The sequence below is a fragment of the Amycolatopsis pretoriensis genome (assembly GCF_900107925.1).
In the GTDB taxonomy this organism is placed as follows: domain Bacteria; phylum Actinomycetota; class Actinomycetes; order Mycobacteriales; family Pseudonocardiaceae; genus Amycolatopsis; species Amycolatopsis pretoriensis.
Window position 1 is genome coordinate 392742 of the sequence record NZ_FNUJ01000004.1, and the last position, 55844, is coordinate 448585.

55 protein-coding genes and 1 tRNA gene (2 of these 56 cut by a window edge) are annotated in these 55844 nt (G+C 70.6%); 25 read left to right on the plus strand and 31 right to left on the minus strand.

Annotated features, from left to right (window positions below):
- The 12 genes from phoU to BLV96_RS19450 all read right to left on the minus strand — a co-directional run.
- On the minus strand, positions 1 to 241 hold the 5' end (the start) of the coding sequence (phoU, locus tag BLV96_RS19390) for a phosphate signaling complex protein PhoU (RefSeq protein WP_086681283.1). Its footprint begins 425 nt before the window's first position; 241 of the gene's 666 nt are visible here — the first part of the coding sequence; it begins with the start codon at positions 239 to 241; its stop codon lies beyond the left edge, outside the window.
- A gap of 83 nt (positions 242 to 324) precedes the next feature.
- Positions 325 to 1716, minus strand: coding sequence for an LCP family protein (locus tag BLV96_RS19395; protein ID WP_086681285.1), 1392 nt, complete (start codon positions 1714 to 1716; stop codon positions 325 to 327).
- A gap of 1649 nt (positions 1717 to 3365) precedes the next feature.
- The gene (locus BLV96_RS19405) at positions 3366 to 4034 is read right to left on the minus strand and encodes a GGDEF domain-containing protein (RefSeq protein ID WP_086677225.1); all 669 of its coding nucleotides are present in this window, start codon (positions 4032 to 4034) and stop codon (positions 3366 to 3368) included.
- A 120-nt stretch (positions 4035 to 4154) separates the two neighbouring features.
- On the minus strand, positions 4155 to 4718 hold the full coding sequence (gene idi, locus BLV96_RS19410; RefSeq protein WP_086677226.1) for an isopentenyl-diphosphate Delta-isomerase: 564 nt from the start codon (positions 4716 to 4718) through the stop codon (positions 4155 to 4157).
- A gap of 86 nt (positions 4719 to 4804) precedes the next feature.
- On the minus strand, positions 4805 to 5638 hold the full coding sequence (locus BLV96_RS19415; protein WP_086677227.1) for an alpha/beta fold hydrolase: 834 nt from the start codon (positions 5636 to 5638) through the stop codon (positions 4805 to 4807).
- 45 nt (positions 5639 to 5683) lie between these two features.
- Positions 5684 to 8671, minus strand: coding sequence for an NACHT domain-containing protein (locus tag BLV96_RS19420; RefSeq protein ID WP_086677228.1), 2988 nt, complete (start codon positions 8669 to 8671; stop codon positions 5684 to 5686).
- Between the two features lie 10 nt (positions 8672 to 8681).
- A complete protein-coding gene (locus BLV96_RS19425; RefSeq protein WP_086677229.1) occupies positions 8682 to 9209 on the minus strand; it encodes a cysteine hydrolase family protein in 528 nt (175 codons plus the stop codon).
- Positions 9206 to 10645: a purine-cytosine permease family protein gene (locus BLV96_RS19430; RefSeq protein WP_086677230.1), complete on the minus strand. Its 1440-nt coding sequence runs from the start codon at positions 10643 to 10645 to the stop codon at positions 9206 to 9208. Before BLV96_RS19430 ends, BLV96_RS19425 begins: the two co-directional genes overlap by 4 nt.
- Complete coding sequence (locus BLV96_RS19435) at positions 10642 to 11517, minus strand: PfkB family carbohydrate kinase (RefSeq protein ID WP_086677231.1); 876 nt, start codon at positions 11515 to 11517, stop codon at positions 10642 to 10644. Before BLV96_RS19435 ends, BLV96_RS19430 begins: the two co-directional genes overlap by 4 nt.
- Positions 11514 to 12509 carry an ADP-ribosylglycohydrolase family protein gene (locus BLV96_RS19440; RefSeq protein WP_086677232.1) on the minus strand — a complete coding sequence of 332 codons (996 nt, stop codon included), beginning with the start codon at positions 12507 to 12509 and terminating at the stop codon, positions 11514 to 11516. Before BLV96_RS19440 ends, BLV96_RS19435 begins: the two co-directional genes overlap by 4 nt.
- A complete protein-coding gene (locus tag BLV96_RS19445) occupies positions 12506 to 13198 on the minus strand; it encodes a GntR family transcriptional regulator (RefSeq protein ID WP_167379656.1) in 693 nt (230 codons plus the stop codon). The genes BLV96_RS19440 and BLV96_RS19445 overlap by 4 nt, the downstream gene beginning before the upstream one ends.
- Positions 13199 to 13231: 33 nt before the next feature.
- Entirely contained in the window at positions 13232 to 13870 is a 639-nt protein-coding gene (locus BLV96_RS19450) for a VC0807 family protein (RefSeq protein ID WP_086677234.1), read from the minus strand.
- Between the two features lie 92 nt (positions 13871 to 13962).
- On the opposite strand from BLV96_RS19450, the gene BLV96_RS19455 reads away from it, so the two are divergent.
- Entirely contained in the window at positions 13963 to 14346 is a 384-nt protein-coding gene (locus BLV96_RS19455) for a hypothetical protein (RefSeq protein WP_208608269.1), read from the plus strand.
- On the opposite strand, the gene dusB is transcribed toward BLV96_RS19455, so the two are convergent.
- The gene (gene dusB, locus BLV96_RS19460; RefSeq protein WP_086677236.1) at positions 14267 to 15406 is read right to left on the minus strand and encodes a tRNA dihydrouridine synthase DusB; all 1140 of its coding nucleotides are present in this window, start codon (positions 15404 to 15406) and stop codon (positions 14267 to 14269) included. The genes BLV96_RS19455 and dusB overlap by 80 nt on opposite strands.
- Positions 15407 to 15444: 38 nt before the next feature.
- Positions 15445 to 16059: a hypothetical protein gene (locus tag BLV96_RS19465; protein WP_143050995.1), complete on the minus strand. Its 615-nt coding sequence runs from the start codon at positions 16057 to 16059 to the stop codon at positions 15445 to 15447.
- A 403-nt stretch (positions 16060 to 16462) separates the two neighbouring features.
- Here BLV96_RS19465 and BLV96_RS19470 point away from each other — a divergent pair, with 403 nt between their 5' ends.
- Positions 16463 to 17494 (plus strand): hypothetical protein, encoded by a 1032-nt coding sequence (locus BLV96_RS19470; protein WP_143050996.1) that lies wholly within the window; start codon positions 16463 to 16465, stop codon positions 17492 to 17494.
- Positions 17495 to 17505: 11 nt separating this feature from the next.
- Positions 17506 to 18540: a radical SAM protein gene (locus tag BLV96_RS19475; protein WP_143050997.1), complete on the plus strand. Its 1035-nt coding sequence runs from the start codon at positions 17506 to 17508 to the stop codon at positions 18538 to 18540.
- A gap of 12 nt (positions 18541 to 18552) precedes the next feature.
- On the opposite strand, the gene BLV96_RS19480 is transcribed toward BLV96_RS19475, so the two are convergent.
- Positions 18553 to 18933 carry a hypothetical protein gene (locus BLV96_RS19480; protein ID WP_143050998.1) on the minus strand — a complete coding sequence of 127 codons (381 nt, stop codon included), beginning with the start codon at positions 18931 to 18933 and terminating at the stop codon, positions 18553 to 18555.
- A gap of 89 nt (positions 18934 to 19022) precedes the next feature.
- Between BLV96_RS19480 and BLV96_RS19485 the strand changes: the two genes are divergently transcribed.
- From BLV96_RS19485 to BLV96_RS19495, 3 genes are read left to right on the plus strand one after another with little or no spacing between them, the layout of a single operon-like run.
- On the plus strand, positions 19023 to 19985 hold the full coding sequence (locus BLV96_RS19485; protein WP_086677241.1) for a Gfo/Idh/MocA family protein: 963 nt from the start codon (positions 19023 to 19025) through the stop codon (positions 19983 to 19985).
- Between the two features lie 45 nt (positions 19986 to 20030).
- The gene (locus BLV96_RS19490; RefSeq protein ID WP_086677242.1) at positions 20031 to 21845 is read left to right on the plus strand and encodes a DUF2339 domain-containing protein; all 1815 of its coding nucleotides are present in this window, start codon (positions 20031 to 20033) and stop codon (positions 21843 to 21845) included.
- A gap of 40 nt (positions 21846 to 21885) precedes the next feature.
- The gene (locus tag BLV96_RS19495; protein WP_086677243.1) at positions 21886 to 22374 is read left to right on the plus strand and encodes a DUF6328 family protein; all 489 of its coding nucleotides are present in this window, start codon (positions 21886 to 21888) and stop codon (positions 22372 to 22374) included.
- Here BLV96_RS19495 and BLV96_RS19500 read toward each other — a convergent pair.
- A complete protein-coding gene (locus BLV96_RS19500; RefSeq protein WP_086677244.1) occupies positions 22350 to 22733 on the minus strand; it encodes a VOC family protein in 384 nt (127 codons plus the stop codon). The genes BLV96_RS19495 and BLV96_RS19500 overlap by 25 nt on opposite strands.
- Positions 22734 to 22812: 79 nt before the next feature.
- On the opposite strand from BLV96_RS19500, the gene BLV96_RS19505 reads away from it, so the two are divergent.
- Positions 22813 to 24630, plus strand: coding sequence for a laminin G domain-containing metallophosphoesterase family protein (locus tag BLV96_RS19505; protein ID WP_086677245.1), 1818 nt, complete (start codon positions 22813 to 22815; stop codon positions 24628 to 24630).
- 101 nt (positions 24631 to 24731) lie between these two features.
- The gene (helR, locus tag BLV96_RS19510) at positions 24732 to 26936 is read left to right on the plus strand and encodes an RNA polymerase recycling motor ATPase HelR (protein WP_086677246.1); all 2205 of its coding nucleotides are present in this window, start codon (positions 24732 to 24734) and stop codon (positions 26934 to 26936) included.
- A 42-nt stretch (positions 26937 to 26978) separates the two neighbouring features.
- Here the strand turns inward: helR and BLV96_RS19515 are convergent, their stop codons facing one another.
- Positions 26979 to 27455: an Lrp/AsnC family transcriptional regulator gene (locus BLV96_RS19515; RefSeq protein ID WP_086677247.1), complete on the minus strand. Its 477-nt coding sequence runs from the start codon at positions 27453 to 27455 to the stop codon at positions 26979 to 26981.
- 265 nt (positions 27456 to 27720) lie between these two features.
- Here BLV96_RS19515 and BLV96_RS19520 point away from each other — a divergent pair, with 265 nt between their 5' ends.
- Positions 27721 to 29247 (plus strand): APC family permease, encoded by a 1527-nt coding sequence (locus tag BLV96_RS19520; RefSeq protein ID WP_086677248.1) that lies wholly within the window; start codon positions 27721 to 27723, stop codon positions 29245 to 29247.
- Here the strand turns inward: BLV96_RS19520 and BLV96_RS19525 are convergent.
- On the minus strand, positions 29244 to 30605 hold the full coding sequence (locus tag BLV96_RS19525) for an FAD-dependent monooxygenase (RefSeq protein ID WP_086677249.1): 1362 nt from the start codon (positions 30603 to 30605) through the stop codon (positions 29244 to 29246). The two genes, BLV96_RS19520 and BLV96_RS19525, sit on opposite strands and share 4 nt — an antisense overlap.
- Before the next feature lie 63 nt (positions 30606 to 30668).
- Between BLV96_RS19525 and BLV96_RS19530 the strand changes: the two genes are divergently transcribed.
- The gene (locus tag BLV96_RS19530; RefSeq protein WP_086677250.1) at positions 30669 to 31289 is read left to right on the plus strand and encodes a TetR/AcrR family transcriptional regulator C-terminal domain-containing protein; all 621 of its coding nucleotides are present in this window, start codon (positions 30669 to 30671) and stop codon (positions 31287 to 31289) included.
- Here BLV96_RS19530 and lysA read toward each other — a convergent pair.
- On the minus strand, positions 31267 to 32610 hold the full coding sequence (gene lysA, locus BLV96_RS19535) for a diaminopimelate decarboxylase (protein ID WP_086677251.1): 1344 nt from the start codon (positions 32608 to 32610) through the stop codon (positions 31267 to 31269). The two genes, BLV96_RS19530 and lysA, sit on opposite strands and share 23 nt — an antisense overlap.
- A gap of 196 nt (positions 32611 to 32806) precedes the next feature.
- On the opposite strand from lysA, the gene BLV96_RS19540 reads away from it, so the two are divergent.
- Complete coding sequence (locus BLV96_RS19540; RefSeq protein ID WP_086677252.1) at positions 32807 to 33790, plus strand: RNA polymerase subunit sigma-70; 984 nt, start codon at positions 32807 to 32809, stop codon at positions 33788 to 33790.
- A gap of 147 nt (positions 33791 to 33937) precedes the next feature.
- Here BLV96_RS19540 and BLV96_RS50325 read toward each other — a convergent pair whose 3' ends face one another.
- The 4 genes from BLV96_RS50325 to BLV96_RS19560 form a co-directional block, all read right to left on the minus strand.
- Positions 33938 to 34189, minus strand: coding sequence for an RGCVC family protein (locus BLV96_RS50325; RefSeq protein ID WP_341866094.1), 252 nt, complete (start codon positions 34187 to 34189; stop codon positions 33938 to 33940).
- Positions 34102 to 35133, minus strand: a complete 1032-nt coding sequence (locus BLV96_RS19550; protein ID WP_086677254.1) for a fatty acid desaturase family protein — start codon at positions 35131 to 35133, stop codon at positions 34102 to 34104. Before BLV96_RS19550 ends, BLV96_RS50325 begins: the two co-directional genes overlap by 88 nt.
- 462 nt (positions 35134 to 35595) lie before the next feature.
- Positions 35596 to 36501, minus strand: coding sequence for a dihydrodipicolinate synthase family protein (locus BLV96_RS19555; RefSeq protein WP_086677255.1), 906 nt, complete (start codon positions 36499 to 36501; stop codon positions 35596 to 35598).
- The gene (locus tag BLV96_RS19560) at positions 36498 to 37193 is read right to left on the minus strand and encodes a GntR family transcriptional regulator (RefSeq protein ID WP_086677256.1); all 696 of its coding nucleotides are present in this window, start codon (positions 37191 to 37193) and stop codon (positions 36498 to 36500) included. The genes BLV96_RS19555 and BLV96_RS19560 overlap by 4 nt, the downstream gene beginning before the upstream one ends.
- Before the next feature lie 62 nt (positions 37194 to 37255).
- Between BLV96_RS19560 and BLV96_RS19565 the strand changes: the two genes are divergently transcribed.
- The 5 genes from BLV96_RS19565 (at position 37256) to BLV96_RS19585 (ending at position 42192) form a co-directional block, all read left to right on the plus strand.
- Positions 37256 to 38482 carry an extracellular solute-binding protein gene (locus BLV96_RS19565; protein WP_208608270.1) on the plus strand — a complete coding sequence of 409 codons (1227 nt, stop codon included), beginning with the start codon at positions 37256 to 37258 and terminating at the stop codon, positions 38480 to 38482.
- The gene (locus BLV96_RS19570) at positions 38479 to 39522 is read left to right on the plus strand and encodes an ABC transporter ATP-binding protein (RefSeq protein WP_086677258.1); all 1044 of its coding nucleotides are present in this window, start codon (positions 38479 to 38481) and stop codon (positions 39520 to 39522) included. The genes BLV96_RS19565 and BLV96_RS19570 overlap by 4 nt, the downstream gene beginning before the upstream one ends.
- Positions 39519 to 40412, plus strand: a complete 894-nt coding sequence (locus BLV96_RS19575; protein WP_086677259.1) for an ABC transporter permease — start codon at positions 39519 to 39521, stop codon at positions 40410 to 40412. Before BLV96_RS19570 ends, BLV96_RS19575 begins: the two co-directional genes overlap by 4 nt.
- Positions 40409 to 41236, plus strand: a complete 828-nt coding sequence (locus BLV96_RS19580; RefSeq protein WP_086677260.1) for an ABC transporter permease — start codon at positions 40409 to 40411, stop codon at positions 41234 to 41236. Before BLV96_RS19575 ends, BLV96_RS19580 begins: the two co-directional genes overlap by 4 nt.
- 113 nt (positions 41237 to 41349) lie before the next feature.
- Positions 41350 to 42192 (plus strand): MerR family transcriptional regulator, encoded by an 843-nt coding sequence (locus BLV96_RS19585; protein ID WP_086677261.1) that lies wholly within the window; start codon positions 41350 to 41352, stop codon positions 42190 to 42192.
- Here BLV96_RS19585 and thrS read toward each other — a convergent pair.
- The 4 genes from thrS to BLV96_RS19605 form a co-directional block, all read right to left on the minus strand.
- The gene (thrS, locus tag BLV96_RS19590) at positions 42122 to 43390 is read right to left on the minus strand and encodes a threonine--tRNA ligase (protein ID WP_279627544.1); all 1269 of its coding nucleotides are present in this window, start codon (positions 43388 to 43390) and stop codon (positions 42122 to 42124) included. The genes BLV96_RS19585 and thrS overlap by 71 nt on opposite strands.
- A gap of 125 nt (positions 43391 to 43515) precedes the next feature.
- Complete coding sequence (locus tag BLV96_RS19595) at positions 43516 to 44139, minus strand: dihydrofolate reductase family protein (protein ID WP_086677263.1); 624 nt, start codon at positions 44137 to 44139, stop codon at positions 43516 to 43518.
- Positions 44140 to 44196: 57 nt separating this feature from the next.
- Positions 44197 to 44664: a heme-degrading domain-containing protein gene (locus BLV96_RS19600; protein ID WP_086677264.1), complete on the minus strand. Its 468-nt coding sequence runs from the start codon at positions 44662 to 44664 to the stop codon at positions 44197 to 44199.
- An 87-nt stretch (positions 44665 to 44751) separates the two neighbouring features.
- Positions 44752 to 45066, minus strand: a complete 315-nt coding sequence (locus BLV96_RS19605; protein ID WP_244180323.1) for a VOC family protein — start codon at positions 45064 to 45066, stop codon at positions 44752 to 44754.
- A 73-nt stretch (positions 45067 to 45139) separates the two neighbouring features.
- Between BLV96_RS19605 and BLV96_RS19610 the strand changes: the two genes are divergently transcribed.
- Positions 45140 to 47086, plus strand: coding sequence for a phosphocholine-specific phospholipase C (locus BLV96_RS19610; protein WP_086677265.1), 1947 nt, complete (start codon positions 45140 to 45142; stop codon positions 47084 to 47086).
- Here BLV96_RS19610 and BLV96_RS19615 read toward each other — a convergent pair.
- Positions 47083 to 48312, minus strand: coding sequence for a M20 metallopeptidase family protein (locus BLV96_RS19615; RefSeq protein WP_086677266.1), 1230 nt, complete (start codon positions 48310 to 48312; stop codon positions 47083 to 47085). The two genes, BLV96_RS19610 and BLV96_RS19615, sit on opposite strands and share 4 nt — an antisense overlap.
- 77 nt (positions 48313 to 48389) lie before the next feature.
- On the opposite strand from BLV96_RS19615, the gene BLV96_RS19620 reads away from it, so the two are divergent.
- From BLV96_RS19620 to BLV96_RS19640, 5 genes are all read left to right on the plus strand, one after another.
- Positions 48390 to 48872: a tRNA adenosine deaminase-associated protein gene (locus BLV96_RS19620; RefSeq protein WP_208608271.1), complete on the plus strand. Its 483-nt coding sequence runs from the start codon at positions 48390 to 48392 to the stop codon at positions 48870 to 48872.
- A gap of 23 nt (positions 48873 to 48895) precedes the next feature.
- Positions 48896 to 49324, plus strand: coding sequence for a nucleoside deaminase (locus BLV96_RS19625; RefSeq protein ID WP_086677270.1), 429 nt, complete (start codon positions 48896 to 48898; stop codon positions 49322 to 49324).
- Between the two features lie 26 nt (positions 49325 to 49350).
- A complete protein-coding gene (locus tag BLV96_RS19630; protein WP_244180325.1) occupies positions 49351 to 49560 on the plus strand; it encodes a CsbD family protein in 210 nt (69 codons plus the stop codon).
- 33 nt (positions 49561 to 49593) lie between these two features.
- A tRNA-Ser gene (locus BLV96_RS19635) sits at positions 49594 to 49680 on the plus strand.
- Positions 49681 to 49800: 120 nt separating this feature from the next.
- Positions 49801 to 50568, plus strand: coding sequence for an SDR family oxidoreductase (locus BLV96_RS19640; protein WP_086677274.1), 768 nt, complete (start codon positions 49801 to 49803; stop codon positions 50566 to 50568).
- On the opposite strand, the gene BLV96_RS19645 is transcribed toward BLV96_RS19640, so the two are convergent.
- Entirely contained in the window at positions 50561 to 51133 is a 573-nt protein-coding gene (locus BLV96_RS19645; RefSeq protein ID WP_086677276.1) for a hypothetical protein, read from the minus strand. The genes BLV96_RS19640 and BLV96_RS19645 overlap by 8 nt on opposite strands.
- Positions 51130 to 51441 (minus strand): hypothetical protein, encoded by a 312-nt coding sequence (locus tag BLV96_RS19650; protein ID WP_244180327.1) that lies wholly within the window; start codon positions 51439 to 51441, stop codon positions 51130 to 51132. The genes BLV96_RS19645 and BLV96_RS19650 overlap by 4 nt, the downstream gene beginning before the upstream one ends.
- A gap of 323 nt (positions 51442 to 51764) precedes the next feature.
- On the opposite strand from BLV96_RS19650, the gene BLV96_RS19660 reads away from it, so the two are divergent.
- Positions 51765 to 52685, plus strand: coding sequence for a TauD/TfdA dioxygenase family protein (locus tag BLV96_RS19660; RefSeq protein WP_086677282.1), 921 nt, complete (start codon positions 51765 to 51767; stop codon positions 52683 to 52685).
- A gap of 16 nt (positions 52686 to 52701) precedes the next feature.
- Positions 52702 to 53145 carry a limonene-1,2-epoxide hydrolase family protein gene (locus BLV96_RS19665; RefSeq protein ID WP_208608272.1) on the plus strand — a complete coding sequence of 148 codons (444 nt, stop codon included), beginning with the start codon at positions 52702 to 52704 and terminating at the stop codon, positions 53143 to 53145.
- Between the two features lie 293 nt (positions 53146 to 53438).
- On the opposite strand, the gene BLV96_RS19670 is transcribed toward BLV96_RS19665, so the two are convergent.
- A complete protein-coding gene (locus tag BLV96_RS19670; RefSeq protein WP_086677286.1) occupies positions 53439 to 54377 on the minus strand; it encodes a CapA family protein in 939 nt (312 codons plus the stop codon).
- A 126-nt stretch (positions 54378 to 54503) separates the two neighbouring features.
- Between BLV96_RS19670 and BLV96_RS19675 the strand changes: the two genes are divergently transcribed.
- On the plus strand, positions 54504 to 55844 hold the 5' portion of the coding sequence (locus BLV96_RS19675) for an endonuclease/exonuclease/phosphatase family protein (RefSeq protein WP_086677288.1). The gene runs 1137 nt beyond the window's last position; the window shows 1341 of its 2478 coding nt (coding positions 1–1341); its start codon is at positions 54504 to 54506; its stop codon lies beyond the right edge, outside the window.

Consider the following 55844-nt stretch of genomic DNA (forward strand, 5'->3'; position numbering starts at 1 on the left):
GCACCGTGCGCAGATCGGTGGCCACGGGCGCCTGCAGGGCCAGCAGGGCGTACGCCTGCTCCTCGCACTGGGCGCGGGCGTCGTCGACCTTCGCGTCGTCGCTGATCACCTGTTCGGCGAGACTGAGGTCGACCTCCAGGAGTGCCCGCGTGGCGCGCTCCATGGCGTCGGCGACCTGGACCGACATGGCGGCCAGGTGGTCGGCGAGCTGTTCGAGTTCGACATGGTAAGCCTCACGCATGGCCCAACCCTACGGCCAACCGTGACCAAACACCGCATCGTCGGGTGAACCGCACGTGAACCCGGTCTAACAATCCTCGCGGGTCAGCCCGTCGTGCCGGTCTTCTTGCTCGTCGTCGTCTTCGACGTGCTGGTCTTCGACTTCGACGTGCTCGTCGGCGGGGCCTGCTCGCTCGCCGGGATCGGCGCGTTCGGGTCCGGCAGCGGGGTGTTGTTGCGCAGCGCGTCGAAGAGGGCCTTCGTCTTGCTGCGGACGAGCACCTCGTTGCCGCGGCTGTTGGCGATGCCGACCGTCGGGACGGTGAGGAACGTGATCTTCGAGGAATCCAGGCCCTTCATCGACTGCGCCAGCGTCATCATCTGCTTGACGCCGAGGTTGTCGCCGAAGGTGGCCTTCGCGAACGCCGTGATGAAGTCGCTGAGCTTGCCGGGGTCGAGCACGACGTCCGACGACATGACCTTCTTCAGCAGTGCGCCGATGAACTCCTGCTGCCGCTTGATCCGGTCGTAGTCCGACTTCGCCACGTCGGCCTTGACGTGCCGCGCGCGCACGAAGTTCAGCGCCTGGTCGCCGGAGATCGTCACGTCACCGGTCTGCATCAGCACTTTGCCGAGGATCTCGTCGTCGATCGGGACGTCGGTGTGGACGGTGACCCCGTGCACGGCGTCGACCATTTCCTTGAAGCCGTTGAAGTCGATGCCGACGAAGTGGTTGATCCGCAGACCGGTGATCTGCTGGATCACCTTGGTCACGCAGGCCGGCCCGCCCACCGCGTACGCGGTGTTGAGCTTGGCGATCTTCTGCCGCGGCGAGACCTGGTCGGTGGTCTTGTTCTGCGCCGGGTCCCAGCGCTGGCAGTCGGGCCGGTCGATCTCGAGGTCGCGCGGGAACGACGTGACGACGACCCGCTTCCGGTCGGCCGGGATGTGCGCCACCATCACGGTGTCGCTTCGCGCACCGGGGTTGCTGTCGGCGGTGCCGACGCCTTCCTCCGCGGCCGCGCCGTCGCGGGTGTCGGAGCCGACCATCAGGAAGTTCTCGTCGTTCGCCTGCGCGTCGGCGTCCTGGATGTCGGAGGAGTTCTCGTCGAGCGCGGAGACCTGCGTGAACTTGGCGTCGAAGTAGGTCTGCGCACCCCAGGCCCCACCGATGCCGAGGAAGACGAGCCCGGCGACGACAGCCGCGGCGATCCGCCCGAACCGCACCGAGCGCTCGATCTTCCGCGCTTTCTTTTCCTGCAGCCGGGTTTGCTCGGCATCCACCTCTTCGGCCGCCGGCGTAGGAGCGACGACGCGCTGAAGGGCGGTACGCGTGCTCTCGATGAGCGAAGTGGGCGAGAGGCGCTCACGGCGTTCGCGGCGCTTCGCTTCTTCGGCTTCCATCTCGTCGTGGGCGGCGGAGAAGCGGGCGAGGGTGTGGTCGATCTTGCGGCGGTACTGGGTCGCCTCGTCGATCGCTTCCATCTCGTCGGTCATGGTGAGCGGATCGAGCTCGGCCCTCGCGGGGACGGCGCCCGGGCGCCGCTTGGGAGCATCAACGGCGGCTTCGGCACCGCTCTCGGCCACGGCTCGCCGCGGGGTGGGGCTGTCCGGTGTGGCGCCGGGGCGCCGGGGTCCGGCTTCGGTGCCGTCGGCTGCGCCGGCGCGGCGAGGTGCGGGCCCGTCGGCCGCGGGACGGCGGGCCGGGCGCTGCGGAGTGGCTCCCTCGGCGACTGCGCCTTCGGCTCGCCGGGCGGCGGGGCCACCAGTGGCGGCCGGCCGCTGCGGAGCGGCCGAATCGGGAGAGCTTTCGGCGCGCCGGGCGGCGGGGCCATCGGTTGCGCCGCGCCGCGAGGCGGCGGCGCCCGCGCGCTGGGCTGCTTCGGGAGAGCCTTCGGCGGTCCGGCGAGCGCCCGCACGTGGTGCCGCGTCGGGAGCGCTTTCAGCGGCCCGTCGGCCGCCTGCCGCGCGAGGCGCGGCGGCTTCGGGCGAGCTCTGGGGACCGGGGCGACCCTCTGCGGCTCGGCGGCCGGCGGCTTCGGGCGAGCTTTCCGGACCGGGGCGCCCTTCGGCGGCGCGGCGGGCGGCCGGGCGTGCGGCGGCTTCGGGTGAGCTTTCCGGGCCGGGGCGCCCTTCGGCGGCTCGGCGGGCGGCCGGGCGTGCGGCGGCTTCGGGTGAGCTTTCCGGACCGGGGCGCCCTTCGGCGGCCCGACGGGCGGCCGGGCGTGCGGCGGCTTCGGGCGAGCTTTCCGGGCCGGGGCGCCCTTCGGCGGCTCGGCGGGCGGCCGGGCGTGCGGCGGCTTCGGGCGAGCCTTCCGGCCCCGGGCGACCTTCGGCAGCGCGGCGGCCTGGGCGAGGCGCGGCTTCAGGCGACCCCTCCAGCCCCGGGCGACCCTCACCGGCTCGGCGGGTCGGCCGCGGTGCAACTCCCTCCGAGGAACCTTCAGCCCGTCCCTCGCCGGCACGCCGGGCGGGACCAGCCGTGGCCGGCCGCTGCGGTGCCGCTCCCTCACCCTCCGGAGCCGGCCGCCGCAACCGGCGCGGGGGCTGGGGTGCCGCCGCCGTCTGCTGGGGGCCTGGGTTGGCCGCCGGGGGCCTGCGCTGCAGCGGGGCCTCCGGGGCCGGTGCCGCCGCCGATGTCCGGCGGGGCTGGCGCGGCCTCGGGGGGCGCGATTGACGTGTCGCGTCCGTGGGTACTGGGTCTATGCCGGGGTCCGATGGCCTCGCAGGCTGCTCGGCCGCCCGGGCTCGGCGGCCCGGCTGCTCCTCGCGCGCCGGGAGCGGCCGGACTCCGGTGGACTTGGCGACGACGTCCGAGACGCTGATCCCGCCCTGGTCCTCCATCGACCGGCGTCTGCCGGTGCGGGGCCGCGCGGGACCGTCCGAACGGCGACCGGTTCCCGGGCTGTCGTGCTCGTCCGGCACTCGGTCTCCTTTCGCGCGATCGATGGCGGGGTCATGACTTGGCCGTCTTCCCCCGCGAGAGGTGATCGTTCCCCCGGAGGTTTTCGTTATCGTACGGATACCCCCCGTTCGTGACGACACCCTCCCGGAATTTTCTTCACCTTGAGTCGACGAACGGCCGCTGGCCGTCGACAAACGGGTGAGGGGTGCCCGCACCTTTCCGGGGTAACAAGAAGTTTGCGTTACTCAGAGTGGGTTATTAACCGCGTGCTTTGCGCGTCCTGATAGGCGACTTTGTTCCGTCCGGCCCGTTTCGCGGCGTAAAGCAGGTCGTCGGCGCTGCGCAGCTGGCGCTCGGGCACCGCCGGGCCCTCGTGGGCGAGGCCGGCGCTGATCGTCACGCGCAGTCCCGGCTGCAGTTCTGACCAGGGGTGACGGGCGACGCGCACGCGGGCGGCCTCGACGATCCGGACCGCGTGCCCGGCGTCGACACCCGGCAGCCACAGCACGAACTCCTCGCCGCCGTAGCGGGCGCAGAAGCCCTCCGGCGGCAGCTCCTCCTGGAGCAGGTCGGCCACCCGGCGGAGGACGCGGTCGCCGACGAGGTGACCGTACGTGTCGTTCACGCGCTTGAAGCGGTCCAGATCGACGAGCGCGATGGCCAGCGGGCCGGGCTGCCGATCGGCGAACGGTCCGTACAGGCGCTCGTCGAGGTAGCGGCGGTTGTAGCTCGACGTCAGCGCGTCGCGCAGGCTGCCGTCGCGCGCGATGTCCAGCGCGGAGCGGAGGTGCTGGTAGGCGCGCCGCCAGTCGCCTTGGGTGGCGAAGAGCGTCGCGACGGCCTCGTGGAGGCGCAGCAGGTCCGGCGCCTGCGGGCTTCGGCGCAGCACGCCTTCGTCCCCGGCGACCATGCCCACCTCCACCACGCATTGGTTGTCGTCGTAGCGGAGGCCGCGCTTGAGGTGTGTGTGCGGACGAAGGTGAATTTCGCTCAAACGGGACTACGGCGGTGACGCTCCGAAGTCACGACGTCAGAGTCCGGAAAACGGCTCGATCCCCTTGAGCTGCGCGAACTGGTCCTTGGCCCAGTAACTCACATTAGCCGTCTCGTCGTTCAGTAGCTCTTGGTAGTCGCGCCACGGAACCCAGCGCCACTCGCCGACCTCGGCCGGGTTCGGCTCGGGGTCGGCGTCGGCCCAGGCGGCGAAGACCGGGCAGAACTCGTTCTCGACGATCCCCTGGAACGGCGGCGTGCGGTACCGGTACTTCGGCAGCACGCAGTGCAGGCCGGACAGCGACGGCAGCCCGATTTCGTAGCCCGCGCGCCGGCGGACGGCGTCTTCGAGGGACTCGCCCGGTGCCGGGTGGCCGCACACGCTGTTGGTCCAGACCCCCGGCCAGACCTTCTTGTGCAGCGCGCGCTGGGTGATCAGCAGGGCGTTGTCGCTGCGTCGCAGGACGTAGCAGGAGAAGGCCAGGTGCAACCGGGTGTGTTCGTGGTGGCTGGCCAGCTTCGGGCCGGTTTCGCCGGTGGGCACGCCGTCTTCGGTGACGAAGACGACCTGCTCGGTCTCGGGTTCGGTCGCGATGTCCACAGCCCCAGTGAACACGACCGCCGGGCGGTCCTCGTACCGCGATGCGGGTGGGTTACCGGTGGTCCGCCCGGCCGGGTGACGGACGGTTACCGCGCGTCGAGGTGCTCGACGATGAGCGTCGTGACGGCCTCGGGTGCCTCCTCGGGCGCCCAGTGCGTGACGTCTTCGAGCATTTCGAAGCGGTAGGGCCCGGTGACCCAGTTCGCGGTGTCGAGCGCGGCGACCGAGCCGAACGAGACGTCCTCGGTGCTCCAGACGTACAGCGTCGGCACGGAGATCTTGCCGATCTTCCCACCGGGCCGGCCGGCGCGGTACCAGTTGAGGGCCGCGGTGAGCGCGCCCGGCTCGGACAGCCGCTGCACGTAGTCGTCGACCTTCGACGGCGGCAGCCGCCGCTCGAACATCTCCCGCAGCGCGCGGCCGTCGTTCTCCAGCATCCGCCGCTCGGTGACGCGGGTCTGGCGCCACTCGGTCATGTATCGCGTCCGCAGGTGCTGGTCCTCGTCGGTCTTCATGGCGTTGGCGAGCGCGGCCGGGTGCGGCGTGGAGACGACGGTGAGGCTGCGCAGCCGTTCGGGGTGCGCGTCGGCGGTCCACCAGGCGACGGCGCCGCCCCAGTCGTGCCCGACGAGGTCGAACTGCTTCCAGCCGAGCTGTTCGGTGATCGTGACGACGTCCCCGACGAGGTGGTCGATGGAGTAGTCGGTGGCCGCCTCGGGCCGCACATCGGGCGAGTAGCCCCGCTGATCGGGCGCGACGGCCCGGTAGCCGAGCACCCCGAGCGTGGCAACCTGGTGCTCCCACTCGACGGCGGCCTCGGGGAAGCCGTGCAGCAGCAACACGGGCCGCCCGTCCTCAGGCCCGGCGGCGATGGCGTCGAAGGAACCGGCCTCGGTGGGGATGCTGATGTGGTCGATCACGAGGCCGAATCTACTTCGCGCGGTTGAACGTCCGGTGTCAGGCCGTCAGCGTCGTTCGACCGTGCTGCCCGGACCCAGGAGGTCCGCGCCGGCCAGCCGGGTGTCGTCGGTCACGCGGACCGTGAGACCGGGTTTGCCGGCGAGCGGCGTGAGGTCGACTTCGGGGACGTCGACGAGTTGCAGCGTGCGCAACTCGGACAGCGCGCCGAGCGGCCCCAGGTCCACCGGAGGACAGCTTCGCAGCCGGATGTCGGTCAGGCTCGCGGCCCACCGCGTGAGAGCCGAGATGTCCCGAAGCTCTGCGCAGGAGTCGAAGCTCAGCGTTCGCGGTGCGGCCAGGAAGGACACCGAAGTCAGGTCCGTGAGGTGGTCGACTTGGTACAGGGCCAGCGAAGGCAGGTAGCCCAGCGGAGTCAGCTCGGCCAGTGGCCGGGGGTCCTCGACCCAGCTCAGCTGCAGGTGTTCCAGGTGCCGGAGCCGCGCGAACCGTGACCACCCGTGGGTCTCGACGTCGGAGATGAAGGTGGTCAGGCCCGGGATGTCCGCGAGCGGGCCGATGTCGACGGACCGCGGCAGCGGGTTCCCCATCAAGGTGATGCGGTCCAGTGCGGTTCCGGCCAGCGAACGCAGGTCGAAGCCGGCGAGGTCGCCGATGCCCAGGCTCCGGAGCCGGGGCAGCTTCCGGACGAAGCCGAGGTCTCCGTGGCCGGACTCGAACCAGCAGTCGAGCTTTTCCAGGTACCGCAGGTGTTCCAGGCCTTCGAGCAGCGCGGGGTCCGTCACGCGCAGGTAGCCGTCCGGCAGCACGGCATCGGCCAGCACGCTCTCGGCGTACTCGGCCGGGTCGAACCGATCCCGGGCCGAAACCAGTTCCTTCACCACGGCGGGATTCGACCGTCCGCCGTAGCGGGTCAGCAGCTCCAGTGCGCCCTGGCCGCCGATCAGCCCGATCGCGCGGACGGTCGCCGCGGCGGTCTCGGGCTCCGTGGGGTCGCATTCGGCGAGGAGGTCGAGCACGAACTCGCCCGCTTTCCCGAGGATTTCGGCGCTGGTCTTGTTCTTGGGCGGGATCAAGGTCGCGGTCCGTCGGTGGATCTCCGCGCGCAACCGGTCGGGCAGCTCGGGCGAAGTTTCCAGGCACGCCAACGCCACCAGGCCGAGATGGGTGATCCGGCGGTCGAGGATGCCCTGAATCAGCTTTTCCCGCTGCGCCGGGTACGCGTGACCGGCCGCCATGACGACGACCTCGCGCCATTCGTCCCGGTCGGCGTTCGCGACCAGGACGCCGATGTCGTCTTCTTCGACCGCCGCCTTGGCGGCGAGGTACTCGCCGAAGGTCCGGTGGACGAAGTCGATCCTCCCCGGCACCGGCTCCCGCAGCACGCCGCCACGATCGAGCAGGTGCCGGAACACCTTGTGCGGGCCCGCGTCGATCTGGCCCATCGACGCCAGCTTCGCGGCGATTCGGGTTTCCGCGTCTTCGGCGGAGATGTCCGCGTGCCCGTTGCGGACCAGCCAGTACGCCAGGTGCCGCAGCAGCACGAGCTTTTCGGTGAGCGACAGCCGGACGTCGGATTCGATCCGCCGTTCGAGGTCACGGCTGTCGAGCAGCATCCGCAGCGCGACGTCGTACAGTTCCATCCGGTTGTCCGGTAGCCGCCCGTTGCCTTCGTGGTGCAACGCGCACAACAGCGCGCACAGCAACGGGTTCTCGGCCAGCCGCCGCAGGGCACTTCGCGCGCCGATGGCCGTCACCAGTGCGTCGCGGCGCTCGTCCAGATCCTCGCCCATCGCCGTGTGCCAGCGGGTGACGAACGTCCGGACGTCGCGCGGGGTCATCGGCTGCAGCCGCACCTCGGTGAAGTCCTCGGCGGAGAGCCAGCCCGGGCCCACCGCGGCCGGCCGGGTCGTGACGACGTACCGGGCGCGCGGGAACGTCTCGATCAGTTCGCCGAGCCATTCCCGCACCTCCGGGCGACGCTCCTCGGGCAGTTCGTCGATCCCGTCCACGAGCACGACGGCCCGGCCCTGACGCAGCCGCCGGTGCACCCAGCCCTTGGGCATCTCGTCGGCGATGTGCCGGCCGACGTCGTCGAGGAACCGCTCCGGCGCCGGCAACGAAGACCAGCTGAACTGGCGCAACCGCACCAGGAACGGCGTGAGGTCGTCCCAGCCGTCGACGGCCCGCAGCTCCCGGTTCGCGCACTGGACGGCCAGCCACTGCAGCATGGTCGTCTTGCCCGAGCCCGCTTCGCCTCGGAGCAGGATCCGCCGGGTCCGCGGGAGGACGTGCTCGATCCGGTCTCCCGGGACGTCGTCCTGGTCGGTGCTGACGGTGAGGCTGAGGTAGGCGACAGACAGCGGGTACAGCCGGGTCGCCTCGGTCAGGCCCGCGCCGAACAGGGCCATCCGGTCCAGCGTGGTCACGACCTGGCGGCGGAAGTCCGCGGCGAAGTCGTCCGGGTGACGGCGTTCGGGCAACGCGGCCAAGACGTTCCGGACCGTCTCGAGGATTTCGGTCTCCCGGCGCAGGACCTCGACGAGCGCGCCGGGCTGGAAGCGGGGCAGGGTGCTGGTCACCTGCACCACGTAGGCGCAGCACTCGCGGAGAACGCGCTGGTAGAGCTCGGTTCCGTTGGCCGGTAGGAGGTTGGTGACGCCGGGGACGGTGCGGAGCAGGTAGCGGTAGAGGAACGTCGCGTCCAGGTCGGTCGCGAACAGGTCGTCGTCGGTCAGGGCGGCGCGGTCGAACGTCTCGCGGACCGCGTTCACCGCGGCCGCCCGTTCGTTCTCCGGCAACGAGCGGAACTCGACGTCGATGAACGGCAGCAGCCGGTCGGCGACCCGGGATTCCAGGTTGGTGAACAGCAGCTGGAGCTTGCGGCGGTCGTTCAAGCCCGTCAGCTGCTTCTCGAGCAGGTCGAGCGCCTTGGCTGAAGCGTCGGCCGCGATCGGGCGGTCGCCGAGCCAGATCTTTGCGGCGGCCTTCACCACCGCTGTCGTCAACGCGATCGCCGAGGCTTCGAGACTCACCGAGCCAACGTTAGCCCAGCACTTCCTCCGTGGTGACCACTTTCACCAGCGGGCCGTACAGCCGCATGATGTCCAGGGCCTTCGCGTGGCTCTCGTCGTCCACTCCCGCGCACGCGTCGGACACCACCGTTACCGACACTCCCGCGTCCGCTGCCGCCAACGCCGTCGACAGCACGCAGCAGTCCGTCGACACTCCCGCCAGCACCAGGCGCGCGCCGCCTACTCGGGTGGCCATGCGGGCCGTCCACTTGCCGAATGTTGTCGCGTCCACTGTGGACTGTGGCTGGAACTCGGGGATCACTTGGTAGAGCGGGTCGTCCGGGGGGCGCAGCGCGAACGGCCACTGCTCGTAGTACTGCTTCCACGCCCCTTCCGGGCGCGCCGGCGCGATGAACCTCGTGAACACGACGTCGTTGCCGAAGGCCGTCACCAGGCGGTGGATCCGCGGGAGTATCTCGGCGAAGCGCGGGGTGAACCATTCGCTCGCCGGGGTGGCGAAGACGTTCTGCAGGTCGATGACCGCCAGGACCGATCTCACGCCGCCTCCTGCGCGCGGATGCGTTGCCGCGTCGACAAAGTCACCACGAAACCGAGCGCCAGCGCCACCAGCACGCCGAGGTTCGCGTACGCCCACGAGCCGTCGCGGCCGCCCAGGCCGAACGGTTCCAGGAGGTAGCCCTGCCACTTCAGCCAGTCCGCGGCCGAGTTCGTCACCAGGCCCCAGCCCAGCGCCGTCGCCACCAGCACCAGCGCGATCGGCCCGAGCCGGACGTCGCCGTAGCGGCCGGCCGGTTCGAAGAGGTCGCGCTCGGCGTAGTCGCGCCGGCGCAGCAGGACGTCGGCGAGCATCACGCCGCACCACGCCGCGACCGGGACGCCCAGCGTCACCAGGAAACCCTGGAACTGGCCGAGGAATTCGCCGCCGAAGAAGACGATGTAGACCGTGCCCGCCACCATGATCACGCCGTCGACGAACGCCGCCACCGGGCGCGGCACGCGCAACCCCGCCGAGAGCAGCGCCAGCCCCGACGAATAGATGTCCAGCACCGCGCCGCCGACCAGGCCGAGCACCGCGACGATCGCGAACGGCACCAGGAACCACAGCGGCAGCAACGTCGTCAACGCGCCGATCGGGTCGGCCGCGACGGCCTTGTTCAGGTCCGGCGACGAGCCGGCCAGCAGCAGCCCGAACACCAGCAGCACCAGCGGGGCCGCCGACGCGCCGAACGTCGTCCAGCCGACCACGCCCCGGCCCGACGACGACCGCGGCAGGTAGCGCGAGTAGTCCGCGGCCGCGTTGACCCAGCCGAGGCCGAAGCCGGTCATCAGGAACACCAGCGCGCCGACCCACTGCTGCGCCGAGCCGGACGGCAGCGCGCTGACGGCGTCCCAGTGCACGTCACCGGCCACGAGGACCACGTAGACCACCGTGAGCACACCCGTGATCCAGGTGATCCACGTCTGCAGCTTCATGATCGCGTCGAAGCCGAGCACGCCGGCGGCGACCGTCAGCGCGGCGACCACGACCAGCGCGATCACCTTCGTCGCGGTCCCGCCGCCCCAGCCGAGGCGCTCGAAGACCGTCGACGTCGCCAGCGTCGCCAACGCCGTCAGCACGGTTTCCCAGCCGACCGTCAGCAGCCACGAGATCGCCGACGGCAGCCGGTTGCCGCGGACGCCGAACGCCGCGCGCGAGAGCAGCATCGTCGGCGCCGAGCCGCGCTTGCCGGCGATCGCGATGAACCCGCACAGCAGGAACGAGAACAGGATGCCGACGACGCCGGCGACCAGCGCCTGCCAGAACGAGATGCCGAAGCCGAGCGTGAACGAGCCGTAGCTCAGCCCCAGCACCGACACGTTCGCGCCGAACCAGGGCCAGAACAGCTGGCGCGGACGGCCCCGGCGCTCGGCGTCGTCGATCACGTCGAGGCCGTTGGTCTCCACCTTCAGCCCGCGGGTTTCGGAACCGCTCATCTCGTGGCCTCCACCAGCTCGTCGATCTCCGCCCGGCGCGGTGCCGTCGCCGGGCCGCGGCGGGTCACCGAAAGCGCTGCCGCCGCGTTGGCGCGCACGGCGGCGTCGAGGAGGGTACTGCCGCGCAGCAGCTCCGCGGCCAGTACGCCGCAGTGCGTGTCGCCGGCGCCGTTGGTGTCCACCGCGTCCACGGGGAAGCCCGGCACGTCGGTGACGCGGCCGTGCTCGTGGACGCGGCAGCCCTTCGCGCCGTCGCGGACGATGGCCACCTCCGGCAGCTCGCCGAGCACCTCGGCTTCGCGCGCGTTGCAGCTCAATATGTCTACAAAGGACAGTAAGTCGTGAAGGTCTCCGGGGGTGAGGTCACCGGCCAGCGGGCCGGGATCGAAAAGGGTTCTCGAGCCGGAAGTGTGGGGAAGCCACTCGGCGAGAGCCCTGCGATTGCTCCTATGCAACCAACTGTAGCCGGATACGTACACGACGTCGTCACTCGTTGGGAGGATGTTGGCGAGCGCCGCGGGCGTCAGCCGTCCTTCCGCGCCGGTGCCGGTCGCGAAGGTGCGTTCGCCGCTCGCGTCGACCAGCGCGACGACGACACCGGTGTCCAGCTCCGGCGTCGGTTCGTGGGCCAGTTCGATGCCCTCGGACGTCAGAGCGGCACGTACGAGATCACCGAAGGCGCCGGTGCCGTGGCTACCCGCGTAGAGCACGGGCGCACCCGAACGCGCGGCCGCGGCCATGACGTTGAAACCGCCGCCGGGCAACAGGTTCGTCGACGACGCCATGACGTCGCCACCCGGCGGAGGCAAGGCCGGCACCGCCATGACGAGGTCGAGGACGACCTGCCCGGTGTGCACCAGCCGCCCGGTCATCGGCGGCGCAGCTTGAGGAGCTCGTCGACCAGCGGGCGGAATTCGAGGCGGTTGACGGCCAGGACCGTCTCGACGACGTCGGGGCGGAAGACGCCGACGCCGTGCGCGGCGCCGAGCATCGCCCCGCAGATCGCGGCGACCGTGTCGGTGTCGCCGCCCAGTCCGGCGGCCAGCCGCAAGGCCGCGGGCGGGTCGTCGCCCATGGCCTCGGCCAGCGCGAACGCGGCCACGACGGACTCCTGCGACGCGACGGACGTGCCGATGACCCGGGCGACCGCGTCGGCGACGGCGTCCGGCGCCATGCCCCGCACCCAGCCGCGGGCCCAGCGGATCCGCGCGGCGATCTCCCCGCCGGGCGCCCAGTGGCCGCGCTCCCCGCCGACAACGGCGGCGCGCTCACCCGCGTCGAGCGCTTCGGGCAGGCTCGCGCCGTCGACCCCGGCGGACACGGCGGCCGCGACCGCGGCGGCGGCCGCGATGCCGAGACTGGTGTTGTGCGTGACGCGCGCGGTCGCGACGACGGCGTCGACCAGCCGGTGCAGGTCCTCGGAAGGCGTGGCGATGCCGACCGGTGTGACGCGCATGGCGGCGCCGTTGGTCGTGCCCGTGCGGCCGGCTTCGTCGGCCGGGACACCGTCCTGCAGCCGGGAAAGCGCGCGTTTCGTCGACGGGCCGAGCAGGTCGGCGGAGCCGCGGCGGACCATGTCCGCTTCCCAGATGAGCAGGGCGTCGGCGAAGACGTGCGGCTCGACGGTGCCGCGGCCGTCGATGAGCAGTCGGGCCAGCAGGACGGCTTGTTCGGTGTCGTCGGTGACCGAGCCGGCGGGCATGGACGGCGCGACCGGCTGTTCGGCGACGGCGGTCAGCAGGCCGGTGACGGGCCCGTAGGCGGCGGCGATTGCGGCGCGGGACATGGACTGCGTCGGCATGCCGAGCGCGTCGCCGACGGCCAGGCCGGTGAACGCGCCGAGCGCCCGGTCCCGCACGTTCACCGGTGTCCGAAGGTGAGGTGGAACTGGAAGCGGTCGGGGTCCAGCAGGCTGACGACGCGTTCGACGAGCCGGCCTTCGACGTCGACCGAGGTCCGCTCGGCGCGGAGGAAGAGCTCGCCGATGCTGCGGCCGAGGAGCCCGGCGGCGCAGGCGTCGAGGCGTTCGGTGCTGATCCACTGGTCGCCGCCGACGGAGATCCGCCCGGCGGCTTCGAGGGTCTTGGTGAGGGAGCCGTCGCGGAGGCCGGTTTCGGGGAGGTCCGCGAGCAGGCCAGTGGCGGGGACGGTGGCGGTTTCGAGCGAGACGCCCCGGTCGCGCTCCCGCCGCAGCCGCCGGACGGCGACGTAGGCCGTCTCGCCGAATTCTTCTTCGAGGGCTTGGTCTTCGACGGCCTCGATGCCGAGGAGTTCGGTGGTGACGGGCGCACCGGCGTCGGCGAGGGCGCGGGCCCAGCCGATCCGCTGGTCGAGCTGGACGCCGTCGAAGGTGACGAACGAGCCGACGCCGGCCTGGGTGGAGATGAGCTCGAGCTGCTGGAGCTCGGAGAGGGCGCTGCGGACGGTGCCGCGGCTGACCTGGTACTGCAGGGCGAGCTGGTTCTCGCCGGGGAGCCGTTCGCCGTGGGCGAGCCGGCCCGAGCGGATCAGGTCGGAGAGGTCACCGACGAGCCGCTGCCGCTTGCTGTACATGTACACACCTGTACACCCCCGGGTTGTCGCAGGTCAAGCGGCGACCAGGTGCTTCACGTCGGCCTCGATCATCTTGCCGGCCTGCTCGGCGGTCTTCCCGCCGATGACCATGATGACCGCGAAGGTGCCCACGAAGATGACGGTGCTCAGCCACACCATGGTTTCGATGGGCAGCGTGAAGGCGCCGATCACCCGGGCGGCGGACTCGAGCACGAACCCGATCCCCCAGATGACACAGGTGCGGCGCATGAGCGCCTCGAACTTCGGCGTGCCGGCGAGACGGTCCCAGGCGGCTTCGTTCTCGGCCTTGCCGCGGGTGAGGAACGGCTGGATCGTCTTGGTCATGATCGGCGTCGCGGTGAAGGCGGAGGCGAGGATGACGAGCCCGGTGATGCCGCTGCCGAGCGAGTCCTTGGCGATCATCATCCGGGCATCGCCGGAGACGAAGGTCAGCAGCATGCCGACGACGTTCGTGACGAGGACGACCAGCGCGAGGCCGTTGAGGGTGCGGTGCTTGGCGAACTGCTGGAGCGTCCGCGCGAGCGGGACGACGCCGCTGAGGGCGAGGCTCAGGAAGACGCTGACGCCGAGGGCGTGGAGCCCGTAGTAGACACCGATCGGGACGGCGATGTCGATGGCGAGGGACTTGAGCGGGGATCCGTTGTTCGTCATGGGAAAAGCTTGTCGCGGCAGGGGGTGCGGAACGGATGCCGTCCGCCACGACTTCGGCCTGACAGATGTCACGGCTGCGTCGTCGGGTCCGCATGGGAACCTTCTTGCGCGGTTTGCAGACCCTCGCCGTCTTCCTCTCCGCCGTCACCGCCGGCCTGTTGCTCACCTACAAGGCCGGGCACCCTCTGCACAGCGCCGCGGCGTACACCGTGTTCGGCGTGGCGGTCGTGCAGGTGATCGCGGCTCTCCTGGCTTGGAAGCCGGGCGGTGGCTCGCCACGGGAGATCTGGTTCGCCCTGGGGTTCCTCGCGCTCGTGCTGGCGCAGGTCTTCCTCGGCATCGCGCACGTCAAAGCCGTGCACGTGCCGCTCGGGGTGCTGCTCTTCGGGGTGAGCCTCAGCCGCCTGAGTGCATGTCTTCCGCCTCGGGGACGCAGTCGTCGTCCGGGTCGTCCAGCCAGCCGTGTGGCAGCGTGACCTTGCCCGGTGACCCCTGGCGTCCTCGGGGGCCGTCGGCGTTGTCCGGGAATGGGGCCTCGTGGTCGAGGCGGCCGATGAGGTCGTCGAGCTCCGACAGGCCGGACACCATCGCGAAGCCGCGGCGCAGCTCGGACCCGACCGGGAAGTTCATGAAGTACCAGGCCATGTGCTTGCGCAGGTCGCGCAGGGCCTTGGCCTCGCCGTCGTGCTGGATCAAGAGCTCGGCGTGGCGGCGCAGCACGCGTGCGACTTCGCCGAGGTTCGGCGGGGTCGGCAACGGGCGCCCGGCGAAGGCCGCTTCCAGCTCGCCGAACAGCCACGGCCGGCCGAGGCAGCCGCGGCCGACGACGACGCCGTCGCAGCCCGTCTCCTCGACCATGCGCAGGGCGTCGGCAGCGGAGAAGATGTCGCCGTTGCCCAGCACCGGGATGCTCGTGACGGCTTCCTTCAGCGCCGCGATCTTCGTCCAGTCGGCCTGGCCGGAGTAGCGCTGCGCGGCCGTGCGCGAGTGGAGGCTGACCGCCGCCGCGCCCTCGGCTTCGGCGATGCGGCCGGCGTCGAGGAACGTGTGGTGGTCGTCGTCGATGCCGATGCGGAACTTGACCGTGAACGGGACGTCACCGGCCGCGCGGACGGACTCCCGCACGATCGCCTCGAACAGCTTCCGCTTGAACGGCAGCGCCGCCCCGCCGCCCTTGCGCGTCACCTTCGCTACCGGGCAGCCGAAGTTGGAGTCGACGTGGTCGGCGAGGCCCTCGCCGACGATGATCCGGACCGCTTCGGCCATGGTCTTGGGGTCGACGCCGTAGAGCTGCATGGACCGGGGCTTTTCGTCCGCCCCGAAGGTCATCATGTGCATGGTCCCGGGGTGCCGTTCGACGACGGCCCGCGCGGTGATCATCTCGCACACATAGATGCCGGCGCCGTACTCGGCGCACAGCTGCCGGAAGGCGACGTTGGTGATGCCGGCCATCGGAGCGAGCACCACCGGGGGATCGACCTGGTAGGGGCCGATCCTCAGGGCGGGTTTGCTCAGGGTGGCGGTCACGTCCTCCATTGTCGCCTGTGGTGTCGATCACTGGCGACTGGGCCACGTCAGAGGGGCTTGCCGACCCTCTCGTTCAGTGGTGGCGACGCCGGCACCGGCGCGTTGTCGGTCGGCCACGTCCGCAGCCATGCGGTCGCGTCGACCTCCTTAGCGCGTACCCGGACCCGCTGGTAGTCGGCGGGATCGAGGCCGTAGTAGCCGTGGCGGATCACGCCTTGGTAGATCACGTCCGACACGATGAGGACGACGTCCGACTCGGTTGACGCCCGCAGCCGCGCATAGGCGGCTTCCGCGTCCACCAGCCGGCAAGCCAAGTTGAGATCGGTGCCGAACCAGCCCGTGGCGTCCTGGATCAGCTCACCCGCGTGGACGGCGACGCGGAGACGAACCCGGTTGCCGGCGGGATCGGCATTCGCCGCGTGGATCGTCCGGGCGAGTCGTGGAAGCAGCAGGTCGAGCAGGTCCGCCTTCGAGATGGTCGGCGGGACCACCATGAGCATGCCGTCACCGCGGTGGTGAATGGCCAGGCTCGCTTGGGTCAGTCCGATCGTCCGGATGGCGGCGTTCATCGATTTGTTCAGGATCGCTCGGGCCTGGAGTTGACCGCGATTGTTCAGCTCGCCGTAGCCCGCCATGTCCACTACCAGGATCGAGTGGTGCATCGGCCCCGGAGAGCGCCGTTGCCGCGGTGCCGGCGTCGAACGTGAATTCGTTCCTCGAAGGTTCATCACGACTGGCCACCGAATCGTGTGCGGAAGGCAAAGCTCGCCCGCGTCGCGTGACACGCCGGTGTAGCATCCGGCCACAACCTCGAGGTACTTCTGCCGGGAGTGCCGGCGTAGTCGATGAACGCATTCCCGGCGTCGGGCGGCGAAGGGGGCGGCATGGCGATCACTCCATCTCGGATCGGGACCTGCCCAGTCTGGTGCCGTGGCGGTCACGAGTGAACGTCGAGATCCGTCCGGATCCGCCGAGTTCCGGCCCGGCCGCCGGATCGCGTCCGGATCCGTCGGAGAAACGTCGAGGACTGTCGAGTTGTCGATCAGTGAAGGTGCGCGTCGAACCATGAACCCGGCAATGCAGTCCCCGGACGACAAGAGCTATGTCGCGGCTCTGAGGGCGCTGATCGGTCCCGGACTGTACGCGGCGGACCTGGAGAATTCGCCGCTGATCGACCTTCCGGTCGTGCATCTGCTGGCCGGAACGGATTCGACACCGAATGCCAAGGCGCGTTGCTTCATCGAGCTTTTCGAGGGCGTGGTCACCGGGCAACTGGTCAAGAACGATCGTACGGCCGCAGAGATGCTGTTTGCATTGGACAATTGGGCAGGTGTCCCCGCTCGAGACAGGCGGGTCGAGGTCGCCAGATTGCGCGATCCGAACTGGACTTGGGAGAGCAGTTACCGGAAGGAACCGCTCGAACGGGATCTCACCATGATATTCCGCGCACTTGTCCGAGGGGGTGCTGAGGCCAAGCCCGCACGCGGCGGCATTGACTCGGGTCAAACCCGCAACGCAGGTGAAGCGCTGCTGGAACAGTCGGATTTCACGCCGGTCAGCTACACCACAAAATTCGCCATGCCTGATGTGCCGAGGTTCTGGAACGACCTCTGCCTGACTGCGAAGCGCAGGTTCTACCTGGTCGGCGGGACGAACAAGTCGTGGTTCGGGAAGAGCAGTGAGCAGTCGCACGAACTGGGGCAGGCGATAACTCGAATTCTGCTCGGCGGCGGCACGGTGAAAATCGTGTCCAGGGGCGACGCGGTCGTTGTTGCTCAGACGAAGCACTTCTTCGATCGGTTCGTCTTCGATCCGGCGCGTCGAGACGGGCAGCAGGCGAGCCTGCAAACGGCCATCGATGACCAAAGGCTTGTCTACGTCACGGTCGTGCACTCGAACTATGATGCGGTGATCTCCGATGACCGGATTGTTCTGCTTCCCATTCCCAACACGCCGAGCTTCCGAAATGAGGCGCTGGTGCTGGAATGGAAGCTGGAGAGCGGGTACCATCCTTTCATGAACTACCTGGCGGACATCGACCGGACGATTTCCCAGGCTGACCCGGTCGGTTTAGATGCTCGGGTGGCCAACGGATAGGCGACGTGGTCATGAGCAGAGCCCTCTCGGCCGATGTTGCCCAGGCGCTGTGCCGGCTCGGGCTGCATCCGCGCGATCTGGTGCTCTACGTGACCTCGGCATGCAACCTGCGGTGCCGCCACTGCTACGTGGGAACAGACCTGCTGAACGCCGAGGAGAGCTATGACGCGGCGGACGTGGTCGCGTTCGCCGCGAGTTTTCCTCGGCTGCGACGGGTGACCGTTCTCGGCGGGGAGCCGTTGCTGCACGAGCGGATCAACGAGATCCTCACCGGGTTGGTCGCGCTCACGATCGAAGAACTGCGGGTGACGACCAACCTGACCGGCTTTTTCAACCTCGACCGGGGCCGGTTCCGGCCGGAGGATCTGCTCGTGGCGGTCAGCCTGGACGGTCACGACGCCGCCACTCATGATGCCGTTCGCGGTCGTCGCCGCTTCGAACGCACGTGTGCGAACATCGCCGAACTGGTCGAAGCGGGATGGCGAGTCGAGGTCACGCACACCGTGATGCGGCACAACGTCGACCACCTGCGTCACCTGATCGAGCTTTGCCGTCGGCTCGGGGTGGGGTTGCTCAACCTGCATCTGATGTCGAACATGGGCAACGCACTTCAGAACCCGGATCTCGTCGTTCCGGCCGAACGGTGGCTCGAAGCCCGTCGGATGCTGGAAGGTCTGAGCGATCCGCACGGCGGGTTGAGAATCCGCTACCCGCCGCTTTTCGTCACCGATGCCGAATACCGGAGAATGCTCGCCTCCGGTGAGTACCACCCGCACGCGGCCGGCAGTTACTACGCGGATGGCGACCGAGTCGTGCTGTACCCCGACGGCCGTGTCTACATCTCTTCCGAGGCGTTCGGTACCGAGGCCCACATCGGCTGGATCGTGGACGGTCAGTTCCACGAAAACGTGTCGCCGAGCAGCGAACTCGCCCTTTTGTCGAGCGACCCTCAGCTCAGCATCGCCGAGGTGACGAAGGAACGTGCCGGCAGTGCCGAGCAGCCCAGAGTTCTCTCTGTGTCGTTCAAACGCACGATCTTCGCGTAGCCGTGACCTCGGTCAAGCGACGAGGTCGTCCCAGCGGACCAGGACCGCCGTGGCCAGGACGCCGGCCGCGATGATCTTGATCAGGACCGCTCCCGTGGTCAGCCCGCTCACCGATGCGAAGTCCAGCAGCACGCTCGCCACGAACGCCGCTGCCAGCACCTTCGCGCCCCAGCGCCGCTTGAAGCCCAGCGCGACCACCGCGGCCAGCTGGATCGCCGTCGCGAACACCGAGAGCACGAACCACGGCGAGGGGTCGGGGTCGCTCGTCAGCACCCTGACCTCGGCGACCAGGAGCACCAGCGTGCCCAGGCCGAAGACGGCCAGCATCACCGGCAGGAAGACCCGGCCGGCTCCGACGGGGGTGGCGCGATCGGGCACACGGCGACGGGGCACGGCGACCCTCCGCTCGACTCGGGAACCTCCACCGTGCCCGACCGCGCGGCGGGCACCCACCGTGCTTTTGCCGACATAGGGTTCGCCGTATGACCGACAAGCCCCTGCGCTGGGGAATCATGGGGACCGGCGGCATCGCCGGGGCCTTCGCGGAAGACCTGAAGCTGACGGACTCCGGCGTCGTCGCGGCCGTCGGTTCGCGCACGGCCGAGAGCGCCGAGCGGTTCGCGGACGCCCGGGGCGTTCCGACCCGCCACGGCAGCTACGAAGCCCTCGCGAACGACCCGGACGTAGACGTCGTCTACGTCGCCACGCCGCACCCCATGCACCACGGCAACGCGCGCCTCGCCCTCGAAGCCGGCAAGCCCGTGCTCGTCGAGAAGCCGTTCACCATGAACGCCGAAGAGGCGCGAGACCTCGTCGCGCTGGCGAAGGAACGCGACCTGTTCCTCATGGAAGCGATGTGGACGCGCTTCCTGCCGCACGTCCGGCACATCCGCGAGCTGCTGCCGAGCCTCGGCGACGTCGTCACGGTCTCCGCCGACCACGGGCAGTGGTTCGCCGAAGACTCCGAGTTCCGGCTCTTCGCGCCCGAACTCGGCGGTGGCGCCCTGCTCGACCTGGGGATCTACCCCGTCTCCTTCGCCTCGATGGTCCTCGGCGAGCCCGACCGCGTCGCTGCCATGGCGACCCCCGCCTTCACCGGCGTCGACGCGCAGATGTCGATGCTGTTCGGCTACCCGGGCGGCGCACAGGCCGTGCTGAACTGCACGTTGAGCGCCGTTTCGCCGACCACCGCGGTCATCGTCGGCACGGACGCGCGCATCGAGGTCGACGGGCCCTTCTACGCTCCCGCGTCCTTCACACTCATCCCGCGCGAAGGCGAGCGGGTCCGGTACGAGTACGTCGACGAGGGCCGTGGCCTGCGGCATCAGGCCGACGAAGTCGCGCGGCGGCTGGCGGCCGGCGAGACCGAGAGCCCGCTCATGCCGCTCGCCGAGACCGTTTCGATCATGACGATCATGGACCGGGTACTCAGCGCGGTTGAGTAGTGCTACGGATCCGCTGGTGGGCCGTTGTGGGCGACTCTGTCCGGTATGACCACCGAAGCAGATGTGCTCCTCCGGCTCGCCGGCGAGATCGACGACTTGGGGCGTCGTCTCGCCGTGGTGGGCTCCGAACTCCGTTCCGTGCGCGCCGAGCAGCCGAAAGCTGCTGAGCAGCCGAAAGCCGCCGAGCAGCCGCAGCAGGCCGTGCCGCCCCAGCCGCAACCCCAGCCCTGGCCCCAGCCGCCGCCGCAGATGCCGCCGCCGTGGCCGCAGAACCCCTGGCAGCCGCCTCGGCAGCACTACGTCCCGCCGCCGTCGCCCTACCCGCCGCCTCCGCCGCGCCCGACGCTCGGCGAAAAGCTCGGCAAGGAAGGCGCCGGCAGCCGCGTCCTGGCCTGGGTCGGTGGCGCCGTCACGCTGCTCGGTGTCGTCCTGCTGCTCGTGCTGGCCGTCCAGCGGGGCTGGCTCGGGCCGCTGCCGCGCGTGCTCGTCGGCGCCGCCTTCGGACTCGCGCTGACCGGGGCCGGCGTCTGGCTGCACCGCAAGCCGGCCGGCCGCACCGGCGCCTTCGCGCTCGCCTGGACCGGTATCGCGACGCTCTACCTCGACGTCGTCGCCGCGACGTCGCTGTACGACTTCCTGCCGGTCCTCGCCGGGCTCGCGGCCGGCCTGGCGGTCGCCGCCGGCGGGCTGCTCGTCGCCGTGCGCTGGGAGTCGCCGCTGCTGGCTTCCGTCGTCGTGCTCGGGTGCGCGGTCTGCGCGCCGATGATCACCGGCGGCTTCACCCCCGAGCTCGTCGCTTTCCTGCTGATGGTCCAGCTCGCGACGGTGCCCGCGCAGCTGCGCCGCGACTGGTCGTCCCTGACGCTCGCCGCCGGCGTGCCGCCGCTGTTCGCCTCCGTCGTCAGTACCGCGGTGGTGCACAGCAGCTGGGCGAACACCGGCGCGGCGCTGGGCGCGGGGCTCGTCGGCGTCACGCTCGCGCTCATCGTCCTGCGCCGCCGCGAGAACGACCCCGCCGCGCTTTCCCTGCTGGCGACGGCGATCCTGCCGACGCTGGTCGCAGCCGTGCTGCTGCCGAAGGCCCAGGCCGTGCCCGTCGCGGCCGGTGCCGGGGTGGTCCTCCTGGCCGGGTGGGCGGCGCGCCGCTGGTGGCCGGGCCTCGCGGGGCAGCTGGCCGGGCTCGCCGGGCTGCTGGCGATCCTGCAGGCGACCGTCACGCAGTTCGACGGCCCGGCGCGCGCCGGCGTGCTGCTCGGTGAGGCGCTGCTGCTCGTCGTGGCCGCGCTGGGCGGACGCAACAAGCTCGCTCTGGCCGCCGCGCTCGGCTTCGCGACGATCGGTGGCGTGATCGGCGTGTTCTTCGACGTCACCCCGGCTTTGCTGATGGTGCACCGGATCCGCCCGACCGGAGACGTCGCCGGCGCGCTCGCGGTCGCCGCGCTGCTGCTCGCCGTTTCGGTCGCGCTGCCGTGGGCGTCGCTGCGCCTGGCGGTCTTCCGCGGGCCGGTCGACGACCTGCCGATCTGGCTGATTGCCGGGGTTTCCGCCCTCTACGGCGCCGCCGGCGTCGTGCTGTGCGGGTCGCTGCTGGCCGTCCCCGGCCGCATCGGCTTCCTGCTCGGCCACGCGCTGATCACGGTGTCGTGGACGATCGCGGCGCTCGTGCTGCTCCTGCGCGGCATCGACGTCGTCGCGCTGCGCGTGATCGGGCTCGTCCTGGTCGGCGCCGCCGTGCTCAAGCTGGTGCTGTTCGACCTGGCGACGCTGGACGGCCTCGCGCGCGTCGGCGCGTTCCTCGGCGCGGGGTTGGTGCTGCTCGCGGCCGGGACGCGGTACGCGCGGCGGGTCGCTTCGCGCTGACGGGGCGGCCCGCACCGCGAAGTGCACGTATCGTTTTCCCGTGGCCGAACACACCGGCGAGAGCCGCAACGAGCAGCTGACGCGCAACGTCGGCGAGCTGCTGCAGGAGCTGCGCGTCGCCCAGGCGGGCGTGCAGATCCTCTTCGGCTTCCTGCTCTCCGTCGTGTTCACCGACCGCTTCCACGACGCCAGCGGCTTCGAAAAGTCGCTGCACCTGTCCGCGGTCGCGCTCGCGGTGGCCGCGACCGCGTTGCTGACCGCGCCCGCGGCGTGGCACCGGCTGCTCTTCCGGACCGGGAGCCGGGAACGGATCCTGACGGTCGGCAACCGGCTCGTCCTGGTCGGCCTCGTCTGTCTGGCCCTCGCGATCACGTCGACCGTCGCGCTGATCGCCAAGGTGGTCTACGGCGGGATCGCGATGGTCATCATGGCCGCGCTGTGCCTGCTGATCTTCGGGGTCCTCTGGTTCGTCATGCCGTTCCGGCTGAACCCGTCCGAACCCGATCAGCCGACGGGACCGCCCAAGTAGAGCGTGTCCTCCTGGACGAAGCAGAGCGGGTTGCCGAAGGGGTCGTCGGCGTAGAAGGACCGTTCGCCCCAGAACTGCGTCTCGATCGCGTCGTCGATCCAGCGCGGACCGGCGCCGCGCACGCGCTCGAACGTCGCCTCGACGTCGTCGACCGCCAGGTAGACGATCCGCGGGTCCTTGCGCGGCCGCGGCTCGCGGTGTTCGAGCGGCGCCTCGACGCACGCGAGCACCACGCCACCGCAGGTGAAGTAGTGCCGGTTGACCGCGATCCGCTCGCCGGGGTCGCCGAGGACGGCGGCGTAGAAGGCGACCGCGACCTCGATGTCGTCGACGGGCTGGATGAGCCGGAAGACCCGCATGCGCGCACAGTACCGCTGTTCATCCCGTGTTCGGCGGCAGTTGCCGGGGCCGTCGGGCGGCGGCCGTAGCTTCCCGCCCGTGACTGACACCTCTCGCCGGACCTTTCTCCTCGGTGCCCCGGCCGTCGCCGCCGCGGCGACCCTGCCGAGCGTCCTCGGTGCGCCCGCCGCCCAAGCCCAGGGCCGGCACCGCCCGGACGCCGAAGATCCGCGCTTCACGCTCGTGGTCATGCCGGACACCCAGTACCTGTTCGACGAGGACCGCGGGGACGCGGCCCCGCTGGACGCCTCGCTGCGGTACGTCCTCGACGAGGCCGACGACAACGTTGTCTTCCTCGCCCACCTCGGCGATCTCACGCAGAACGGCCGCGCGGACGAGTTCGCCCGGATCAGCAAGTCGTTCCAGGCCCTCGACCGCCGCCGGTTCCCGTACAGCACCCTCGCGGGCAACCACGACATCGACGGCTCGAAGGACGACCAGCGCGGCCCGTCGCCGTACCTGGACGCGTTCGGCCCGCAGCGCCAGCGCAACTCGCCGACGTTCCGCGGTGCCTCGAAGGACGGCTACAACACCTTCCACGTCTTCCGCGGCGGCGGCCGGGACTGGCTGCTGCTCGCGCTGGACTGGCGGCCCTCGGCCGGCGGGCTGAACTGGGCGAAGCAGGTCCTCGCGCAGCACCCGACGCTGCCCGCGATCCTCACCGTCCACGAGCTCGTCTGGGCCGGCGACGACCACCAGGCGCAGTTCTCGACGTTCGGGGAGATGGTCTGGAAGGAGCTGGTCGACGGCAACGACCAGATCTTCCTGACGTTGAACGGCCACTACTGGCCGACCGGCCGCACGGTCCGCAAGAACGCAGCCGGGCACGACGTCCACGTCCACCTCGCCAACTACCAGGACCGCTACTACGGCGGCGGCGCGATGGTCCGGCTCTACCAGTTCGACCTCGCGCGGGGCGTGGTCGACGTCCGGACGATCTCGCCGTGGCTCGCCGCGCAGGACCACCTGTCCGAACTGCAGCGGATCGAGGTCGAACGCAGCGGCGCCGCCGACTACTTCAGCTTGGAGATCGACTTCGCCGAGCGCTTCGGTGGCTTCGCGCCGGTGCCGGTGCCGCCGGGACGTCCGGCGAAGCAGCAGCTGGTGCCGGGCACGGTCGCCTACTGGCGCTTCGAGGACGGCCAGGACGGCAAGCCGGTGCCCGCCGACGTCGTCGTGCGCGACCAGAGCGGGCGCGGCAACGACCTCACCCGCGTCACCGCGCCCGGCAGCGGGCCGGACGCGTTGAAGTTCTCGAGCGAGTTCTCGCCGCGGCAGCCGTCGCGGGCGAGCCTGCGGTTCGACGGCGGCCGCGACCCGAGCCGCGGCGCCTACCTGCGCACGGTCGACGCGGCGCCGATGAACAAGCTGAAGTTCGAACGCGGCTACACCGTCGAAGCGTTCTTCCGGCTGCCGGCGGACTTCAAGGACGGCCACCACGGCTGGTGCGGCCTGTTCGCCCGCGAGGGCAGCGGCGCGGCCGCGGGCAAGACCGGCGACGACCCGAAGGAATCGGCCGCCACACTGTCCCTTTCGGACGGTGGCGAGCTGCAGTGGGCGGTGTTCCCGCTGAACCAGGACCGCATCTCGACGAACTGGGGCCACGAACTGCCGGTCGGGAAGTGGTGGCACGTCGCGGTGGTCAACGACGGGCGGCGCACGATCGTCTACGTCGACGGCTGCCCGGTGGTGCGGAACCCGGCCACGCCGGCGGTCGGATTGGCGAACCCGGGCGGCTCATGGCTGGTCGGAGCGTCGTCGTACGACGGGAAGGTGGACCGGAGCTTCGCCGGGTCGCTGGGGGACGTGCGGGTGGTCGACCGGCCGCTGAACCCGCGCGAATTCATGCTGGGCTGAGGCCCTTGACAGCGGGTGGACAATAAAAAATCGACGTGCCTTCCGAATAAAACAGGGAGGCCCATCGATTGTTCCGCCAGTCTAACCGCTGTGAGGGGAAATTGTCAAATCAGGGGTACGACGAGGAATTGCGGGCCGAGCGCGCGTACGTCGACGGGCTGTACGCGCGCCTGGACCGCGAACGTGACGAGGCGCGCGTCCGTTACCGCCGCGCTCTCGGGGAACCGGGGACCACGTTGGTGGAGCGGGACGCGGACGTGCGCGTCCGGGCGCGCGAGACGGTCCGGCTGAACGTCGCCGACAACGGGCTCTGCTTCGGCCGGCTGGACGCCCTTTCGGGCGAAACCAGCTACATCGGCCGGATCGGTCTCTTCGACGGCGAAAACGACTACGAACCGCTTCTGCTGGATTGGCGGGCGCCGGCGGCGCGCCCGTTCTACGTCGCCACCGCGGCGACGCCGGAAAACACGCGCCGCCGTCGCCAGTTCCACACGATGGGGCGAAAGGTCGTCGAATTCACCGATGAGGTGCTCGGCCGGCCGGGAGACGACGAGCGCGGGGACGCGGCGTTGCTGGCCGCCGTCAACGCTCCGCGCGGCGAAGGCATGCGGGACATCGTCGCGACGATCCAGGCCGAGCAGGACGAGATCATCCGGCTCGGCCACGCGGGCGTGCTCGTCGTCGAGGGCGGGCCGGGCACCGGGAAGACCGCCGTCGCGCTGCACCGCGTCGCGTACCTGCTCTACACGCGGCGCGAGCGGATGTCGCGCAGCGGCGTGCTGGTGGTCGGGCCGAGCCCGCTGTTCCTGGACCACATCGGCCGGGTGCTGCCGTCGCTCGGCGAGTCCGACGTCGTCTTCCTGACCACCGGCGACCTCGTCCCGGGGCTGCGCGCGACCGCCGAAGACGCGCCGGAAGCGGCGCGGCTCAAGGGTTCGCTGAAGATCCTCGACGTGCTGAAGGCGGCGGTCGCCGACCGGCAGCAGGTGCCCGACGAGCCGGTGCCGGTCGAGCTGGCGGACGTCACGGTCGACCTCGACGCCGAGGTCGCGGACGAGGCCCGGCTCGAAGCGCGCCGGTCCGGGCTGCCGCACAACGAGGCCCGCGCGGTCTTCCGCGAGCACGTCGTGACGGCGCTCGCCGAGCGGGCCGCCGCGCGCGTCGGCGAGGGCTGGCTGACCAGCGAAGATCGTGGGGCGTGGGCCGAGCTGCGTGCCGACGTCCTCGACGAGCTGGCCGCGCACGAAGGCCTCGACGCCGCGTTGGCCGCGCTGTGGCCGGAGCTGACGCCGGAAACGTTGCTGGCGCCGCTGTACATGTCGCCGCGCCGGCTGGCGGCCGCCGGGGCCGACCCGGTGCTGTTCCGCCGCGACGGCGCGGCGTGGACGGTCTCCGACGTGCCGCTGCTCGACGAGCTGGTCGACCTGCTCGGCCACGACGCCACCGCCGAACGCGCCGCGGCCCGCCGGCGGGCGGAGGAGGACGCCGAATACGCCGAAGGCGTCATGGACCTGATCAAGCTCGACCGCGAGGAGCTGGACGAGGACCTCGGCCTGGTCGCCACCGACCTGCTGTACGCCGAAGACCTGGCCGGCCGGTTCGTCGAGCGCGACACGCGTGACCTCGCCGAACGCGCGGCCGCCGACCGCGACTGGACGTACGGGCACGTCGTCGTCGACGAGGCGCAGGAACTGTCCGAAATGGACTGGCGGGTGCTGATGCGGCGGTGCCCGAGCCGGTCGTTCACGATCGTCGGCGACCTCGCACAGCGGCGCAGCCCGGCCGGGGCGGCGGCGTGGGGGCCGGTGCTGGCGCCGTACGTCGCCGACCGGTGGGTGTACCGGGAGCTGACGGTCAACTACCGGACCCCGGCGGAGATCATGACCGTCGCCGGCGCGCTGCTCGCGGAGTTCGCGCCGGACGCGCGGCCGCCGGAATCGGTGCGCGCGTGCGGGATCCGGCCGTGGGCACGGCGAATCGCCGATGGCGAACTGCGCGACGCCATCGACGAATTCAACCGCGCCGAAGCCGGGCGCGAAGGAACCAGCGTCGTCATCGGCCCGCCGGGCGTGCCCGGCGCGGTCGCGCCATCGGCGGCCAAAGGCCTCGAGTTCGACGCCGTCCTCGTCGTCGAGCCGGCGCGGATCCTGGCCGGAGGCGCCCGCGGCGCGGCCGAGCTGTACGTCGCGCTCACCCGCGCCACGCAGCGCCTCGGTGTGCTGCACCGGGATCCGCTCCCGCCGGTGCTGGCCGGGCTCGCCGAAGCGGGCACGCCCGTGCGCGCCGGGCACCGGCGGTTCCTGTAGCCGCCCGGGGATGGCGGGTGGGATCCGTCATCCCCGCACGGGCTACGCCGTGAGCCGGCCCCAGGCGTAGTTCTGCTTGGCCAGCTTGAGGTAGACGAACAGCTCGGTCCCGGACACGCCGTCGATCTTGCGGATCTCCTCGCCCAGCACTTCGAGCATGTGGTCGTCGTCCCGGCAGACGAGTTCGGCCAGCAGGTCGTAGCGCCCGGCGCAGAGCACGACGTAGTGCACGTGCGCGAGCTCGGAAAGCTTGTCCGCCACCTCGCGCGGATCAGCGCCGTCGACGCTGATCCCGACCATCGCCTGGCGCGTCAGATCGACGTTGACCGGGTCGGTCACCGCCACGATCTGCATGAGGTCGTCGCGCAGCAGCCGCTGCACGCGCTGGCGGACGGCTCCCTCCGAAAGCCCCACCGCCTTCGCGAGCGCGGTGAACGACGCGCGGCCGTCCTGCTGCAGCAGGGCGATGAGCGATCTGTCCGTGTTGTCCAGTCCGCGCGCACGTGAATCGTCACCCATGCCGTCCCTCCCTGTGTTTCGGCATGTGATTTGTCAAGTGCGCAGCGTATCGAGACCTGACCAGAAAGCGAGACCCCTGCGGCAGCTTCACGCGATCCGGCGCCAGGATCGTGATTTGCCGAGGATTCGGTGGCTGAGGGGGAAATTCACGAGTCATTCCGAGGCGGTTTTGTGCGTCCGCGCACAGCTGGACGCGCTCGCCGGGCCACGGCGGGTAGCGTCTGGCGGCTCTGCCGTCTCCCGCAACCCCAGGAGGACCAACGCAATGACCGTGGCACTCGCCCCCGCCGTCCCGGAAAAGGGACTGCGCGGCGGCGCGCTGGGCATGGTGTCGTCGATGGTCATCGGGATGTCGTCGACCGCGCCGGCGTACTCGATCGCGGCCACGCTGGGCCTGATCGTGCTGGCCGGCACCGGCTTCAAGGCGGCCGCGTTCGTGCTGCTCTCGTTCGTCCCGGTGCTGTTCGTCGCCGTCGCGTTCCGGGAGCTGAACACCGCGGAACCCGACTGCGGCACCAACTTCACGTGGGCGGCCCGCGCGTTCGGCGCGCACGCGGGGTGGTTCACCGGCTGGGTCGTCACGGTCGCCCAGCTGCTGGTGATGAGCAGCCAGTCCGCGCTGACCGGCCGCTACACGCTGCTGCTGTTCGGCGCGTCCGGCGCGGCGGGCAACCGGTGGGTCACCACGGCGATCGGTGCCGCGTGGCTGCTGGCGCTGTGCTGGCTCTGCTACCGCGGGATCGAGGTGTCGGCGCGGGCGCAATGGATCCTGCTTGGCGTCGAACTCGTGGTCCTGGTGCTCTTCTCGGTCGTCGCGCTCGTCCGCGTCTTCGACGGCACGGCCGGGCCGCAGGCGTCGGTGCCGCGGCTGGACTGGCTGTGGCCGGGCGGGGTCGGCGCGGGGACGGCGGTTTCGGCGGTGCTGCTGGCCGTTTTCATCTACTGGGGCTGGGAAAGCTCGTTGTCGGTCAACGAAGAGTCCGCCGATCCGCGGCACGCGCCCGGCCGCGCCGCCGTGCTCTCGACCGTGTTGCTGGTGCTGAACTACCTGCTCGTCACGGTCGCGGCGCTCGCCTTCGCCGGCGTCGGCACCGAGGGGATCGGTCTGGGCAACGAGGCCAACTCCGACGACGTCCTCGCCGGCCTCGGCGGCGCGGTGTTCGGCGACGGCGCGGGCGGGAAGCTGCTGGGCGTGCTGCTGATCGTGTCGGTGCTCACCAGCGGCGCGGCCACCAGCCAGGCGACGATCATGCCGGCGGCGCGCACGACGTTGTCGATGGCCAGCCACGGCGCGCTGCCTCGCGTTTTCGGGCGGGTGCACCCGAAGTACCGGACGCCGTCGGTGGCCACCTGGGCGTTCGGGCTCGTGTCGCTGGCGGTGTACGTCCTCCTGGCGCTGGTCAGCGACAACGTGCTGTCGGACTCGGTCGACGCGGTCGGGCTGACCATCGCGATCGAGTACACGATGACGGCGCTGGCCTGCGTCTGGGTGTTCCGCCGCACGCTTTTCGCGAGCGTGCGCAATTTCGTGCTGCGCGGGCTGTTGCCGTTCGTGGGCGGGGTGTTCTTCCTGGCCGTCCTGGTGTTCGCGCTGGTGGAGTACGCGAAGCCGGACGCGGGCGAGACGACGGTGTTCGGCATCGGCGGGGTCGCGGTGATCGGCGTGGTGTCGATCGTGCTCGGCGTGCCGCTGATGTTCGCCGTGCACCGCGCGTGCCGCGACTTCTTCGCCGGCCGCCGGTTGCCGCGCGGGGTCGTGCGGCGCGACGGCGACGTGATCGAGCCGGTCTAGAACCAGGTGGTCAACGCGGTCGCCGGCGAGCCTTCGCCCGCCCACGCGATGACGCCGTCGGGGCGCAGCAGCAGCGGGCCGGTGTTCGTCACGCGAACGACGTCGACCCGCGGTTCGGTCATCTGTTCCGTGGTCAGCAGGAGGCCGCGGCCGGTGCGGGTGTGCTCGTGCAGCCGGGACGGATGGCCGTGCTCATCGACGATTTCGAAGTCCGGGCAGTGCTGACCGACCGGCTTCGTTGCGGGGTAAGGGAAGTCGTAGCGGGTGTTGACCCCCGACAGGAGGTCCGCGAAGTATTTGTTCGCTTCGGGCAGGTCCATCAGCTCCGCGACGATCTCGCGCAGCGCGTCGACGTGCGGGCCGGGTGCCAGCAGTGCTGACTGGGCGCGCGTGTTGCGTAGCACCGCTTCGCCCGCCGGGTGCCTTTCGCGCGTGTACGTGTCGAGGAACGCTTCGGGCTTGTCGCCGCGCACGACGGCGCCGAGCTTCCAACCGAGGTTGGCCGCGTCGAGCAGCCCGAGGTTGAGCCCCTGGCCGCCGCTGGGCGAGTGCACGTGCGCCGCGTCACCGGCCAGGAGGACGCGCCCGCGGCGGTAGTCGTCGACCTGACGGGCCTGGTCGCCGAACCGCCGTTCCTCGCGGAACTCCTCCACGACGACGTCCGCGCCGGTGATCCTGCGGATGCTCGCGGCGAAGTCCGCCGGGGTGACCGGTTCCGGGTTCGACGCGGGTTCGGTGATCCCGACCATGCTGCCGCCGTGCAGGAAGGCGCCCCCGGCGTACCGCCCGGGCGGCGGGACGGTCCCGGCGAACCGCGCCTGCCCGGCGACCGTGCGCAGCAACGCCGGCGTGCCGGGGAAGGCGAAGCCGGCCAGCTTCCGGACCGTGCTGCGGCCGCCGTCGCAGCCGACGACGTACTTCGCGCGCCACGTCTGGCCGGCGGTCACGGCGACTCCGTCCACATCGGACTCCAGTGCGGTGACCGGTTGTCCGCGCAGCACCCGGACGCCTTCGGCGTGCTTCGCGAGGACGCGTTCCAGCTCCGGCTGCCAGATGTTCGTCCGCGGGCGGTCTTCGCGGGGCTCGATCTTGAAGATGCTCGCGAAGTGGCCGCGGGTGGTGCCGTGGTCGCGAGTGAGGTCCTTCGTGCCTTCGACGTCGGCTTCGGCGAGCTGGGCGCCGAGGCCGCGTCGCCAGAGCGCTTCGGTCGCCAGCGCGCCCAGGCCGCGGGCTTTCGGCTCTTCGGACGGTGTTTCCAGCCGTTCCAGGACCAGCGGTTCGGCGCCGGCCAGCTTGAGTTCGGCCGCCAGGAACAGGCCTACCGGGCCCGCTCCCACGACGATCACATCGGCATCCATGTGTCCCCCTTAACTTGTTAAGGACTAGGATGGCCTTAACAAGTTAAGGCGTCAAGGAGGAGCATGTCGCTGGACGTCGACGGCGCGGTGCGCGTCGCGCTTCGCCTGCTCGAAGCCGAGGGGCTGGACAAGCTGACCGTCCGGCGGCTGGCCACCGAGCTGGGCGTCAAGGCACCCGCGTTGTACTGGCACTTCCGCAGCAAGCGCGCGCTGCTCGACCACATGACGGACGCGATCGTCGCGCCGGTCGTGGCCGGCCTGCCGGCGTCGGGGCCGTGGCTCGAGTGGCTCGAAGACGCGGGCTTCGCGCTGCACACGGCGTTGCTCGCGCACCGGGACGGCGCTCGCGTCGCGCTGGGCGCGGACCTCACCGTGGCCCGCGCGCTCGGCGAGCTCGCCGAGCGCGCGGTCGGGGTGCTGCACGAGGCGGGCTTCCCGCTCGGCGAGGCGACCCGCGCGGCCGGGGTGCTGGTGCACTTCGTGCTGGGCCGGGCCGTCGAAGCCCAGACGCGGCCGTCGCCCGCGGAAGAGGCGGCGATGCTCGCGTCCGGTTCGTTCCCGTTTCCGCTGATGGCGCGGGGCCTGCGGGAACGCGCGGGATCAACGGTCGAGGACGACTTCCGGTACGCGCTGGGCGTGCTGCTCGCGGGGCTCGCCGCGGTCAGCCCAAGTCGCGGCGGCTGAGGTCCTCCTCGGTCTCGCGGCGCACGAGCAGCGTCGCGACGCCGTCCTTCACGCCGACCAGCGGCGGCCGGCCGACCTGGTTGTAGTTCGACGCCAGCGAGTGGTGGTACGCGCCGGTGCACGGGACGGCCAAGAGGTCGCCGGCGTGCAGGTCGGCGGGCAGGCTGATGCCGTCGGCGAGGACGTCGCCGGATTCGCAGTGCCGGCCGACGACGGTCATCGGGACGCGCTTTTCCTTGGAGCGGCGGCCGATCAGGCGTGTCGTGTAGCGGGCACCGTAGAGCGACGGGCGGGCGTTGTCGCTCATGCCGCCGTCGACCGCGACGAACGTGCGGCTGCCGCGTTTGACCGCGCAGACGCGGTACACGGTGATCCCGGCGGGCCCGACGATCGCCCGGCCCGGCTCGATCGTCAGGCGGGGCATCGGGAAGCCGTGGGCCGCGCACTCGTAGGCGAGGGCGACGCGCAGCCGGCGCGAGTAGCCGCCGAGGTCGAACGCGGGTTCGCCGCCGACGTACGGCACCGCGTGCCCGCCGCCGAGGTCGAGTTCCCGCAGCGTGACGCCGTGGGTGTGGCGGAGCCGGACGAGCACTTCGGCCATCCGCCGCGCGGCGGCTTCGTACCGGTCGATCCTGGTCACTTGGGAGCCGATGTGGCAATGCAGGCCTACGAGTCGCAACCCGGGTTGCGCTTTTATGGCTTCGGTCGCGGCGTCGACGTTGTCGGGGACGCCGTCGAGGAGCGAGAAGCCGAACTTCTGGCCTTCGGTGCCGGTGCTGATGGCCTGGTGGGCCCCGGCCGGGACGCCTGGTGTCACGCGGATCATCACCTGCTGCCCGCAGTGCGCGAGCGCGCCGAGCTGTGCGATCTCGTCGAGCGAGTCGACGACGATCCGACGGACGCCGTACTCGAGAGCCGCCTTCAGGTCTTCAGGCGTCTTCGCGTTGCCGTGCAGCAGCATGCGCTCCGCGGGGAAGCCGACAGCGCGCGCGACGGCGATCTCGCCCGCGGAGCACGTGTCGAGCGACAACCCCTCTTCGGCGACCCAACGCAGTACGGACCGCGTACACAGCGCCTTGCTCGCGTACGCGACTTCGACGTCCGGCAGCGCTTCGCGGTACTCGCGGGCGGTGTCGCGGACCTGCTGCTCGTCGAGGAGGTAGGACGGCGTCCCGAAGCGGGCCGCGAGGTGGCTGACCTTCGCGCCGGCGAAGAGGAGCTCGCCGTCTTCGCCGAGTCGAGTGCTTCGCGGCCAGACTCCTGGCTCGAGGTGATCGGCGGCTTCGCAGCCGAGGCTGGGAAGAAGCTCGCTGAGCGTCACGGGTGCCTCCGGGCATCACGGCGGATCGGACTCGGTCAGGACACCGCTGTTCGTGCTGCCGGTGGTCGCCCGTGAATGCCGTCCTGACGGGTTTCCGCCGGCCGCTGACAGTTTGTTAACGCGCGAGTAACTTCGGCCACACCCCGGTTGACCTGCGAAGAGCTGAATCTCCGCGCCGGAGGCCGTCACACGGGGCATGGTTACCGACACGATGGAAGAGACCGAGTTCGCCGAGCTGACCGAGCAGCACCGGCGGGAGCTGCGGGTGCACTGCTACCGGTTCCTGGGGTCGCTCGACGAGGCCGAGGACCTGGTGCAGGAGACGTTCCTGCGCGCGTGGCGCGGGCGCGCGGGGTACGCCGGGCGCGCGAGCGTGCGGGCTTGGCTGTACAAGATCGCGACCAACGCGTGCCTCGACTTCCTGGAGCGCGCGCCGCGGGTGGTCCCGGTCGTCGACTTGCCGACCGCGTCCGGTTCGCGCCTGGCACCCCGCCCCGCGGCGGCGGTCCCGTGGTTGCAGCCGGCACCGGACGACGTTCTCGAGGCCGCCATCTCGCGCGAGACGGTCGAGCTGGCATTCCTCGCGGCGGTCCAGTACCTCTCGCCGCGGCAACGCGCGGTCTTGATCCTTCGCGACGTCGTCGGCTGGTCGGCGAAGGAGACAGCGACGGCGTTGTCGACAACCCCGGCTTCGGTGAGCAGCTCGCTTCAGCGGGCGCGGGCGGAGTTGAAGGAGCAGCTGCCTTCGCGGCGTACGGAGTGGCGTGTGTCTTCGAGCAGCGAAGAGCGCGAAGTGGTCTCGCGGTACATCGCAGCTCTGACAACGGCGGACGACGCGGCGATCGCGGCGGTGATCAGCGAGGACATCCGCTGCAGCCACCAGCCGGGCGCGGGCGGCCACGAGGGTCCGGAGCCGACTTGGTACAGCGGCCGGGAGACGGTCCTCGAAGGCTGGGCGCCGGTGTTGCACGGGTCGCGGTCGATGGAGCTGCGGATGCTGCCGGTCCAGGCGAACGGCGGCCCAGCGGTGGCGACGTACCTTCGGGTGGAGGGCGAGTTCCGGGCGTTCGGGCTCAACGCGCTGCGGGTCGTCGAAGGGCGGGTAGCCGAGGTGACGACCTTTGCGCCGACGGTATTCGGGGCATTTGGGTTGGCGGCAGTGTTGCCGGCGGAGAGGTAGGGGGCGCGGCTTGCGGGGGCGCGCGGCTCGCCGGCGCCCCGGCGGGCGCGCCAGCCTGCCTGCGTGCTGCCGGAGGAAGCATGGGCGGCACCGGCGGGCGCGCGAGCTGCCCGCTGTGCCGCCCGAGGAGGCGTAGGCGCTGGGTCGTCAGGCCGTCTTGTGGTCCGCCGCCGTTCCGCATACGCAGCCGCGGTCGGTTGCTTTGCCGGCCGCCGTTGCCGCGCAGTAGCGGCGGGCTATCGCGTCGTGCGTGCCCAGCGGGTGGGGGCAGCTCGGGCACTGCGTGCCGGAGCGGGGTGGCTCCGGGGCCGTCATGTCGCCACCCGGGGCTTTCGCAGCGGTTCGCTCGCCTCGTGGAGGTGCTGCAGCACGTACCCGTACGAGCGCGCCCAGCCGCATTGGGCGTACGAAATTCCGCGTCCGGTGCAGAACTCGCGGACGATCACCTGCGCGTGCCTGAGGTTCGGCCGGGCCATGCTCGGGAACAGGTGGTGCTCGATCTGGTAGTTCAGCCCGCCGAGCGCGAAGTCGACGATCCGGCCGCCGCGGATGTTGCGCGAGGTCAGCACTTGCTTGCGCAGGAAGTCGAGCTTGTGGCCGGTCGCGAGCATCTCCATGCCCTTGTGGTTGGGCGCGAACGAACAACCCATGTACAGGCCCCACAGGAACTGGTGCACCAGGATGAAGATGATCCCGGTCAGCGGCGACAGCACGACGAACACCGCGGCGAGGTAAGCCACCAGGTGCGCGATCAGCAGCGCGGACTCCAGCTTGCGACGTCGAAGGTCCTTGCGCAGCACCGCTTTCACGCTCGACACGTGCAGGTTCAGGCCTTCGAGCAGCAACAGCGGGAAGAACAGGAACGCCTGGTACTTCGCCACCCAGCGCAGGAAACCCCGCTTGCGCGAGCTCTGCGCCTTGCTGAACGCGAGCGCGGCGATGTCGACGTCCGGGTCCTCGTCCTCGTGGTTGGGGTTCGCGTGGTGCCGCGCGTGCGTCGCGATCCACCAGCCGTAGCTCAGCCCGGTCAGTCCACCGTGGACGATCCCGGTCACGTCGTTCGCCCGGCGGCCGCGGAAGATCTGCTTGTGCCCGGCGTCGTGGCCGATGAACGACAGCTGCGCGAACATCATCGCGAAGAAGGCCGCGAGGAACAGCTGCCACCACGAGTCGCCGAGGTAGGCGAACGCGACCCAGCCGCCGCCGAACGCGGCGAGGTTTAGCCCGATGCGGACCGCGTAATAACGCCGTCGCCGGCGGAGGAGTCCCGCGTCCTTGATGAGCCGGGACAGCTCGGCGAAATCACTGCCGTGCGACGTTTCCGGTGCCTGAAGCGAAGTCATGGCCGCCGTTCTGGGTCAGCTGAAATGCTTGTCCAGCAACGGCTTCCGGCACTGGCGGGCCGGACCGATCCCGAATAAGGGCGCTTGGGCCTGACCGCGGGTTTGCTCCGCGGCATGCCCCCAGCGTGACATCCCCGGCGCTGGATGACAATTCCCCGCGGGTCACCGAAGAGGTGTACAGTCGGCCACATCGGGATGACAGTGACGTACCACACACCCGTGACTTCCGGTTGGCGCACGCCGGCCGGGGACAGGAGCTGAACCGGCTTCCGAAACCCGTTGGTCTCGCAGCCATGCCGGCCGATTGGCCGGCGAGCAGCCGCCCGCAGTCGCGCAGAGCGACGCCCGGGGCGCCCACCAGGGCTGCCGCAACGAGTTTCGCGCCCGGCTCCTGTCGTCAGGTGGTTCGTCGGCGAGCCGAGGTCCGGCGTCACCGCGCTTCGGCTCGCCGGCGAACCGCTTCTAGGAAAGACCCCATGAAGAGAGCAGCCCGAAGAGCTGTTCGCGCTCGGACGCCGTCAGCAGCCGGCTCGGCGGCCGGACGTCCGGGCGGCACAGGCCGAGCTGGCCGAGCGCGTCCTTGACCACGCTGACGTTGTTCGCGTTCCCGTTCGCGGCGCGCAGCTCCTCGAACGGCCGGATTCGCTCCCAGACCGTCATCGCCGCTGGATAGTCCCCTGTGGACAGTGCGTGGAACATCTCCAGCGAGATCGCCGGGTCGACGTTCACCAGGCCCGACGTGAACCCGGTCGCGCCGACGGCGAAGTAGCCCGGCGCCGAGAGTTCGGCCAGGCCGGCGATCCACACGAACCGCTCGAAGCCGGCGTCGCGCGCGACCGAGCCGAAGCGCACGGGGTCCGGCACCGCGTACTTCACGCCGAGGACGTTCGGCGCCGCCTCGCCCAACGCCCGCAGTTGTTCGCCGCCGATCGCCGGGTTGCGGACGTAGAGCACCACCCCGAGTTCGGGTACCGCCGCCGCGATCGCGGCGTGGTAGTCGACCCAGCCGTCGCCGGAGATGTAGGGGTGAACGGGCTGGTGGATCATGATCATGTCGGCGCCGGCCTCCCGCGCGTGCGCGGCGGCCCGCGTCGCCGAGGTGACGTCGTGGCCGATCCCGGCGAGCACGCTGGCCCGGCCGGCCACGGCTTCGACGGTGACCTCCAGGCACTGCCGGGCTTCCGCCGCGTCGAGCGCGTAGAACTCGCCGGTGTTCCCGTTCGGCGTCACGACCTCGATGCCGCCGGTGACCAGCCGGTCGACGAGTTTCGCGTACGTCGGCCCGTCGACGGCGCCCTCGGCGTCGAACGGCGTGACCGGGATGGCCACGACCCCGGAAAGCCGCCGCCTCTGCTGCTCGAACGTCATCGGGTTCCCTTCGTCTCGGTGCTGTGCTCACCCGGGAGGCCGCACGCGACCCGGTCGAGGAAATCCGTGATGTGCCGCCGCAGCAGGTGTTCGGCCTGCCGGGCGTTCCCGCTCTCGGCGGCGGCCAGGATCGCCCGGTGCTCGGCCGCCTCGCCCTGCCACGTCGGGCTGATGCCCCAGCCGGTGACGGTGATCAGCGCGGCCTGGTCGCGCAGGCCGTCGAGGACCTCGACCAGCAGCGGGTTCCCGCACCCGGCGTAGAGCGCGCGGTGGAAAAGCCGGTTGGTCAGACTGGCCTTCGCGCGGTCGGCGGCGTCCGCGCCGGTCTCGACGCCGGCCAGCACCTGCCGCGCGTCGCCGAAGTCCGCACCGTGCTCGACAGCGCGTCGGACGGCCTCGGGCTCGAGGAGCGCGCGCAGGTCGTACACCGCGTGCGCGCTCTCGGCGTCCATGACCCGGACCGAGGCCCCCTTGTAAGTGCTCATCGTGACCAAACCGGAACCGGCGAGGATCCGCAGTGCTTCGCGCACCGGCGTCTTCGACACCCCCAGCAGGGCGCCGACCTCGGCCTCGACGAGCGTTTCGCCCGGCCCGAACTCCCCGCTCAAGATCGCTTCTTTGATCGCGTCGCGCACGAAATCAGTGCGCGAGACGGGCGGCGGCGGCCTCCTGGCCGAAGAAGTGCTCGCCACTGGCATGTCCGATCTGATATACGATGCGACATACAATATTATCACGGACCCAGGGAGCAGCCATGCAGCGTCGCACCGGCTTCCGATTCCGACGAGTGCTGCTGGCGGCGAGCCTCGCCGCCGGACTGGCGGCCTGTGGCGCGCCCGGCGGCGACGGCGGCCAGGCGGCGAATCCCTCGGCCGTGCCGGACAAGCCGAGCAAGCCCGTCGACCTGAACATCCTCGACGTCGCCGGCAACCTGCAGCTCACCAAGCAGATGATCGAGAACTTCAAGGCCGCACACCCGGAAGTGCTCTCGAAGGTCACGTACTCGACGGCGCCCGCCCCGAGCATGGCGGGCAAGCTGAAGGCCGAGCAGGACGGCGGCGTCGCCCAGACACACCTCGTCCTCAGCGGCACGGACGGCCTGTCCGCCGGCATCGCGAACGGCACCCTGGCGAAGGTGCTCCCGGACTTCGCCGGCCGGTTCCCGAACCTCATGCAGAACTACCTCGAGCCCGCGGCCAAGATGCAGGAACTCGCCAACGGCTACGGCGTCGAGGTCGTCTACTACCCGTCCGGTCCGCTGCTGGAGTTCAACCCATCCGCGGTCGCTCAGGCACCAGCATCGCCGCAGGAACTGCTCGACTGGGCCAAGGCGCACCCGGAGAAGTTCCAGTACGCCCAGCCCTCGAACTCCGGCCCGGGCCGCACGTTCCTGATGGGCCTGCCGTACCTGCTCGGCGACAAGGACCCGAAGGACCCGGACAAGGGCTGGGACAAGACCTGGGCGTTCCTGCAGGAGCTGGGCAAGTACGTGAAGTACTACCCGTCCGGCACCACCGAGACCATGAAGAACCTCGCGTCCGGTTCGGTGGACATGATCACGTCGACGACCGGCTGGGACATCAACCCGCGCAAGCTCGGCACGGTGCCCAACACGGTCAAGACCGCGATCATGCAGCCGATGCACTGGGTCACCGACGCCCAGTACGCCCTGATCCCGAAGGGTCTCTCGCCCGACCAGGAGTCGGCGATCCTGCAGCTGATCGCGTGGATGCTGAAGCCGGACCAGCAGGCGATCGCCTACGACGACGGCTACTTCTATCCCGGACCGGCGGTCAAGGACGTCACCCTGCAGATGGCGCCGCAGAAGAGCCAGGACACGATCAAGCAGTTCGGGCGCCCGGAGTACGAGCAGTGGATCGCGCAGTACCCCAAGGAGACCTCGCTGCCGGCCGAGCAGCAGGTCAAGGCGTTCGACAAGTGGAACCAGCTGGTCGGCGGCTCGAAGGTCGGCAAGAAGTGACGTTCGGGCAGCTGCGGCTGGACGGCGTCTCGCGCAGCTTCGGCACCGCGAACGCCCTGAGCGGCCTCGACCTCGCCATCGCGCGCGGCGAGTTCGTGGCCCTGCTGGGCCCGTCCGGCTGCGGCAAGTCGACCGCGCTGAACTGCCTCGCCGGCCTGCTGCCCCTGACGGGCGGCAGCATCTGGCTCGACGACACCCGCATCGACGGGCAGCCCCCGGAGCAGCGCGGGTTCGGGATGGTCTTCCAGAACTACGCGCTGTTCCCGCACATGTCGGTCCGCGCCAACGTCGGCTTCGGCCTCAAGATGCGCAAGGTCGCCCGCGCCGACGCCCGCCGACGCGTCGACGAGGCGTTGCGCCTGGTCCAGCTCACCGACCACGCGGCGAAGTTCCCCGCGCAGCTGTCCGGCGGGCAGCAGCAACGTGTCGCCATCGCTCGGGCCGTGGTGCTCGAGCCACCGGTGGTCCTGATGGACGAGCCACTGTCCAACCTGGACGCCAAGCTCCGCCTCGAGATGCGGATGGAGATCCGCCGCCTTCACCAGACGCTCGGCTTGACCACGGTGTACGTCACCCACGACCAGGAGGAGGCCCTGTCACTGGCCGACCGCCTGGTGGTGCTCCGCGACGGCGCGGTCCAGCAGATCGGTACTCCGGAAGAGGTCTACGCCCAGCCGGTCAACAGTTATGTCGCCTCCTTCATGGGTTATCGCAATCTCCTGGACGTGACGGTCACCGGAGCCGCCGGCACCTCGGTGACCGTGGAGGGCGCGGGAGTCCGCCTCACGGGCCGCGGCTCGCTCGCCCAAGGCCCGGCCAAGGTGGCGATCCGCCCGGAGGACTTCGTCGTCGGCGACGGCACCGAGAACGCCCTCGACGTCACGGTCGAGATCGTCGAGTACCACGGCCGCGAGCTGTCGGTCTCGGCCCGGCTCGAGAACGGGACGCCGGTGTACTTCCGGACCGACAAGCGCCTCGCCCCCGGCGACACGACGCGGATCGGCGTCCCGGCCGAGCGCGTCCTGGTGTTCGAGCCGTGACGGCCGTCGCGAGTGCCCGCCCGGCACTGCGCCACCGCCTGGCCGAACGCGGCATCGACCGCACCCTGTTCCTCCTGGTGCCCGGCCTGCTGGTCACCGCCTGCCTGTTCCTGTACCCCTTCCTGTACGGCCTCCAGTTGTCGTTCGCCCCGCGCCGGGGCGGCGTCTTCGCCAACTACGCGCGCTTCTTCGGCGATCCCTACCTGCGCGACACCATCTGGACGACGCTCGGCATCGCACTGCCCGCGACGTTCATCAACGTGCTCGCCAGCATCCCGATCGCGTACGTGATGCGCGGCCGCGTCCGCGGCAAGCGCCTCCTGACCACGATCCTCGTCGTGCCGATCACGCTCGGCACGGTGCTCACCGCGCAAGGCCTGATCATGTACGGCGGCCCGGCGGGCTGGCTGAACAAGGTGCTCACCGTCCTCGGCGTCACCGACCAGCCGCTCCCGCTGATCCACAACTACACCGGCGTGCTGCTCTCCCTGGTGATCACCGGTTTCCCGTTCTCCTTCCTGCTGACGTTGTCCTACCTCTCGGGCATCGACCCCTCCCTGGAGAAGGCGGCCGCGACGCTCGGCGCGAACTGGGTCCAGCGCTTCCACCGGATCACGCTGCCCCTGCTGGCTCCCGGCTTGGCGATCACCTTCTGCCTTTCGTTCGTCATGGCGTTCTCGGTCTTCCCGAGCGCGCAACTCGTCGGCGACCCCGCGAACGAGACCCGCGTCATCTCGATCGCGGCCTACCACGCCGCGTTCGAGGAGTACGACTACTCGATGGGCTCGGCCGTCGCGATGCTCATGGCGGTGGTCATGCTGATCGTGATCGGCCTGGTCATGGCGTGGCGCGGCACGCTGTACCGCGGAGCGACCGGAGGCAAGGGATGACCGGCTGGGTCGCGCGTCCCGGACGTTGGGTCGTCTGGACCGTCGTCGCGTTCTTCTTCGTCAACCTCGCCGGCGTCGTGCTCTCGGTGGTCGTCGACTCCTTCGGTGTGCAGTGGTTCGGCACGTGGCTGCCGGACGGCTTCACCACCCACTGGTACGCCGACGCCTGGCGCGAGTTCGGCCTTTCCGACGTCCTCCTCACCACGGCGATCGTCGCCCTGGTCGTGATCGCCGTGTCGGTGGCGGTCGGCGTCCCGGCCGCCTACGCGCTGGCCCGCCGCACGTTCCCCGGCAAGCGCCTGGTGATGCTGCTGTTCGTGCTGCCGATCCTGATCCCTCCCATCACCTACGGCATCCCGCTGGCCACCGTGCTCTACAAGTTCCACCTGGCCGGCACGATCACCGGCGTCATCCTGGCCAACCTCGTGCCGTCGGTGCCGTTCGTCGTGCTGACCATGACGCCGTTCATCGAGCAGATCGACCCGAAGATCGAAGCCGCCGCGCGCATGTCCGGCGCGCGCACGGTCTCGGTGTTCACCCGGATCCTGGGCCCGCTGCTGCTACCGGGGATCCTGGCCGCCTCGATCCTCGTGCTGGTCCGGACGGTCGGCATGTTCGAGCTGACGTTCCTCACCGCCGGCCCGGACTCGACGACCCTCGTCGTGGCGCTCTACAACTCCGTGTTCGCCGCGGGCATCCGCGCCAACCAGTCGGTCGACGCCATGGCGACCATCTACACCGCCTCCATGCTCGTGCTCCTCCTCGTTGCGTTGCGGTTCGTGAACCCGACCCAGCTCGTCACGCGGATCCGGGAGGAGGCCTAGCCCGTTCGCTCATGCGTTCGACTCTACCGCGAAAAGTCGAACACCTGATCGACACGATCGAGCGAACTCGCAGGTCTTGCGCCTCCCCCGAGGGGAGCTGCCACTCTTGCGGCATGCGGTATTCGATCGGCGAACTCGCCCACCAGACCGGGCTGACGGTGAAAGCTGTCCGGTTCTACTCGGATCGCGGCCTCGTGCCGCCGTCCGGGCGCAACACCGCGGGCCAGCGCCGTTACGACGACGCCGCGCTGGCCCGGCTCGACGTCATCCGGATCCTCCGCGACCTCGATGTCGACCTCGCCACGATCCGGCGGGTGATCGACGGGGAGACCACCGTCGCGGAGGTGGCGGCGGAGCACGCCGCGGCGGTGGAGGTGCAGATCGGCGTGCTGCGCCGGCGAAGGGAAGTGCTGAACGCGGTGGCGGACCGTGGCTCGTGCCCCGGAGAAGGGGGTCTCCCGCACCAGCGGGCCCTGCTGTCCGAAGTGGAGCGGCGCTGCCTGATCGGCGACTTCCTCGCCGATGCGTTGGGTGATCGTCCCGAGCTGGCGGGGATCGCCCAGACTCTGACCCCGGACCTGCCCGAGGACCCCAGCCCCGAACAAGCCGAGGCGTGGCTCGAGCTGGCCGCGCTGATGCGGGACACGGAGTTCCGCGCGAACCTGCGCCGGCTCGCGGACGGTCACGAAGGCGGGTTGCGTCGTGACCTGGCGGCCGAGGTGCGGGACGCCGTCACCCCGGCCGTCGCGGCCGGGATCGTGCCGAAGTCCCCGGCGGCGAAGGCGATCGTCGACGGGTTGGGGCGCGATCCCGGCGAGCTCTGGAAGTGGCTCGGCGTCGTCAACGATCCGCGCCGCGAGCGCTATATGGAGCTATTGGGGGTGATCAACGGCTGGGCGGCACCGGAAAGCCTGGGTCCCGCTTTCGACTGGCTGGCCGAGGCCATGGCGGCCTGACCGCCTCCAGGACCGATGCCAGCGCGTCCTCCACCGGTCGGGCGTCCACTCGGCTTCCGTCGCGCAACCGGACGGAAAGCTGCCTGGCGGCGACCTCCTGCGGGCCGATGACGGCCTGGAACGGCACGAGCCGACCGTCCCGGATCCGCGCGCCGAGGCTGCCCTCGGACGCGATCTCGACCCGCAGGTCGTCGCAACTGTCCACAAGCGACTGCGCGTACGGCAGCTCCGCGGCGGACAACGGCAGCAACCGCAGCTGCACCGGCGCCAGCCAGGCCGGGAACGCGCCGCCGTGGACCTCGACGAGTTGCGCCACCGCGCGTTCGACGCTGCCGATGATGCTGCGGTGGACCATGACCGGCCGGTGCTTGGCGGCGTCCGCGCCGACGTACTCGAGGCCGAACTGCTCGGGCTGGTGGAAGTCGACCTGGACGGTGGACAGGGTCGATTCGCGGCCCGCGCTGTCGGCGATCTGGACGTCGATCTTGGGGCCGTAGAAGGCGGCTTCGCCCTCGACGGCGTCGTAAGGGAGGCCGTCGAGGACCGACCGCAGGATGGCCACGGCGGCGTCCCAGTTCCCGGGCACGTACTTCCCACCGGGGCCGGGCAGGGAAAGACGGTAACGCGCGGGGCGGATGCCGAGAGCGTCGTAGGCCTGGCGGATCAGCGCCAGCGCGGCGGCGGCCTCGGCTTCGACCTGGTCGAGGGTGCAGAAGACGTGGGCGTCGTTGAGCTGGATCGCGCGTACCCGGTTCAGGCCGCCGAGCGCGCCGGAGAGTTCACTGCGGAACATGCCGCCGAGCTCGGCGATCCGCAGCGGCAATTCGCGATAGCTGCGGCCGCGGGACCGGTAGATCAGCGCGTGGTGCGGGCAGAGGCTCGGCCGCAGCACGAGCTGCTCGCCGCCGACGTCCATCGGCGGGTACATGTCGTCGCGGTAGTGCGCCCAGTGCCCGGAAACTTCGTAGAGTTCCCGTTTCCCGAGCACCGGTGAATGGACGTGCCGGTAGCCGGCGCGGCGTTCGAGGTCGTGGACGTACTGCTCGAGGCTGTGCCGGACGGCGGCGCCGTCGGGCAGCCAGTACGGCAGGCCGGCACCGATGAGCGGGTCGGTGCCGAACAGGCCGAGTTCGCGGCCGAGCTTGCGGTGGTCGTGCATCGTGGACTCCCTCGTGGACGGCGAGGCGGAGGACCACAAGACGAAAGCCCGGGGCGACCGCCCCGGGCTTTCGTGAGCATGGATCAGCGCGCCGGGACACTTTCCGGCGTCGTCGTGTTCGCTACGCGCTGCATGAATTCGACGTTAGCAGGATCGTCCAGCCGTTATTCCGGCACGAGCCGGAAGGTGTCGAAGTCCGGCTTGCCGGCGGGGCGCAGCACGAGCACGGTGACGCCCGCGGCGGTGTGCCGGCTTTCGACGTGCTCGAACTTCTTCGGCACCACTCCGTCCGGGAACAGCCGCCGTCCCTTGCCCAGCACGACCGGGTACAGCCAGAGCCGGTACTCGTCGACGAGGTCGTGCGCGATCAACGTCTGGAGCAGCTCCCCACTGCCGTGGACCTGGATTTCGTCACCCGGCCGGGACTTCAGATCACGGGCGAACTCGACGACGTCGCCGTCCACGATCGACGTCCCCGACCACGGAGAGCTCTGGAGAGTTCGCGAAACCACGTGCTTGGGCAGGCCGTTGAGCCGCGAGGCCAGCGGATCGGCGGGGTCGGTGACCTTCGGCCAGTGCGCGGCGAAGATGTCGTGCGTCCGGCGGCCGAGCAGGAACGCGCCCGCCCGGGCGATCCACTCCTCGGCGAGGGCCGCCATGCTCTCCTCGTAGAACGGCGTCACCCAGCCGCCGACGTCGAACCCGCCGGACGTGTCCTCGTCGACGCCGCCCGGGCCCTGGTAGACGCCGTCCAGGCTCAGGAACGTCGTGGCGATCAGCTTGCTCATGGTGCCTCCTCGGATGCCTTGTACCAGTACGTCACGCGGGGAGGCGCCGGATCGACATCAGGACGCCAGGAACAGCTCCAGCTGCTCGACGACGAACGCGTGGTCGTCGGCCTGCGGGAGGCCGGACACGCCCACCGTCCCGACCGGACCGACGCCGCGGACGAGCACCGGGAACACGCCGCCGTGGGCCGCGTACTCGTCCGGGTCCAGGCGCGAGTCCGCCTCGAACGAGCCGCCCTTCGCCCGGAACTGGGTTCCCACGTGGAACGAGCTGTGGCCGTAGCGGTCGACGACCCGGCTCTTGCGGTCGATCCACGCGTCGTTGTCGGCCGACGTGCCGGGCAGGGCCGCGTGGAAGAGGCGCTGGCCGCCCCGGCGGACCGAGATCGTCACCGGCAGCCCGCGCTCGCGCGCCGCGGCCAGCAGCTGGGCGCCGAGGGCCAGCGCCGTCTCGTTGTCGAACTTCGTGAACTGGAGACGTTCTTCCTGGTCAGCGAGCTGGGTGAGGAGATCGGCTTCGGTCATCCATCCATTAAATCAACACTGTTGTTTAATTGCCAGTGAACTCGGTCAGGGACAGCACGTTGCCGTCCGGATCGCGGAACCAGGCGATCAGCCCGCCGGGCGTGGTCCAGATTTGTCGGTGTCCTGTGGCAGCGTGTCGAACGTGAGGAACTCCACGCCCCGGTCGCGCAGGCCGGCCACCGCGACGCGGATGTCGGCGACCGCCCAGCCGAGCACCGTGAACGGCTGGGGCGTGAACTCGGCCACGGCGGTGACGCGAAGCGTGGTCGCGCCACTGCGGAAGACGCACGCGAAGGGGGTCTGCTCGATGAACTCGAGCCCGGCGACATCCGTGTAGAAGGCACGTGAACGGTCCAGGTCGGTCGACGGTGCGAAGGCGACCAGTTCCGCTGAGTCGAGCATGGCTCCACCTCTCTCTCGGCGGCGAAGCTACCTGGTTCGCCGACGTGGGCAAACCTCGTGCGAGGAGGCAGGCATGGGCCGCATCCGGCGGCGCACGGTGCTCGGCGGCGCGGCCGCGGCCACCGTCGCCGGCTCGCTGACGGCCTCGTGCGCCGCCCCGCCGCGGAAAGGGACGATCGAAGACGTCCGCCACGTCGTGGTGCTCATGCAGGAGAACCGGTCGTTCGACCACTACTACGGCACCATGGCCGGCGTACGCGGCTTCGGCGACCGCGCGGCGCTGCGGGACGTCTTCCGCCAGCGCGGCAAGGGCGCGCCGGTGCTGCCGTTCCGGGTGGACACGTCCGTTGTGGACGGCCAGGACCTCGGCGAGCTGCCGCACGACTGGAACAGCACGCACCGCGCATGGAACGGCGGCGCGTACGACGCCTGGGTCGCCGCGAAGAGCCCCATGACGATGGGGTACTTCACGCGCGACGACATCCCGTTCCAGCGCGCGCTGGCGAGCGCGTTCACCCTGTGCGACCACTACTTCTGCTCGATCCAGGGCCCGACGCAGCCGAACCGGCTGTTCCACTGGACCGGCACGATCGACCCCGACGGCGTCGCGGGCGGCCCGGTCACGCACAACTTCCCGGACTACGAGCCGTCGTTCCGCTGGACGACCTACCCCGAGCGGCTCGAGTCCGCCGGGATCACGTGGCGGATCTACGCGAACGACGAGGAGCGCGGCGTCCCCGAGCACTTCGTCGGCGACTACGGCGACAACCCGCTGTGGCTGTTCCAGAACTTCCACGACGCGCTGTACTCGATGGACCCCGTGAAGCAGCGGCTGGCCGAGCGCGCGAACCTGCGCACTAAGCTGCTGCCGGACTCGGGAAAGGGCAAGGAGCTCGACCACGTGCTGGCCGAGTTCCTGTCGGACTGCGCCGCCGGGGCGCTGCCCGCGGTGTCGTGGGTCGTGGCGCCCTACGGCTACTGCGAGCACCCCGCCGCCCGCCCGGTCGACGGCGCCGCCTACATCCAGCGGATGCTGAAAGCGTTGTGGGACAAACCTTCGCTGTGGGAATCGACCGTCGTCTTCATCAACTACGACGAAAACGACGGCTTCTTCGACCACGTCGTCCCGCCGACGCCGCCACCCGGGACCCCCGGCGAGTACCTGCCGGGGAACCGGCCGGAGAGGGGCGGGGCGTCCGGCGCGCCGTTGCCGATCGGGCTGGGGCCGCGCGTGCCGATGACCGTCGTGTCGCCGTGGAGCCGCGGCGGCTGGGTGAACTCGCAGGTCTTCGACCACACGTCGGTGCTGCGCTTCCTCGAGACGTGGACCGGGGTGCGCGAGCCGAACATCTCGGCCTGGCGCCGCGCCATCTGCGGCGACCTGACCAGCTGTTTCGACTTCCGCACGCACGACACGACGATCCCGCTGCTGCCGGACGCGGACGCGTTGCGCGCCGAAGCCGACCGGACGCAGCCCCGGCTGCCGAAGCCCGGGCTGGGGCCGGGGGCGCTGGTGCAGGACCCCGGCACGGCGAAGGCGCGTCCGCTGCCGTACCAGCCGGTCGCCTGGGTCACGGCCGGGCCGGGCGCGCTGCGGCTGCACCTGGCCAACCACGGCACGCACGCGCTGCAGTTGGCCGCGTACGCCTACCACGCGGGCGGAGCGTCCCAACGCTTCGACGTCGGCCCGACCAGCGAGCTGACCGGCGAAATCCCGTACGCCGAGTCTTACGACATCGCCGTTCACGGCCCGAACGGCTTCGTCGTCGAGGCCTCCGGCAAAGCGGGCCTCGACGCCTCCGTGACGTTCACGTCGGCGCCCGCGCTGCGCGTCACGGTGACCAACAGCGGGCCGGCGCCGGTCACGCTGAACGACGTCACGATCGCACCGAAAACCTCGCACGACTACCCGGTGCCGGCGAAGAACGGCTGGTACGACGTCGTTTTCGAGACGCCGGGGTGGCGCCGCCGCTTCGCCGGCCACCTGGAGGACGGGAGGCCGTCGAGGACGGGGCCTTAACGCAGGGCGTCCAGGGCGAACGCGGCGAGCATCGCGACGCCGTTCGGCATCGCGTCCTCGTCGAAGAGCACGCGGTTGGAGTGGTTCGCCGCCGCTTCGGCCGGGTCGACGCCGGGCGGGCACGCGCCCAGGAACGCGTACGCGCCCTGGACACGTTGCAGGACATAGGAAAAGTCTTCGGCGCCCATCAGCGGGTCGGCGAGCAGCTCGACGTTCTCCGAGCCGAGCACCTCCGCGCCGAGCCGCAGGACCTCGGCGGCGACGCGGTCGTCGTTCACCGTCACGGGGTAGCCGGGCTCGACGTCGGCGACCACGCGGCAGCCGTACGCCGCGCCGACCTGCTCGCACACCTGGTACAGCTCGTCGCGGACCAGCGCGCGCGTCTGCTCGGACAGCGTGCGGATCGTGCCCTCGAGCTCGGCGGTCTCCGGGATGATGTTGGTCGTCGTGCCGGCCTGGATCCGGGTCACCGAGAGCACGGCGGGGTCGAACACGCTGACCCGGCGTGTGATCATCGTGTGCAGCGCCCCGACCATCGCCGCGGCGGCGGGCACCGGGTCGATCGTGTGCTGCGGCGCCGAGCCGTGGCCGCCCTTGCCGGTGACGCGCACGTGGAACGAGTCCGCCGACGCCATCAGCGGGCCCGGCCGCACCTGCAGCAGCCCGCTGCGCGCGTTGGCCAGGATGTGCACGCCGAACGCGCGCTCGACCCGCGTCCCGGCGGCGTCGAGCACGCCCTCGTGGATCATGAAGCGGGCGCCGTGGTGGCCCTCCTCGCCCGGCTGGAACATGAACACGACCGAGCCGGCCAGCTGGTCCTTGCGCTCGGCGAGCAGCCGGGCCGCCGACGCGAGCATCGCGACGTGCGTGTCGTGCCCGCACGCGTGCATCGACTCGGCGTCCTCGGACGCGAAGTCGAGGCCGGTCTCCTCGGTGAGCGGCAGCGCGTCCATGTCCCCGCGCAGCAGCACCGCGGGGCCGGGCTTCCCACCGCGCAGGACGGCCGTCAGCGACGTCGTGGCCTTGCCTTCGGTGATCTCCAGCGGCAGGTCGGCGAGCGCTTCTTTGATCGCCGCCTGGGTGCGCGGCAGGTGGAGCCCCTGCTCCGGGTGGCGGTGGACGACGCGCCGGAGCGCGACCGTGCGGTCCTGCAGCGCCCGCGCGTCGTCGAGGAGGCCGGCGAACGGCGTGCCGGGCAGGGTGGGCAGGTCAGTGGGGCCGGTCATGGTCCCGATAGTGCCCCATGCGGCGCTTCGGGCGCACCGTGCGTGCGTTCGGTCGAGCGGCGGAATACGGTGTGCGCATGGCGGTGGATGAGCCGGTCACGGGCTTCGCGGTAGCCGTGGTCCGGGAAGACGGTCGGTGGCGGTGCAGTGCGCTCGACCCGGGGGCGCTGACCGAGCTGGACGCGGCGATCACTGAACTGGGCAAACTACGTTCCACCGGCGCGAGCTTCGGGCTGCTGGCGGTCGACGACGAGTTCTTCGTCATCGTCCGCCCGAGCCCGCGGGGGCCGTCGTTGCTGCTCTCGGACGCGGCGGCGGCGCTGGACTACGACATCGCGGCGGACGTCCTCGACGTCCTGCGCGTCGATCCCCCGGACGAGGAGGACGACTCCGTCTGGCCCGAGGGCGACCTGGCGATCCTCGCGGATCTCGGGCTGCCCGGGCCGGAGCTGGAGGTCATCGTCGGCGAGGTCGACCTCTACCCGGACGAGCAGCTGCAGATGGTCGCGCAGCGGTGCGGGTTCGCCAGTGAGTTCGGCAAGCTCTTGGACGAGCTCTGAGACGGCTGTCCGACACCGAGGCCGTGGAGGCCGCGCTGGAGGCAGCGCGGGCTCCGGGCGCGGACGTGCCGATCGGCGCGGTCGTGTTCGGCCCGGACGGCACGCCCCTGGCGGCGGCGCGCAACGCGCGCGTCGAGCTGGGCGACCCGACGGCGCACGCGGAGATCCTCGCGTTGCGCGCGGCGGCGTCCGTGGTCGGCGACGGCTGGCGTCTCGAGGGCTGCACGCTGGCGGTGACGCTGGAGCCGTGCACGATGTGCGCGGGCGCCCTGGTGCTGGCCCGCATCGCCCGGCTGGTGTTCGGGGCGTGGGAGCCGAAGACGGGCGCGGTGGGCTCGCTGTGGGACGTCGTGCGTGACCGCCGTCTCAACCACCGGCCCGAGGTGCACGGAGGCGTGCTTTCGGCGGAGTGCGCGGCGGTCTTGGAGACGTACTTCGCTACGCGTCGCTGATTTTTGGGTACTCCTCCGGTATGACGATGAAGCACAAGATCCAGCAGGCAGTGGGTAGTGCTCGCGAGAAGGCCGGCGAAGTGACCGGCAACCGCCGTCTGGAGTCATCGGGCCGAGCCCAGAGGCGCTCGGCCCAGTTCCGCGCGGCGGTCGACGACGTCCGCGTGCGGGCAGGTCGGGCGGTGCGGGAAGCGCAGGTCAGGCTCCGGTCGGGGCGGCGTATCGACCCCTCGTGAGGTCGGGGGCGGCCCTCGGGTATTGTTCTCGGCGGTGGCGTGTCCGAGCGGCCGAAGGAGCACGACTCGAAATCGTGTGACGGTTAATCCCGTCCGTGGGTTCAAATCCCACCGCCACCGCTCTCGAACCGCCCGGTGACCCTCAGGTCGCCGGGCGGTTCTGCGTTGCGCGGAGCTTGACTTGAAGAGGGCTTGAAGTGTGAGCGTGGTCGGTACCAGCTGATCACCAAGGAGCGCACCATGAAGGTCCTCGTCACCGGAGCCACCGGCAACACCGGCCGGCACGTCGTCAACGGTCTGCGAGCCCACGGCGTCGACGTCAGAGCCCTCGTGAGGGACCTAGCCAAAGCACCCAGCGGGGAAGTCGTCCAGGGCGACATCACCGACCCCGCCGAAGCCGCCGATGGGGTGGATGCCGTTTACCTCGTCTGGCCTTTCTACTCCTCCGAAGGAATCGACAAAGCCCTAAAACCCTTCAGAGGCAAGAAAATCGTCTACGTCTCATCGGCAGCCGCCGAAGACGGTGGGTTCTGGAGCGAAGTCGAAGAAACCGTCGCGAAAGTCACCGATGACTGGACCTTCCTCCGCATCACCGGTCTCGCCACCAACACCCTCGGCTGGATAGAACAGGCCAAGACCGGCAAGGTCAGGGCTCCCTACGGCCAAGCCAAACGATCCCTCGTCCACGAAAAGGACGTCGCCGACATGGCGATCAAAGCCTTTACCGAAGACCACGCCAAGCAGATCTACCTCGTGACCGGACCGGACGCCCTGAGCCAGGAAACCCAAGTGAAGATCATCGGGCAGGCGATGGGAAAGCCCGTCCGCTGGGAAGAGCAACCCGAGCAAGAAGCGATAACGCAACTGGGCGAAGAATTCGCGAAGAGCGCCCTGCCCTATTGGGCCTCGCTCGTCGACAACCCCGAACCCGTCTCGCTCGACGTCCCCAAGGTCACCGGCCACCCCGCGCGGTCCTTCGAAGAATGGGCCCGCGAACGGTTCAGCTGAGCTCGACCACCGGCGCCGTCAGGGGTTCCAGCTCCGCGGCCAACGCGGACAACGACGCCAACTTCAAAGAAATCGCACGGACCACCGCTGTGCACGTCGAACTGACCGTGCTCACCACCTCGGCCGAACGGTCGCCCGCCAGGACCGCCGTCACCGACGCCGCGGCCGCCGCTGCCAGTTCGCACACCTGCGCCGCCGTCGAAACCGCCAGCGTGTCCAATTCCGACGCGATCCGGGCGCCCAACGCGGCCGTCTCCGCGGCCGCGCGGGCGGCGGCCGTGTACTGACCGTCCACTGTGTCCGCCCAAATGCCGAACGTCTCCGCGCTGCCGCCCGTCTCCGCGTGCTCCACTCCCGCTCGGAACTCCGCCGACGCCGACGTCACCAGCAACGCCCCCGAGTCGACCGTCGCGGCGGATGCGCTGATCGATGGTGGTGCGCAGTCCAGGTGGCGCAGGGCCGCGACCGGGTCCGGGGCGCCGATGCGGCCCGCCGCCGCGCGCAGCGACGCCAGCGACGATGCCGCCGCCGTCAGCGCCGGGTGCTCGAACACCGGAGACGTCACGGCGCCACCGCGATGCGGCCGCGGAAGCCGGTGCTGCGGGTGCTCTCCGCCGTCATGCGCAGGCGGCCGGCCAGGTCGGACGTCGCGTCGCCGAGGACGCGCGCGTCGGCTTCGCGGGCCGCCAAGGCCGCCGACCAGCGGGCCGCCAGCTCGCGGGCCTGCGCCGAGATGCCGAACGGCGTCGAGTCGACGCGGGCCTCGGCGAACCTCCCCGCTGCCTTGTCGTCGGCGGCCGTCGCCTGGTCCAGCAGGTCGGCGGCCGCGCGCAGCCGGTCACTGTCGATCCGCGAGCCTCTGCCTTCCGGCATGGGGACCTCCGTCGTCAAGGGCGCTCACCCGATCGTGGAAGATCTTGCCTCATGGCTCCGAGCCGCCCCGCATCGCGGTGACCTGCGGCGTTGAACAGTGTTCCACCAAGTGGACGTCTTGACCGCGACTCGGGAAGAACGCGACCATTGGCGCATGCCCGCCACCTCGGAAAGCACGCCTGTCCGGTGGCTCGGCCGCGCCTCCAAGCGGTCGGTCGGGGAAGGCACCGTGGAGCTCCTGCTGCGCCGCGGCCGCCTGGGCTCGCCCCCTGCCTGACGCGAGCCCGCCGTCCGAACCCTGCCAAAACCCTTGGAGCACAACCATGTCCGTAGACCTGCCTGCCCGGATTCAGCTGCGGGAAGCCGTCACCCCGCCCGACGGTCTCCTCGAAGGCCCGCGCGTCCTGCGCCGGATCGAGGGCGAACCGCACGAACTCTTCCGGATCCGCCCGCTCGGCCGGGTGATCGGCGCCGAGGTCGACGGCGTCGACCTCCGCGAGCCGCTCACCGCCGAGCTGCGCGAAGAGCTCAACCGCGCCCTGCTCGAGTGGAAGGTGATCTTCTTCCGCGACCAGGACATCACGTCGGCGCAGCAGCGCGCGTTCGCCGCGAACTGGGGCGAGCTGGAGACCAACCCGTTCATCCCGAAGGGCGACGACGACGCCGTCACGCGCTTCGAGCGCACCGCGGCCATGCCCGGCTACGAGAACATCTGGCACGTCGACGTCACCTGGCGGCCCAACCCGGCCCTCGGCTCGGTGCTGCGGCTGATCGAGGTGCCGCCCGTCGGCGGCGACACGATGTGGGCCGACATGGCCGCCGCGTACGACAACCTGCCCGAGGACGTCCGTGCCCGCATCGACGGGCTCACCGCCGTCCACGACTACCTCCCCGGCTTCGACCGGTTCTCCGACCCCGCGCTCCTCGCGCGCTGGCAGGAGCAGTTCCCGCCGGTCGAGCACCCGGTGGTCCGGACGCACCCGGAAACCGGGCGGCGCACCCTGTTCGTCAACCAGGCGTTCACCACGCACATCGTCGGACTGGACCGCGCCGAGAGCGACCGGCTGCTGCGGTACCTGTTCCTGCAGGCCCACACGCCGGAGTTCCAGGTCCGGTTCGGCTGGCGGCCGAACTCGGTGGCCTTCTGGGACAACCGCGCGACCCAGCACTACGCGGTCAACGACTACCACCCGCACGTCCGGATCGCGGAGCGCGTCGCCATCGCGGGCGACCGGCCGTTCTGACCCCTAGCCTGGGGGCATGACCGAACCCCAGGCAGTGGTGACCGGTTTCCTCAAGGCCCTCGAAGACCTCGACATCGACCGCGCGCTGACGTTCGCGGCGAGCGACATCGTGTACCAGAACGTGCCGTTGCCGCCCGCCCGCGGCGTCGCGGCGGTCGAGAAACAGCTGCGGCTCATGGCCCGGTTCGGCTCCGGGTTCGAGGCGCGGACCCACCACATCGCCGCGGATGGCAACGTCGTGCTCACCGAACGCACCGACGTGCTGCGCCGCGGCGCGTGGGAAGCGGAGTTCTGGGTGTGCGGCACGTTCGAGGTCGAAGCCGGCCGCATCGTGCTGTGGCGCGACTACTTCGACTGGACGACGGTCCTGGCCGCGAGCGCGAAGGGTGCCGGGCGGGTCGCGCTCGCCGGCGCGCGCACGCTTTTCGGCCGCTACAAGGCGAAGCAGGCCGTGCGCTAAACCCGGTGTTCGCCGCGGTCGTGGTCCCGGAGGTCCACGACCGCGGCTATCCCCAGAACCAGTACGAACACGCAACTGAGAACAATCAGCCCCCACATGATGGTTCTCCCTCCCCCGCGTGTTCGTGCTGGTCGAGAGCTTTCGGGGAGTGGTCTGTGCCACTTTTCCGGCGGCTCACGCAGACCGTACCGCCGCTTCACGCGGGTTGTTCCCGGTCTTAGGGAGCATTTAAGGCAGATGCGCCGGATGGGTGACGCCGGCGCCAGAACCTGTCACAACCCGCGCGCATCCGGTCACGCACCAACGCCTACCGACGCGATTCCGTCCCTGATGGTGACGGTCGTCGAGCGCCGAGCAGAAAGGTCCGCGACGTACTGCAGCACCTTGCCCGCTTCGTCCCCGGCGAGCGGTACGCACTCGTTGTCGGCGTTGCGCCGCACCGGGATCAGCTCGAGGCGCGGTTCTTCGCCGAACATGCAGCCGGCCAGCAGCCCGTCGACGTGGCGGCCGCGCATCGCCGGCCAGTCGAAGACGAGGTTGCCGAGGCTGTAGAGGATCGGTCGGCCGCGGTACACCTCGACGGCCTGGATCGTGTGCGGCCCGTGCCCGGCGACCAGGTCGGCGCCCGCGTCGATCGCCGCGCGGCCGTAGGCGACCTGGTACTCGGCCAGCTCGGGGCCCGGCAGGCCCCAGTGCATCGAGACGACGACGTGGTCGTGGGCCGCTTTGGCCTGCTTGACGTCGGCGACGAGCCGGTCGAGGTGTTCGGGCACCGGCGTCGTGCGCACCAGCGGCGGCCGCCCCGGGATCTCCGCGACGCGCGGATCGGGCTGGTACGCCGTGGTCGCAAACGCTTGCGCGACACCGGGGAAGTCCAGGTGCGCGCCGTAGGGGCGAAGTGACGTGTACGCGAGAAACGCGACCTTCTCGCCGGACCGTTCGACCACGGCGGGGGTGTGCGCGGCGTCGAGGGTCGCGCCGGCGCCGCAGTGCGCGATCCCGGCGTGGTCGAGGACCGGGAGGTTCGCCGGCACGGTGAGGTCGTTGGCGCACGAGACGACGTCGATGCCGCCCGAAGTCAGCGCTTCGGCCATCGCCGCGTCGAGGGGGCCTTCGAGGTTCGCGAACCGGACGTCGGCGCCCTTGAGCAGCGGTTCCAGCCGCTCGAACGCCGCGGACGGCGTCGCGCGCCCCTGAACGTTGACGTCTCCGCCGAGTACAAGCGTGATCACAAAACCTGCTCTGCCGAACGAGTGACGACGAAAGTAGTTGTTACGAATCGTTGCATCTTTGTCTTCCTCCTCCTCACTTGCCCGGGGGACTATGCCACGACTGTTCAAGCACAAAGGGGACTCAGGGTGACCAAGACCCACAGAGGCAAGGCCGCGCTCACCGCGGCCGTCGCGTCCGGCCTCGTACTCGGGGGCGTGGCCGCACCGGCCGCGCTCGCCGCGCCGAGCGCCGACGCGGTCATCGCCGAGGTCTACGGCGGTGGCGGCAACTCCGGCGCCACGTTGACCAACGACTTCGTCGAGCTCGCCAACCACGGTACTGCGGCCGCGAGCGTCGACGGGTTCAGCGTCCAGTACCTGCCCGGTTCGCCGAGCGCGTCCAGCACGTGGCAGGTGACGCAGCTGGCCGGCAGCGTCGCGCCCGGCGGGCGCTACCTTGTCGCCGAGGGCAAGGGCAGCGGCGGCACGGTCGCGCTGCCGGCCCCGGACGCGACCGGCGCGATCGCGATGTCGGCGACCACGGGCACGATCGCCCTCGTCTCCGGCACCACCGCGCTGACCTGCAAGACCGCCGCGGACTGCGCCGCCGACCCGCGGATCAAGGACCTCGTCGGCTTCGGCACGGCGACCGTGCGCGAAGGCAACCCGACGGCCGCGCCGTCCAACACGACGTCCGTCGCGCGCGCCGCGTCGCTGGCCGACACCGACGACAACGCCACCGACTTCGCCGTCGGCGACCCGACCCCGACCAACACCAAGGGCGAGACGACCGGCGGCGGCACGCCCGGCGACCCGGGGACCCCGGCGAAGATCCACGAAATCCAGGGCACCACGCGCATTTCGCCGTTCAAGGACAAGAAGGTCAGCGACGTCACCGGCGTCGTGACGGCGACCCGGACGTTCGGCTCGGTGCGCGGCTTCTGGCTGACGGACCCGAACCCGGACAACGACCCGCGCACCAGCGAGGGCCTGTTCGTCTTCACCGGCTCGACCAGCCCGGCCGTCGCGGTCGGCGACATGGTGACCGCGACCGGCACCGTCCGCGAGTTCTACCCGGACGCGCCGGCGACGTCGAACTACCAGTCGCTCACCGAGCTGAGCAGTGCACAGTGGACGGTCGGCTCGCACGGGAACGCGCTGCCCGCGCCGACCGTGCTGAACCCGGACACCGTGCCGACGACGTACGCGCCGTCGCCCGGCGGGAACATCGAGCCGCTCACGCTGGAGCCCGCGAAGTACGCGCTGGACTTCTGGGAGTCGCACGAGAGCGAGATCGTTTCGATCAGCGACGCGCGGGTCGTCGGCCCGTCGAACTCGTTCAACGAGCTGTACGTGACGTCCAAGCCGGACCAGCACGAGTCGGTCCGCGGCGGCAGCGTCTACCTGGGTTACGACCAGCTCAACAGCGGCGTCATGAAGGTTTCGTCGCTGATCCCGTTCGACCAGCGGCCGTTCCCGAAGCTCAAC

Excerpts from the sequence above, each read along its gene's own strand:
- BLV96_RS19405 (WP_086677225.1), bottom strand. The coding sequence starts at position 4,034 with ATGGTCGCCGGGGACGAAGGCGTGCTGCGCCGAAGCCCGCAGGCGCCG.
- BLV96_RS19500 (WP_086677244.1), bottom strand. The coding sequence starts at position 22,733 with ATGCGGGTCTTCCGGCTCATCCAGCCCGTCGACGACATCGAGGTCGCG.
- BLV96_RS19565 (WP_208608270.1), top strand. The coding sequence starts at position 37,256 with ATGCAGCGTCGCACCGGCTTCCGATTCCGACGAGTGCTGCTGGCGGCG.
- BLV96_RS19585 (WP_086677261.1), top strand. The coding sequence starts at position 41,350 with ATGCGGTATTCGATCGGCGAACTCGCCCACCAGACCGGGCTGACGGTG.
- BLV96_RS19395 (WP_086681285.1), bottom strand. The coding sequence starts at position 1,716 with ATGACCGACGAGATGGAAGCGATCGACGAGGCGACCCAGTACCGCCGC.
- BLV96_RS19485 (WP_086677241.1), top strand. The coding sequence starts at position 19,023 with ATGACCGACAAGCCCCTGCGCTGGGGAATCATGGGGACCGGCGGCATC.
- BLV96_RS19490 (WP_086677242.1), top strand. The coding sequence starts at position 20,031 with ATGACCACCGAAGCAGATGTGCTCCTCCGGCTCGCCGGCGAGATCGAC.
- BLV96_RS50325 (WP_341866094.1), bottom strand. The coding sequence starts at position 34,189 with ATGCGGCTGGGCGCGCTCGTACGGGTACGTGCTGCAGCACCTCCACGA.
- BLV96_RS19595 (WP_086677263.1), bottom strand. The coding sequence starts at position 44,139 with ATGAGCAAGCTGATCGCCACGACGTTCCTGAGCCTGGACGGCGTCTAC.
- BLV96_RS19630 (WP_244180325.1), top strand. The coding sequence starts at position 49,351 with ATGAAGCACAAGATCCAGCAGGCAGTGGGTAGTGCTCGCGAGAAGGCC.
- BLV96_RS19660 (WP_086677282.1), top strand. The coding sequence starts at position 51,765 with ATGTCCGTAGACCTGCCTGCCCGGATTCAGCTGCGGGAAGCCGTCACC.
- BLV96_RS19600 (WP_086677264.1), bottom strand. The coding sequence starts at position 44,664 with ATGACCGAAGCCGATCTCCTCACCCAGCTCGCTGACCAGGAAGAACGT.
- BLV96_RS19550 (WP_086677254.1), bottom strand. The coding sequence starts at position 35,133 with ATGACTTCGCTTCAGGCACCGGAAACGTCGCACGGCAGTGATTTCGCC.
- BLV96_RS19555 (WP_086677255.1), bottom strand. The coding sequence starts at position 36,501 with ATGACGTTCGAGCAGCAGAGGCGGCGGCTTTCCGGGGTCGTGGCCATC.
- BLV96_RS19580 (WP_086677260.1), top strand. The coding sequence starts at position 40,409 with ATGACCGGCTGGGTCGCGCGTCCCGGACGTTGGGTCGTCTGGACCGTC.
- BLV96_RS19540 (WP_086677252.1), top strand. The coding sequence starts at position 32,807 with ATGGTTACCGACACGATGGAAGAGACCGAGTTCGCCGAGCTGACCGAG.
- BLV96_RS19450 (WP_086677234.1), bottom strand. The coding sequence starts at position 13,870 with ATGACGAACAACGGATCCCCGCTCAAGTCCCTCGCCATCGACATCGCC.
- BLV96_RS19455 (WP_208608269.1), top strand. The coding sequence starts at position 13,963 with ATGGGAACCTTCTTGCGCGGTTTGCAGACCCTCGCCGTCTTCCTCTCC.
- BLV96_RS19430 (WP_086677230.1), bottom strand. The coding sequence starts at position 10,645 with ATGAGCGGTTCCGAAACCCGCGGGCTGAAGGTGGAGACCAACGGCCTC.
- BLV96_RS19530 (WP_086677250.1), top strand. The coding sequence starts at position 30,669 with ATGTCGCTGGACGTCGACGGCGCGGTGCGCGTCGCGCTTCGCCTGCTC.
- BLV96_RS19475 (WP_143050997.1), top strand. The coding sequence starts at position 17,506 with ATGAGCAGAGCCCTCTCGGCCGATGTTGCCCAGGCGCTGTGCCGGCTC.
- BLV96_RS19445 (WP_167379656.1), bottom strand. The coding sequence starts at position 13,198 with ATGTACAGCAAGCGGCAGCGGCTCGTCGGTGACCTCTCCGACCTGATC.
- BLV96_RS19640 (WP_086677274.1), top strand. The coding sequence starts at position 49,801 with ATGAAGGTCCTCGTCACCGGAGCCACCGGCAACACCGGCCGGCACGTC.
- BLV96_RS19465 (WP_143050995.1), bottom strand. The coding sequence starts at position 16,059 with ATGCACCACTCGATCCTGGTAGTGGACATGGCGGGCTACGGCGAGCTG.
- dusB (WP_086677236.1), bottom strand. The coding sequence starts at position 15,406 with ATGGAGGACGTGACCGCCACCCTGAGCAAACCCGCCCTGAGGATCGGC.
- BLV96_RS19650 (WP_244180327.1), bottom strand. The coding sequence starts at position 51,441 with ATGCCGGAAGGCAGAGGCTCGCGGATCGACAGTGACCGGCTGCGCGCG.
- BLV96_RS19610 (WP_086677265.1), top strand. The coding sequence starts at position 45,140 with ATGGGCCGCATCCGGCGGCGCACGGTGCTCGGCGGCGCGGCCGCGGCC.
- BLV96_RS19520 (WP_086677248.1), top strand. The coding sequence starts at position 27,721 with ATGACCGTGGCACTCGCCCCCGCCGTCCCGGAAAAGGGACTGCGCGGC.
- BLV96_RS19665 (WP_208608272.1), top strand. The coding sequence starts at position 52,702 with ATGACCGAACCCCAGGCAGTGGTGACCGGTTTCCTCAAGGCCCTCGAA.
- BLV96_RS19525 (WP_086677249.1), bottom strand. The coding sequence starts at position 30,605 with ATGGATGCCGATGTGATCGTCGTGGGAGCGGGCCCGGTAGGCCTGTTC.
- BLV96_RS19615 (WP_086677266.1), bottom strand. The coding sequence starts at position 48,312 with ATGACCGGCCCCACTGACCTGCCCACCCTGCCCGGCACGCCGTTCGCC.
- BLV96_RS19605 (WP_244180323.1), bottom strand. The coding sequence starts at position 45,066 with ATGCTCGACTCAGCGGAACTGGTCGCCTTCGCACCGTCGACCGACCTG.
- BLV96_RS19620 (WP_208608271.1), top strand. The coding sequence starts at position 48,390 with ATGGCGGTGGATGAGCCGGTCACGGGCTTCGCGGTAGCCGTGGTCCGG.
- BLV96_RS19515 (WP_086677247.1), bottom strand. The coding sequence starts at position 27,455 with ATGGGTGACGATTCACGTGCGCGCGGACTGGACAACACGGACAGATCG.
- BLV96_RS19470 (WP_143050996.1), top strand. The coding sequence starts at position 16,463 with ATGAACCCGGCAATGCAGTCCCCGGACGACAAGAGCTATGTCGCGGCT.
- BLV96_RS19435 (WP_086677231.1), bottom strand. The coding sequence starts at position 11,517 with ATGACCGGGCGGCTGGTGCACACCGGGCAGGTCGTCCTCGACCTCGTC.